This is a genomic window from Nocardia amamiensis, from assembly GCF_015477605.1.
GTDB lineage: Bacteria > Actinomycetota > Actinomycetes > Mycobacteriales > Mycobacteriaceae > Nocardia > Nocardia amamiensis_A.
Genome location: NZ_JADLQX010000037.1, coordinates 1 through 57671 on the forward strand (window position 1 = coordinate 1; position 57671 = coordinate 57671).

Sequence of the window (57671 nt, forward strand, 5' to 3'; positions counted from 1 at the left end):
GGACACCGGCCGAGTACGCTGCGGCCTGCACCCACACCCACCACCCGGTGGACTGTCGGATCAACTGACAACAGACGAAACAACCCGGGCTCTACTACCGGGTGGTCGCGTTATCGGGGACTGGCCAGGAGGATAATCTCCAGCAACACTTTAGCGGCTACGGCGTTCAGCTCAGGCGGGCCGCCCGGGGCGAAGACTGTGAGGTCCTTCGTGCAGCTTCGGGCAGCGTCATCATGAGCGTTGCCGCGATCAGAGCGCACGGCGCACGTCCTCGACTACGGTCGCCAACTGGCGGCTGTCCGTTGATGATCCGCATCTCGTTCTGCACCGATCGCGAGCCCCGTGCGTTCGGGCGTGGCTATCCCTCCGCCGAGAACCAAAGACCGATGCGCTGGGGCGAGTAGTCGTGAACGATAGCGGCGCGGGCGGCAAAGGCCCAGGAACAGCTCGGGCGCCAAGAGGGTCAGTAGAGAGCTGACCGTGGAGATCGAAGGGCATGGTTCCTCCAGGCCTGCCGATTCTCCCGCCTTCTATGAAAGCCGACTCCCGGTGATTTCGCTACCACCTGTGCGCGAAGGTGCGCCTGAGCATCAGCAGACTTGAATTCGCGACAGCCAGCCGGACGATTTCGCTCTCTGCTCGCATCAACGGAAGAAGTAGTTGCTGCGCAATAGAATTCGCTGCACCTGACGATCAGCTATTTCGCCGCATCCGTTGGAAATTCGGCGGGTTCCACTGGAACCTCAATCTGAGAAGAGTGCGGCTGGCTGAGCTTAGTTACCACCGGTCGATCCACCAGCTCGCCGTCGCTCCCGCGCTCGGCGTAGTGCTCGGAGATCCAGATTGTTCGATGCTTCCCCAACGATGGATACCATTGACGCCGGTAGTGGCCCCGAACACGCCATTTCAGCGCCTCCAGATTTACCGCTGCCCGAGGTTCACTGTCATGGTGACCGACGGGTTTCGCGGTGTACCGCACCACCACAGCAGGACGAGGCCGACGCGCACCGCCGAGGGACGGCACACGCCGTGTCCCTGGCCCCGTCGGTGCTGCCGCCAACAGCCGCGTCAAACGCCCCAGCTCCTCCACGCCCTTCGTGGTCCCATAGGAGTCCGCCACTCCGGTTTCCCGGTCGATCCTCACCATCGACCACATACTCTTGTTCAGGTTCGGATTACGTAGACGTCGACACAGCGTAGCTATCGGAATCCGTACGATATCCACGTATGTGCCGGTATCCCGCCACGCCAGCAGCACCCCATGCGTTGTCTCCACATCCCCTACCGCGAGCAGCACGCCGCACGTCGACGGCAGCGCCATGTCCCATCCGGCGCACCGCGCGGCGTCAGACAGGATCGCCTGTCCTGCAAGCCCATCTGCGAAGTACAAATCATGGTCGCCATCCGGGTCGACCAATACCCGACCGGCGGTGGCGACTGCCTGCGCCCAGTAAAGCATCGACCAGTTCTGGGCCAACAACGTCATGTACGGACCTGGTGCGACCACCCCGTAGCTGCGCGCCGCATCCGACAGCAATCTGCCGATCCGAGCCCCATCCGAGTCCAGGTAGATACGGCTCTGCTTTTCCAACAACAGCGCAGGAGCGAGCACATCCAACTCATTCCGCGCCCGCCGCGTTATTACCTCCACCACTTGCGGCATCGACTCGGCGGTGAGCATCGCGGAGGTGATGCTATCGACAGGAACCGTCAACAGCTTGGCGTTGACCACCGCCTTCACCGGCCACGGCGTCCGGTCCTCGACACCGTGGCGCCTGGCCAAGGTATACGCCACACGGGCAACCGGCTTTCCGGCGGCGAACTCGTCCCGCACAGTCTGCCGTTTGACCAACTGCGGCGCTCCTCGACCTCGAACACCGCGCTCCCTACTTGGGAGTGCCTGCTCCGACACCGCTGTATCCAACGACAACGACGGCAACCCCGGCAACGCCTTCCGCAGTTCTGCCAGCATGTCCAACCAATGCGGTTGGTCGAACAGATCCTGGCGCCCATCCACGACGTCCGCCCTCTGATGCTCCGAGCCGCCCCGGATGATCACCTCGGCGAACACGGCTGCCCGAGCCGACTCCGCCTGACCGACACTCACCATCGTTCGTTACCCAGTCCTTCGACGTTCCCCCCACATAAAACCATCTACCGTCACCTCGGACCTGCCTGAGCGCGAAACTACCTTGCGGCTCATACCAGCTGAAAATTTCACTGCCTACCAGTGCACAGACCGAACTTCGCTGGATTTTCGGCGATCGCTGCCGGAACCCTCTGACGGTGTCGGGCGCGTCCCCGTGCACCCGCCTCAGCCTTCCCACGGGCACGGAGTCCATCTCACCACCCAGACTGCATCCTCAGAACCCGCAAACTACATCCAAACTCTGCAACACCCGAAGCTATCCCCGCACACCGCAAACAATCTGCGAACAAGACGACCAAACTTAAGGTGAGCCCTACTATCACAATCCGTCACACCTCATGCTCTCTGGTCGCGGAAACATCACGGCCACTTCGCAGTCGGGGCGCGTACGGTGGATTGTGTGATGTCACTGGCGAAGCTCGGCAGTGGCGACGGCTACACCTATTATCTCCGCTCGATCGCCACGCAGGACGTGAACGACCGCGGCCCGCAGGACCTTTCGACCTACTACAGCGAGCGCGGCGAATCCCCTGGCCGCTGGCTGGGTTCCGGCCTGCCGAACGTCGGTATCGAGGCCGGTGAGGTGGTGACCGAAGCGCAGATGCGGGCGTTGTTCGGTCACGGCCTGCACCCGAACGCCGAGGCGATGATCACCGCCGAAGTACAAGCCCTCGCCGCGGATGGCATCTCGCGTCGCACCGCGCGGGCGCACGCAGTACGGCTGGTCCGGCTGGGTGCCCCCTTCACCAAACACGCGGTGGCGGAGTACTCCTACCGCTACGAGCGGACTCGGGCGTATGCCGCCTACAACGCCGAGCACGGCCGCGTCGACTACGCCCCGATCCCCGCTGAGGAGCGCAGCCGCATCGCCACCGAGGTCGCCCAGCGCATGTTCGCCGAGGAATACGGCCGCCCACCCCGCGACGACCGGGAGCTGTCGGGCTGGGTGGCCCGCGCCAGCCGAGCGACCTCGAAGCGGGTCGCCGGGTTCGACCTCACGTTCTCGCCGGTCAAGTCGGTGTCGACGTTGTGGGCGCTGGCCCCACGTGAGGTGTCGGAAAAGATCGAGGCCGCCGTGGATGCCGCCCTGCGCGACGCGCTGGTCTATCTCGAGGAGCACGCGGTGTTCACCCGGGTCGGTCGGCACAGCCGCCGCCAGGTCGACGTCGTCGGTGGTCTGATCGCCACCACGTTTCAGCACCGCGATAGTCGCGCGGGTGACCCGAATCTGCACGTCCACGTGGTGGTTTCGAACGCGGTCAAACGCCATGACGGGCAGTGGGGTGCACTCGACGGCAGGATGATCTATCAGCACAACGTCGCCGCGTCCGAGCTGTTCAATACCCGGTTGGAGCACTACCTTGAGCAGTCGGTCGGTGTGCAGTTCGCTGAACGTCACAGCAGCGGCCGTCGGCGGCGTGGGAAGCGGCTGGTGCGGGAGATCGTCGGCGTCGAGGAGCGCTTGGCCGAGGAATGGTCGAAGCGATCGGCTGCGGTGGATGCCGAGCTGACCACCCGCACGACGCGGTTTCAGGCCGAGCGTGGCCGCGAACCGACACCGGGTGAGCTGCACGACCTCGCTCAAGAATCCACATTGAAGACCCGCGGCCACAAGGTGGCGGCCCGTTCGCGTGCTGAGCAGCGCGCTGATTGGCGCCGCGACGCCGTGCAGCTGCTCGGCGGTGAGAGCGCGGTTGATGCGATGGTCGCGACCGCACTGGGACAGCCGATCCCGCAGCGGGAGGTCACTAACGCCGCGTGGGTGGCCGCGACTGCCGCGAGAGTGGTGGAGGTCGTGTCCGATTCCCGGGCGACCTGGCAGTTCCGCCACATTCGCGCCGAAGCCACCCGCCAGCTGCGCGGCAGCATCAACCCGGCCGACTGGCACACCCTGATCACCCAGGTCACCGACGCCGCCTTGAGCGAGCCGCGGTCGATCCCGCGCGGCACACCAGAGGCCGAGGACATCGCACCCAGCGTCGAGGCATTGACCCGCCGCGACGGGTCCAGTGTGTTCACCACCTCCGGCTCCCAGCTCTACACCAGCCCACAGATTCTCGCGGCCGAGGGACGCCTGATCGCGGCGAGCCTGCTCAGGGGCGGGCGCACTATCCCGGCGGCCGCGGTGGATGCCGCGATCATCGAGCACGCCGCCAACAACAACGGTCAGATGCTCAACGACGGCCAAGTGCAGTTGCTGCGCGAGTTCGCCACCTCCGGACGCCGGTTACACGTCGCGATCGCCCCAGCGGGGACCGGGAAGACCACCGCCATGGCCGCGCTGGTGCGCGCCTGGACCGCCGAAGGTGGCACCTTGCTCGGGCTGGCGCCGGAAGGACCGGCCGCCGGTGTCCTCGGCAGCGAGATCGGCGCGGACTCCAAGACCGTGGACATGCTCGTCACCGTGATCAACGACATCCGGTCGGGCGAGCGGGCCCTCGACGATGCACCGGACTGGGTGCGGGCGATCGGACCCCGCACCCTCGTCGTACTGGACGAGGCCGCGAAAACACCCACTCTGAAACTGGATGCGGCCGTGTCCTGGCTGATCGAACGCGGGGCCAGCGTGCGCGCGGTCGGTGATGACCGGCAACTGTCCTCCGTGCAGGCCGGGGGCGTGATCCGCGACATTGTCCACCACGCCGGAGCTGCCACCCTCACCAGCGTGGTCCGCTTCGACAACCCGAGCGAGCGCGCCGCCAGCCTCGCCCTACGCCACGGCGATACGGCCGCGATCGCGTTCTACACCGACCACGGCCGCGTCCACGTCGGCACCCTCGGCGCCGTAGTGCACGCCGCGTACCGGGCGTGGCGGGTCGACTACGCCCAAGGCCGCGACGTCGCGCTGCTGGCACCGACCAACGAGCTGGTGCGCCAGCTCAACGCCCTCGCCCGCGACGAACGCCTCCGCCGCGAAGGCCTGCACGGACCGGAAACGCTGCTGTCGGACGGGCTTTCGGCCTCGGTCGGGGACATCATCACGACCAAGGAGAACAACTATCGGCTGCGGATATCGCAAACCGATCACGTCCGCAACGGCTACCGCTGGAAGGTCCGTGCCGTCCACTCGGACGGGCGGATCACCGCCAGCCACATCGGATCCGGCCGCAAAGTCACCCTACCCACCGACTACGTACGTGAATGCGTCGAACTCGGCTACGCCCGCACGCTCAACTCCGCGCAAGGCCTGACCACCGACACCTGCCACGGCGTGCTGACCGGCAGCGAGGACTGCTTCCAGCTGTATGTACTGGCCTCCCGCGCCCGCGCCGGCGGACACCTCTACCTCGCCACCGCGGGCGATGGCCAGGACGCTCCCGCCGAGACGTGGAACGCGCTGCACCCACCGACCGCGATCGACCTGCTCACCCAAATCCTCGGCCGCGACGGAAGCCAAGTCTCCGCGACCACCCAGACCCGCCAGGCCGCCGACCCCCAACGCCAACTCGCCGGAGCCATCGACGCCTACCTCGAGGCACTCGCCACGGTCGCAGACACACACCTCGGCACCGAGCACCACACCGCCGTCACCGCAGCCGCCGAACGACTCATGCCCGGTCTCACCGACGAGGCGGCGTGGCCGGTGCTGCGCCAGCACCTGGCCATAGTCGCCCTGACCGGGCGCGACCCGATCACCGCGCTCACCGACGCCGTCACCGCGCGCGAACTCGACACCGCCGACGACAAAGCCGCCGTACTCGTGTGGCGCATAGGCCACCACACCATCGGCGGCCCGCTGGGATGGATCCCGGTGATCCCAGCCGTCCTGCGCAACGACACCAACTACGGTCAGCACCTTCAATACCGCGCCGACCAGATCAAGGACCTGGCCACCCAGATTCACGACACCGCCCGCGGCTGGACGCCCGAGACCGCACCGGTGTGGGCGCAACAGCTGGCCGAGCACGACCCGAACCTCACAGCCTCCCTCGCGATCTGGCGCGCCGCGCACGCGATCCCCGACCACGACCGACGCCCAACCGGCCCAGTGCAATACCCAATCGACGAACGCCACACCCAGCTACAGCTGGATGCCGCGGTGCGGTCCTGTCTCGGCGACCTCGACACCAACACCCGCCGCTGGGCAGCCCTCGCCCAAGATATCGACGAACGGATCACCACAGACCCGTACTGGCCGCAGCTGGCCGAGGAACTGTCCCACGCCGTCGCCACTGGGTTGGACATACCGACCGCTGTCCGCACCGCGGCGGCGCAGCGTCCGTTGCCGGACGAGCAGCCCGCGGCCGCGCTGCGCTGGCGGCTGGTAGAAACCCTCGAAGAAGCCCAGCGGCGCAACACCGACCAGCTCACCCGCGCCGTCTCTGAGGTCCAGGTCGACCGGTGGCGGAGGATGAGCGACGCCGAACTGGAAGACGAGATCCATTCCGCTCAACTCGAATTCGATCTCGACCCAATCCTGGACATGGGTCTCATCATCGAACGCGGCCAGCGACATGAGCGCGGCAACGACGCCGACGTTGTACGCCGCGCTCACGCAGAACTCGATCAACAGGCGCTGGCGATCCGTGCCGCACGCGAAGCACAGGCCGCGGTCGTGGCCGCTGAACACGCAGTCTCCATCGCCCATCAGAAGCAGGCGACCATGCAGGACAGCCCACCCAAGATCCCGTGGTGGCGCACCGGCACTGATACCGCGCGCGCCCTCCGCGCGGAGCACGCTTCCCGCGTCGAGCACCTGCGCCGAGCCGTCAGCGATGCCGAGCACGATCTGCTTGCCGCCCGCGATGCCGCGCGCCGCTCCCGGGCCGCGGTGCCCCTCGCGGAGGACGTATGGGACTCGACACTTCACCGTGCTGACAACCATGCCGCGCGCGCCGCCGAGCTGGCCGCCGCGGAGCAGAGCGACAGCGCCTTTGCGCATCAGCTGGCGCAGGCGGAACGACGCTGGCTTCGCGAGGAGCGTCAACTCGACGACGCGCTCACTGAACAGCAGCGCCGCGCGCAGCTGACCCCGGAGCAACGCGACCTCGAAGACCGCGCCCGCCGCTATCTCGACCTCAATGCGCCCGACGAACCGGAGTTGGCGCAGGCTCCCGCCGCTGCCGAAACCCAGGCGAGCCGCGAGGAGCCCTTCGACGCACCGGAATTCGGTCCTGACTACGGTTACAGTCACGAATACGACCAAGGGCTGTAGCACAGTTGCACCAGCGCCGAGCAGACCAGATTTGTCAACACGTGCTGGTGCCGCCGATTGCTCGCCGTTCAACACCGAATGCGTGGTCAAGCCCGCCGCTCGGAAAGTCTTGCTATGGCGCGGTAGTCACCGCCGGATGAGGGCAAGCACATCGTCTCGAAGCCGTGCCATGGCGTGTTCGTCCGGTGCCTCGACATTCAGGCGAAGCAGAGGCTCGGTGTTGGAGGCTCTGAGGTTGAACCACGCGCCGCCAGGAAGCTGGACGGTGAGCCCATCGAGTCGATCGATCTCGGCATCGGCGAACTCCTGCTCGACAGCGGCCAGCACCCTGGCGCCGTCGCTTGCCGTGGAATTGATCTCCCCGGATGCGACGTAGCGGTGGTATCGGGAGATCAGCCGGGAAAGTGGTTGATCCGTGCTGCCGAGAGCAGCCAAGACGTGGAGCGCGGCGAGCATTCCCGTATCAGCGTTCCAAAAATCGCGGAAGTAATAGTGGCCGGAATGCTCACCACCGAAGATGGCGTCACGTTCGGCCATCAGGCTTTTGACGTGTGTGTGCCCTACTCTCGTCCGTGCGGGTTGCCCGCCGTGTTCGGCGATGATCTCTGGCACCGCGCGGGAGGTAATCGCGGTGTAAACGATCGTTGAGCCCGGAGCCTTTCGCAGTTCTCGGCTAGCGATGAGCGCGATGATCGATGATGGCGAGACGGGTGTACCGGTTTCGTCGACGACGAAGCAGCGGTCGGCATCGCCATCGAAGGCCAGTCCGATATCCGCGCCGACGCGTCGAACTTCTGTCTGAAGATCAACCAGGTTGGCGGGGTCGAGCGGGTTCGCCTCATGGTTGGGAAAGGTGCCGTCGAGCTCGAAGTACATCGGTACTAGCTCCACCGGCAATCCATCGAAGACGATCGGAACCATCTTCCCCGCCATGCCGTTGCCCGCGTCCACCACTGCCTTGAGAGGTCGGATGCCGGACAGATCGACCAGTTCCCTGAGGTACGCGGCGTAGCGGTAGGGCAGGTCGTCGCGCTTGACGATTCGGCCTGTCGATCCCGTGTACGACGGGATGCCGTGGTGGATCATGCCTCGGATGTCATCGAGTCCGCTGCCCCGCCCGACGGGCACGGCCCGAGGGCGGCACAGTTTGATGCCGTTGTACTGGGCGGGATTGTGGCTGGCGGTGATCACCGCGCCAGCGACATCGAGCTGTCCTGCGGCGAAGTAGACGAGGTCGGTCGAACCCAGCCCGAGATCGATCGCATCCTGGCCCTGGCCGGTCACGCCATCGATCAACGCCGCAGCGTACGACTCCGATGACGGCCTCATGTCCCGCACGACCGCGACCGTTGTACTGACCACCCGTGCGAATGCTGCTCCGATCTGCCGGACAAGGTCTTCGTCGAGGTCGACGTCGACGAGCCCCCGCACGTCGTACGCCTTGAAGATTCTGGACAGCTCACGTCCCATCACTACTCCCTCGTCTGCACGGCGTCGCCGAACGAACACCATGACACGACACATCCGCATCAGGCAGCCCGACTCCCCGCCGACTGGCGGCACAGCCTGACCAATTCTTTGGCCAATTCCGCGTAGGCCGTTGTCCCGGCGAGAAACGCCCTGGTCGGCTTATGGTTGTTGCCATCGAAACTCTGCAAAAATCCGACATGTCGCACTCCTCATCACCGTTCGATGCCACCGCCGCTCTGGCTTGCGCACCAGCGTCGAACGGTGCGACGAGTCGGCACAGTGTTTCGGCGTTGCCTGTGCGTTGCCTATTCAGGGGGTGGTGTCATGCTGGTGACAGGACAGATGCTCAGGGATGCACGTGTGGCCGCGGATGTCTCGCTGCGCGAGATGTCGAAGAGGATCATGCTCGATAAGGGGTACCTGAGCCGGGTCGAAACGGGACCGGCCGGGAAAGCCGTCCCCGATTGGATCATCGACCGATACGAGGAGCAACTCGGAGTGGACATACGCCGTCGTACCCTGCTCGGTGGTCTGGCCGGTGCCGTCGTGCCCGGCCCGGTCACCGATGCTGTCCGGCGCATGTTCGAAGACGACGTCATGCCGATCGGCATCGATGCCTGGACAGCACGCATGGAGCAGCACGCCGCCGACTGCATGACTGTCGGTGCAGCCGAGATGCAGTCACGCATCGCAGCAGATCTGATCGTTCTGCGCCCGCAGTTGCTGTCTCGCCAGATGTGGGCCATCGCCGCCCGCCTCATGGTTCTGCACGGCGCCCCGCTGTCCGACGTGGTCGACAGCCAGGCAACCGCGCGCTGGTATCAGGCAGCGGTGAGCGCCGCCGACCGATCCGACGACACATCCACCCAGGTATGGGTGCGCGGACGCTCAGCGCTGAACATGGCCCATCCGAGCGCAGCCCTGTCCGTCTGCAAGGAGTTGGCGCAGGCAGGCAGCCAGATATCCCAAGCTCCGACGGTGGGTCGGCTGATGTCACTCATCTCGCTGGCCAACGTCCACGCTCTCAGCGGCGACGAATCAGCCACCCGGACTGCGCTCGAAGACGCACAACGTGTCTTCGACTCGGTGGGCACTACCGACGAGGTTTCCGACTGGGCGATGCCGGAGTGGCGGATGAACGTCGACATCTCGCTGGTGCTGGCTCGACTCGGCGACCAGACCGCCGACCGGGCTCAGCAAGAGGCCGAGCGGACCATGCCCAATCGATTCGCCCGCTACGCCACTCACCTCGAAATCCACCGAGGACTGGCACTCGCCAAGTCCGGCGACCGGGCCGAAGGCATCGCTCACGCACGCCGAGCGTTGAATGACCTGTCGGCCGATCGCCACAGCGTCGCACTACGCCGCCTGGTCGCCGAAGTCGCCGCCTGCTGACAGGCAACGATAAGGCAACGCCAAACTCATTCCGCCTCTTTGCTTTTCGCCATAGCGTCGAAGACACCCGACGCCGGGTCGATGCCGGTCCCACATCCCGGCACACCGACCAGCGGTGAGCCGCGGTTGGTGGCGAAAGCCCCCGGCGTCGGGATTTTCCGACGGCGAGAGGCGAATCAATGGCCGTGCATAGCGGCAACGAGACAGAGGCAACTCCACGACAGATCTACCACTCCATGCTCGCCTGGTGTGACCAACTGGGCATGACAGAGCACGCCGCACGGATGCGTGCCGCAGGACCACCTTCACCTCAAGAGCGCGACGCCAACCCCGGCCCGGTCGAAGTCCAGGTGCGCCACACCTCGGCCGATGCGCCGTCTGCGCAGCTCGGCGAAGCATGCGACACCGAAGAGGTCCTGAACGAAGCCAAGCCCCCGGTCTTGCCGGACGGCAGGTCGAACATGAGCAGCGCTGTTCGCGCCGAGCCGGGCGGCTTCTGGGAGACGGATCTCAGCAAGGAGATGTCCGCGCCAGCACCGCCGAATCCTGACCGCGTCGAATTCGGCAAGACGGCCTGTCTCACGGATGTCGCTCCACGAAAAGGAGCCAGCGGCACGGGCGTCTACGGCGTTCCACAGCGACGCAGGAAGGACGCGCCATGACGTCAAACCAACGCACCATGCTGATCGAAAGGACTGGCGCCGAAGTCGTGCTTCCAGACTATCGATCGGTGGCGGATGCTATCCGAAACGCGTTCCGCGACAGACCATCTGACACGTTCCTCATCCGCCAGGCCCGCGCCTTCGGCCAACTTCACTTGAATCGCGCACTCTTTCCAACCCGAAGCGACAGCATCGACCGCCGCCGATCGGAAGTGGCTTCAATGGTGGACAACTGGGTCGCCTTGGCCATCCCTTCGCGGCCGGGCACCAGCAGCCCGCGAAGGTCGCTCGGTGCCCTGCTCGATGACATGGCTGCAGCTGAGGTCGAAGCCGACCGGCTGCGGCTGGGCTCGGAATCAGTCGGCGCCGTGCACCAAGCATGGACAGCACTTGGCGAACTCGCCAACCGGTGGACCGATCTCGTCGAGCAGATCACCAACTCCCAACCGTGGCGCTGGTTCGCAGATGAGGCGCAGAACAATTGACACGTTCTCAGCTGTCACGGTCATCTACGTGCTGGTCGGGGCAAGTGTCATCGGCACAGGTGGCTGGTTACTGCTGCATTCGCGCTCACAGCGCAGCGGCAAGCTGACCGTCGCCACCATCAGAGACCGGCTCTCCCACGACGCGCCACACCGTCCACTGTCGGTGGCCCAGGCCCGCGAGCAACTGGTCCACCACCGCGAATGCGACCGCCGACACTGCGCCCGACGTCGGGCAATCGACCGAACCCTCGACGCCGCAGAACGTCATCGGCCGCGCGCCACCGCGTCCGCACCCACCGAACCACTGCCGCGAATCACCGATTGAAAGGCGCTTGCCATGAGCGACCGCGAGCAAGTATCCAGCCTGTCCCGCGCCAGGCGGCAACTGCCGCTCCTCACCGTTGCGCAACAGGAACTGCTACGACCAGACCTGCGCGAAGTCATCGAATACCGGAAATCTGGACTGAGCGTCAACCACATCATCGGCTGCCCGCTCGACTGCGGATACTGCATCCGGCACGTCTTCGACAACTTCGAGATGAAGACACCACGCGCCCTCATGACCGACGCCGACGCCGCGGCCATGCTGCTCGCACACCCATACTTCCGGCCCCACATCACCCCGATCCAGCTGTTCAACCGGGCCACCGACCCCATGCTGCCGCCGGTCAAGCCGCACACGTTCGAGATGCTCAGACTGCTGGACCAGCAAGCGCTGACCAACCACGTCCTGGTCATCACCCGCTGGCGCATCGAACCCGCCGACTGCGACATCCTCAACTCGATCAGCAACCTTCGACTCACCGTCCTCGTCACACACTCCGGCATCGACGACGATCGCATCGAGCCCGTCGACTCGAACATCGCCGCCACATCCCTGCGCACCGCCTACCAGCACGCCGACAAATACCGGGTCGTGTTGTACTGGCGACCGATCGTCCCGGCGCTCAACGACACCGACGACCACCTCCAACACGCGTTCGAACTGAGCCACTACGCGCACGCGACCGTCTTCACCGGACTGTTCTTCAAAGACGAAATCCGGGACTACTACCAGTCGCACGGACTGCCCGAACCGTACCTGGAAGGCGCGCGCCGCAAAGTGTTCCCCGCAGACATCGAACACCGCATCCTGAATGCGGCAGCCGAACACGGCACCGGATCGCCACTGTTTCGCAAGACCAGCTGCGCCGTCGCCTACGCCCATGGCGTCGCCGACTACAACGGCCACTACGGTATCCGCGAGTTGTGCGATATCTGCCCCACCGCCCAGATCCAGCGCTGCGCCGACGACTGGCACCGCCCCGACACCCAGCAGGCAGCCACATTCGCCGAGCAACTCGGGGGCAGTCTAGTGGAGGTCAACGACCGCGCAATCGTGGTCAGCGGCCTATCGGAGCAGCCGCGCTACCTCATGCAACACAACCTGCGCTACCAGGTCCACGACGTCACCAAACCGCACCACCCCCACCGCCACGGTCGCGCCGACCTCGGCTGGCCCGAGAGCAAGGAGAAGCAGTGATCGCCATCCCGAACGCACTGCGCGGCAACAACCTCGCCGTTGTCGACGTCGAGGGCAACGGCCAGACACCACCCGAAATCATCGAGATCGCCATCCTCCCCGTCTCCGGCGACACCGCCAGCCATACCGACCTCCGGTCATGGCTCATCCGCCCACAACACCCGATCACCCCGATCGTCACCCGCAAAGTCCACGGCATCACCAACAACGACGTCGACAACTGCCCCCGATGGGCAGACGTCGCACCGGAGATCGACGCCGCACTGGCACAACGCACCCTCGTAGCCCACAACGCCGGCATCGAACAACGAGTCCTCGCCGCACACCTGCCGTACTGGACGCCACCCATGGTGCTGGACACTCTCCGACTCGCGAAGAAAGCCTGGCCCGGCCTGCCCGGGTACAGCCTCGACAAACTCATCGACCATGCCCACCTCGACGTCTCCGCACTGGCGGAACAGGGATACCACCGTGCAGGCTACGACGCCTGGGCCGCCTGGCTGCTGCTGTGCAAACTCATCGACGACACCGACCTGGACTGGACCAGTCTTGTCGACGCAGCCGCACCCAAAGAGTTCGTGCCGACACCCGAGCCTGAAGGAGGACTCTGGTGAGCCAACCACGACCCGAAGTGGTGCGACCAGTCACTGTCGCGATCACCGGAACCCACTCCACGGGAAAGACGACCTTCCTGACTCGACTCGCCGACGAGCTCAGACGCGACCGAGTGAATGTCGCCGTCGTCAGCGACCTCGGCGCCCAAGCCCAGCAACTCGGCCTGCCAATCCTGTACAACCACACCTGGGCATCCACACTGTGGGTCATCACCCGCGGCATCAGCAACGAAATCCAATCATGGGCAACCGCCAACGTCGTACTAATCGACCGTGCCGTACCTGACGCCCTCGGCTACTACGAAGCAGCGCTCGACTACCGCGACCACCGCGCCGACCCGCACCGCATCCAGCAACTTGAGCACCTCATCGCCAAACATGTCCACAACTACGACCTCGTCCTGCGCACAGTGCTGGACAACCGACTGCCGCTCGGTCTGGCAAAACCGCGAGACACCGACATGGGATTCCGCGCACTCGCCGACCAGCACATCGAGAAGGTACTCACCCGACTGGACATCGAGCACTCCCCGCTGCAAGCGAACATGCACGACCGCGCCGTCGCAGAGACCCTGACGTTCATCGAAGAACGGCTAACCTGGCAACCGGACTGAAGTCCGGGTGATCTGGCACTGCCGACAACGGTACACCGTTGTCGGCAGTGCCCGTCCTCTCGGCCGCGACATCGAGTTGTACAAGGCCGCGTACCTCACCACCGACCAGACCGCGCACGGACTACGAGAAGTGGGAGGCGACCCACAATGTTTGATCCGTTCGCCAACACGCGCCCCGCCGGGGTGACGGCGATGACCGAGCGCCTCAAGTGCACTGATGAACCCGTCAAGTCGCCGATCGAGACCGGCCCGGGCCGAATCGATCTGCACCCTCGATCGCTGGAACTGACCCGTGACCGCGACCAGGCGCGCAAACGCCGCGCCACGAACCTCGGCATAGAACATCGAGCGTGACGCTTACATTCGTGTTTTACATGTAAAGCAAAGGTAGACTTGTCTTGTCCGGTTGGTTAGGCGAGCTTGCCACTCGTAACCGCAGTCCGAGCATTGCCACCAGTAGTTGTCGGACGAGCCAGCATTGATATCTGATGGTGTTACAGCGCCATTCAGTTTCGGATGCCACTGCGCGGCCAGTTCGGGAGCGCGTTCGGTCAAAGAATTTCCGGGCTTGACTCGGCGGAGTTTCGCACCAGTCCGTCTGGATCCGCACGGCCTACATCCAGCATTCGCAGGGCGTGAGTCCCATTCGTGTCCACAGTCTGGGCACAACCAAAACACGGAACGGTGGCTGGACGGACTGATGTCCGTCGGGACCACATCAGTGTTTCTGGTCGGGTGCCAGAGAAGCAGTAGATCTGGACGCATATCAACAATTGTGTTGCCCGGCTGCGGCTTACGATCTCGACCACGCTTTACGGAGGAGCAGGCGCGGCATCCGTGACCCTGGAGCGCCCGAGCCCAGATGAACGTCTCCCACTGCCGGCCACAATCGGGACATTCCCACCAGGCCCGATCGGTGCTGTTGGCCTTGACATTCTCCGGTCGCAGCGCGCCGTTCAGTTCGTCACACCACTGCTCGGCGAGTAGCGGATGCGTTTCTCTGAGCGATTTTCCCGGGGTCGGCCGCCGACGGGCTAAGCCGCTCTTCTTGTAGGCACAGGGAGGGCACCCACGCCCGTTTTTGACCCGCGCCGCAACCGTCGCGGGCCATTCGTGTGCGCAATGGGGGCACAGCCACCACACCTTACGGCTGTATCCGGGGTTGACCTGACTGGGAGTGAGATCACCGTTCCTTCTCGGATGCCATGTTGTGGCCAGCTCGGCATGAAGCTCGCCGAATGACTGTCCTGACGGGGGTGTGCGCCGTGCAATCGCTCGCCGGCGAACAGCGCAGGGCCGACATCCGGTACGTCGTGGACGTATCTTCCATCGGTGTCCGCAGTCTGGGCACCGCCAATGGACTTCGGTCGCAGTACCCAGCTTCAAGTCGTACAACGTCAATGACCCGTTGCGCTCAACGTCCCAGATCCGCAATAGGTCGGGCCGAAGATCCGCAGCGGACCGGCCAGGACTCGGTGTGCGGTTCGCGGCTGCACCCCGTTGGCGCGCGCAGCGGGGGCATCCGCTCCCACCTGTTGTGCGGCATTTCGGACTTGTCTTCCACTCGTGGCTGCATGTCGCACACACCCACCACACAGGTTCTCTGCTCCCCGGATTCGTTTGTTCGGGGATAATGTCACCATTGTGCTCGGTGTCCCATTCCTTGGCGAGGTCAGGAAAGGCAGTGGCGAGGCTTCGTTTATGATGCCTATAGATCACACTGTCGGCCTCGGCCGTGGCCCATGGATTCGGATCTTCCTGATACGCAGCGGATTTCGATGGCCGGAAGCCGAGGTCGATCAGTTTCTGCAGAACAAGCAGCGCGGTATGCTTCGTCGTCGATCCGGCAGGCATCTGGACGTCGTGCAAATCTAGCAGTTGCAAGGGTTCCTGCCTGACCCGGATGACAGTCCATCCAGCCGCAGAGAGCGCATCGCTCTGCGTGCGATCTCGCACCGCGGCTTCCGGAGTTCCGTGATATCTGGCTCCGTCAAATTCGATGACCACTCGATAGTCTGGCATCACGATGTCGGCGTTGACAGGTGGGCGGCCGGAAACCGTGATCCGCGGGAAATCATGATCGACGAGACATCCGGCGGCCTCGAGCTCGTAGCGAAGCCGGATTTCCTGCTCGGACACGCCCCATAGCGTGCACTTCGGGCAGCTCCTTCCCCCGGCAGCTGTTCGGTTGCTGATGGTCGACTCCCACACGTGGCCTCGCGGCTTGCACTTCCACCACACGCTCTCGGCGCTGCCCGATCGGTAGTCCTCGGGGCGCCGATCGTTCTTCGTCGGGTGCCATTCGGCTGCGACCGAGGGGTACAGATCCGCCAGGGACTGTCCTTCTTCAGGCATGTCACGGCAGTGCGGACAACCAGTCTTGTAAGAGCCGGTGCGGGTGTATACGCGCGCCTCCCATTCGTGGCCACGCCGCGGGCAGACCCACCATGCTTTGATGTCACTGCCCGGCTTCAGTTCTTCGGGCCGACGGTTGTTCTTTGTCGGATGCCACTGGGCGGCGATGTCAGGGAATAGTTCGGCGAACGACTGTCCCGGCTTTGGTACATCACGTGCTGCAATGCGGGTGATGTAGCTGCACGGGCGACAACCGCTGCCCTGCTTGGTTCGGGTCAGTGGGGCCGCCGGCCACTCGTGTCCGCACCGGGAGCAGCGCCACCAGACCGGCTTGTGTGAGCCAGGCTTGAGCTGCTGAGGGAAGAGGCCCGCATTTTTCGTCGGGTGCCACTCCGGCATGAGGTTCGGGTGCAGATCTGCGAGCGATTGACCTTGCCGAGGAAGGCCTTTCCTCCGGTGGTTGCACTCAGGGCATTTCGTTTGCTTCCCGGAGGTCCGATTAGCGATGGCAGCTTCCCATACGTGACCACAGTCAGCACACAACCACCACGCCTTGTCGCGACTGGCTCGGCTCACATCTGACGGAGTCGTGTCACCGTTCTTCGTCGGATGCCACTGCGCGGCTACATCGGGCCGGACCTCCTGCAACGACTCACCGGGCAGAGGTCGGCGAAGTTTGACGCCGGCGCGCCGGTAGGAGCACGGAGGGCACCCGCTGAAGGGCTTTGCCGTCCGTACCCGCGGTGCCATGGGATATTCGTGACCGCATTCGGGACACACCCACCAGACCTTCTCCCGGTAGTTCGGCCGGACCGCATCTGGATGTACGTCACCGTTCTGCTTGGGGTGCCACTGCTGGGCGATATCTGGAAACAACTCTGCCAGTGACCTGCCCAGCTCAGGAACACGTCCTGGACCCATAACAATCCTTCCTACAGTCGCTGCAGCAAGGATAAGAAGGGTCACCGACACGAACCTCCTGGATGCGGCAGGGCGCTCAACGCGGTCGGTGTCTGTGATCGCGGCACCGATCGGTTGAAAACCGAGCATAGGTTGGACTGCTGCGCCAACGTTGTCCGATCCCCACGCCAGATGGTCTACCCACGTCGGCCTGTCTGGATCGTTGGACGCTTATGACGGAGACCAAGTTCTCTCACCTACAGCCTCAGGCGTTGGCAGGGCTTGCGCCCGGCCGAAGATCGTTCGGGCTCTCACGACCGCCGGGCACCCGTACCACGACGACCAGGCACGGTTCTCGCTCATCGCGCCGCTGGACTTCCTCGATCCAAACACTGTCAAACAGATTTGCCGCCCCTTCTGAACCGACTGTCTTGTCCAGGACCAGCAGGACAGCGAAAGAGGGCCCAGTGTTCTGATATTCGGCCGCCTGAGCTACATACTGCCTCAGACCTTCTCGACTCGCGTCCTTCTCCTCTATTTTGCATTCAACATTTATCTGTGCAGCCGGGAAAGCGAAGAGGATATCCACGCGTCCGCCAGCTTTATCGATCACCTCGGAGTGAACTATCCGAAGGAGCGGTGTGCCGTACACGAAGCTGAGATAGTGCTGATGAAACAGAGCCTCGTCGACCTTCTGCTTCTTTCCATCCTTATCGCGCAGGCGAAGGTGTTCCGTGTAACCTCCACCCATTTTGCGACCGACGTCGTAGGAGTAGTACATGAAGTTGATCGTTACGTCCAGCAGTGCGAGAAAAGACTCGGCGACACCCGCCGCGGACCAGTCGCTTGAGCGCGACAGTCGTTCGGCAAGCGACCTCATGAGCCTGCTGTACTTGGGATCAGCGGTAGAAGCAGCGAGATCATCGGTGTCTCGCAATGCGCTCTCTAGTGCATCCAGAACCATTTCACCGTTATTAGCGACAATCGCGGGGAAGTCTTGGGGGAGCTGGCGCGCGAGTCGATGCCAGCGTCGAGCTTTTCCCGGGTCGGGCTCCTCGACCGTTGCTGCCGAATCCCGCTGGCCGAGTCGGGCTCTCAGAGCGGCATCGAGCATTTGGGCCCCAGGGGCGTCTCGCAACTCGTCGTCGTGCGCCAGCGCGTACCTCAGTATCCGGAGTCGATTCTCGTCCTGCAAGAACACGTCTTCGATAACTGGTGAGACGAGGGTTTCCACAGCCCTTTGAGCAGGTGTATCGGCGAGGACGGTGAGGGTGTGATGCGCCGTGTATGCGCTCACGAGCGTCGTCAAAATGGCGTGTCCGTGGTCGTACCAGGGGTCGTTCCGCCCCATGTGCCGTGCAGCATCGTCCAGCACGGTAGTGAGCTTTGCCCATGACGCAATATCGTCCTGACGTGCGCGACTCCACGACGGGGTATTGGTCCGCATTCGCCATGCCCGATACCGCTGGAGGTTCTCGTGCAGGACAGCTGCTGCTGTCGAGACCCGCTCCGGGCGTCGGGTGCCGACAGACCTAGCAACCCTTCGATCGCGGCCAGGTAGATCGTGGCGTCCAGTCGGCCGGAGTCCGTCTCGGTGAGCACAAGCAGCTGACTTCGAACGTCTGACATACGGGCGGCGATGGCTTGATAATCGTGTTGTTCGAGCGCGCTGCGTAGGTCCGATAAGGCCAGCTCAAATGCAGCGTCGCGAAAGGTGTGGCCGTACGGTAGGCACCGCTCCAGGGCTTGACGCATGCCTACCCCGGGGAGGTGAGCATCGAGAACGCCTAGCAGCCGCGGGATCCTGACCGCGAACTCTTCCGGCAGTGCGGCCACGTCCTCAGTTACCTCGTCCAGCTTGCCTGCAAGCTGGGCCACCGTCGTGACTTTTGCCAGTGACAGCTGCAGCAGGCATTCGGCAGATTCGGCTCCGATTAGCGCAATGGCGGGATCTTCCGTCACCTCGCCTGCAGCGGTGATTCTGGCGAGAAGCGCCCTCGTCACGGGCTTTCCGAGCAATCGGGCCAGATGAGGCCGGGCCGCAAGCGAATCGGCTGCTTCAGCGAAGGCTGCATGTCGCGTCGACGTGGCCAGTCCGGCGACAATCGTGTCAGCAAGCGCGGGGGTGAGCCCGATGTCAGTGTCCCGTCCGGCGGCGGTGACTAGATATCCAAGAAAGGGCCCCGTGATGAAGTAATCGGCTTGAGCGACTATCTCTTCAAGACCACCTAAATCCTCGATAGTTGGCCCGGACGTGCGCTCGGCGGCAGGTGTCTCACGTGCCCACGCCTCGATTCGCTCGTCCATGGGATGCATTGCCCCTCCCCCCATCACAGCTCCGCATATGACGTGACCACCGCTCAGAACAATTCTCGCCCATGCCGCCCCGTGAGGATGCGATCTTCCGGAAAGATCGTCCAGATCGGCTCCTCGATCGAGGTGATGATGACCTGCATACCGGGGACATTTGCAGCTGTGTCGTATAGAGCGGCCAGCACTTGATATTTCACTTCCGGGGTCAATTCGTCCGCGGTCGGAGCGTCTACAAGTAGCAAGCCCGGGTGGGACATGATTCCACGGCGACGCCCGATGTTGATCATCCCGACAACCGTCGCAATTCGCATTCGGAGACGGTCCACAGGGCTGAACTTCCTGAATGAGTGCCGTGCCCCAGATTTTACGGCGTTGAGGCGCCCCGAAAGGTCGAAGCTGACACTCGTCAAGTTCGTGACGCCCAATCGGCGGGCGATCCGAACAATCTCGTCGTTCAATTCTGCGAAGAGCGCACGACTGTTCGCGTCGACCAACTCTTTGAGGACAACGGTGGTGGCCGTCAGCACTTGCTTCTCGTCGATCGCGTCATCGAGCATACTCGCCTGTTCCGCGTTGACGGCGTCAATGGCGGTCACTAGCGCCGTCGACGCCGCGCCTCCACGCTCGCCGGTGACGACCGCGATGGCACCCTGCAACTGCTGAAATTCCTGTTTGCACTTTTCGTAGCGGGCGAACCAACTCCCGGATCGCGCCGCATGCAGCTTTTCACTGGCTTGTTCGTAGCGAACGCGCGCCTTGGCAAGTGAGCCCGTGGACGTGTCGGCCGCAGCGGCACACCGTCTTTCCACGAGCAGAGAGGCTTCGACGCGTGCTTCGATCTGCGCGATGGCGTCGGCCGCGGCCTGCGAATCGACGGTGACCTCGGGTAGCGGGTTCACGCACACCGAGCAGCGATGGTCGGCGTTCTCAGCGGTGCGCCGCGTGTCATCAATCGCGTGATCGCAGCGCGGGCATACTTCCGGATCGAGCGCTCCCAGCAGCAAGCGTGCAGCGCCACTCTGCTTGGCATGGCGCTCCTCGCGTTGATCCCGTTGCCTCGCCTTGCGCGCCGCCGCGAGCTGATCAATCGCCTCGTTGTGTCGTTCTTGGCATGCCGCCAACTCCTCCCCGGCACGAGCAGCAGCATCGACGAGCTCTCCCATGTCTGGACGCTCTGCCTCAGCCACTCGCAATCGCCGCTCGGACTCGATCAACGCCTCGCGCAAGGGAACGATCATGTCGTGACGACTCCGCGCATCGTCACCGGCACGGCGTACTGCGCGATTCGCCTCCTGCGTCGCAAGTCTCGTCAACGACGAGGTCCGACTGAATTCAGGCGCGAACGGCACATCCAGGAACAGCTGCATCAGCTTCACCGGAAGCTGACCGATAACCGTGGGGCCCAGCAGGATGCCGTCGCTGGCGGAGTTGAGTGCAATTGCATAGAAGTAGCTGGCCCAGCCGTGTACGCGTTCAGCGCCGTCGCGTTCGCCATCGGTGTTGGCCGGTGCGCCTTGCTCCACAGTCCAGACCGACATTGGCTGTAGCCCAAGACGTTCCATCATGAACCGCCCAATCAGAGTGCGGACTCCACTTGACCCAGCGCTCGCGATCATATGCACGTTCGGGTGGTCCTCGTCCCGGCCTTCGAGTGCGAGCAGATCCTCCATGGCGTTGGCCGTCAACAGTTTGACGCTCGGACGTCCCGGCTGTCCGAACAGCAGCCGGATCGAAGCGGCCACACCACCTACCTCGACGTCAGCGCGGACGTAGTGGAACCACCCCTTCGTCTCTGGCCTGCTGAAGCCGTCGAAACCTTCCCCCCGTAGGGCGAAACTCAGTGCCCAGAGCAGGCTCGACTTGCCAGCCGAGTTGATCTTGCTAGCGATTACCCATGGTCCCCGGCCCAGCCGCATATCGACCGTGAACGGACCGTCATTGCTGTCGGTGCCCGACTTCTCACCGTCACAGTACAAACGATGCACGACCAGTTCGCGTTTGGTTGGCAGTGGGCCTGTCAGCTCCAGACCGTGGTCGGTGAGAATTTCACCCACCCGTTCGGGATCGGCGCTGTCCCCCAGCCGCTCGGCGATTCGCTCGTGCAACTCCTGTTCGGTAGGGACCTGCATGTTCGAGGTCATGCCACTTCCCCCTCGGAGACAGCGATCCGTAGTTTCGCCAGCCGCTTTCGCGTCTGGTCGGCGATCGAAGGAATGATCTCCCCCACTGGAGTCGAGGCGTAGTCTCGCTGCAGATACTGACGTTTGCGGAGGGCCAGCCCGGTGTGGCCGGTGGCGTCGGCAAGAGCTCGCACCAGCACCGCACGGTCGGTGTACCAGGCCAGCTCTGGATACTCGGCCGTCGCCCGCTCAGCGATCTGGCGCCCCTTCTGGGTCAGGTAGTAGTTGTCCTGGATTACCTTGCCGGTCACGTTCCGTCTGGTCTCAATCACCAGCAATCGTGGCGCGACCAGGACGCTTAGGGCGCGGTCCAGGTGCTCGAACGCTCCGAAGAGATACCGGAGCATCGGGATCGCGCAGATCTCGGGTTCTTCCGAATCGAGGATAGAGCTGGCGATTTCCAGCACGCGCGCATCCTGCTCGCGTTCGTAGTCGTTCAGCAGCTCGTCGGCAAGGTAGTCGGGGTTCCGCAGCCAGAAGTCGAGCTTCTGCAGGCGGCTCTCGGAACGGAGCACCGCCACCGCGTTGGCGGGTGCCCCTTTTGCTGATATCTCATCGAGCGGGTCCGCGGTGCCCGCTATCAGAAGCAGTAGCCGAATCGCGTCGGCAAACCGATCCCCTCCATCATCCCCTGGCACCGTCTTACCGTAGCGAGCCGTGACACCGCACGCGAGCGATTCCGCCACGTTCGATTCACCGCATGCGCCGAGATGCAGCATCAAGCGACTCCGCCCCGCTCCAGTACACCGACCGTTCACTAGACCTGGCGAGCAAGATTGTCCGCGCCTGAATGGAAATCGCACCCGTGGCCCAGCATTGAACCCTGCTGGAGCGCACGGTGGACGGCCAGTCGGGCCTAGTTGCACTGCTCGGCGGCACCATCTTCGGACATTGCCGACGGTCCGAGTACTCGTATCTGCGCGATCCGGCATCTGGAGAAACTGCAGGGCTGGACGACAAGCTGTACCGGACAGTGATCCGCAAGGTCTTCCAGCGGATGGGTCGCCGCCCGGGCGTCAGGCGACGTGGAAGGACTCTCCCCGTCGACCTGTTATAGCTTTTCACCCGACGACCAGCAGTTGCTGCTGGCGGAGCACGTGTGCGTAGTGGTCGACTCCCCCTCCGGACACCGTTTTGTCATGCATCCTCCGCAAATTTGCAGGCGACGCTCCTGTGTCCACCGAATCGGGAACGGTCCATAGGGCTTTGGCGGAGCTGATCAAGTTCGATGCAGTTGGCGGACCCAAGTGGGTGATCACGTGGTCCGGTTGGCGATTCAAGCCGCCTGGATGCAGTGCGGGAACCGGGTGGATGGGGTTGGAGCGGGCTCAGCGTGTGGTGGTCGCCGGGACGTCGAAGTAGTGGCCTTGGCCGAGGTCGTCGATGAGACCAGGCTGGACGGGCCTCCAGCTGAGGAGGTCCCGGGTCAGCGTGCTCGAGGCGGGGTTGTCGGCCTTGGCGTGGGCGCTGAGGAAGCCGAAGTGGGCGTCGGCCTGCGTCACCGGGATGCTGACCACGGGCACGTTCAGCCCGCGGCCGATGGCCTCGGCGATCTCCCGGAAGGAGATCCCCTGGTCGTCGACTGCGTGCAGCCGTGACCCTGCTGCGCCGATTCCAGCGCCAGGCGGGCCGCGTCCAGCGTGTGCACGGCGGGCCAGCGGTTGTCCCCGTCGCCGACGTAGGCGGCGACGCCCTTGGACCGGGCGATGGAGATCAAGCTCGGGATGAAGCCGTTGTGGTCGAGCGTGCTGTGCACGGTTGGAGCAAGCCGGACGACGGACGAGCGGATGCCGCGCTCCGTGAGTGCGACCACCGCGTTGTCGCCGTCGATCCGCGGCCCCGCTTCGATCACGTCCGCTTCGGTGGCGGCGTTTTCCAGTCCCGCGAAGGCGAGCAGCATGGTTCCCGACGTGGTCACCAGAGGCTTGCCGGTGCCGGCGAGCGCGTCCCCGAGCGTGTCGATGGCGCGCAGATCCGCTGCGACCGCGCTGTCGAAGTCGCCGGCGAACATGGTGTCGTGCTTGAAGGCCAGGTGGATGACGCCGTCGGCCGCGACGGCGGCTGTGGCGAGGCCCTCGAGATCGTCAGGTCGCCTCGGTGCACCGCATTCGCGCGACGGCGCAGGCCAGCAGGTGACGCCGGGGTCCGGCAACCGCTGTGAGGGAAAGTCACGACCCGCTCATCCGGGCGCCGGGGTGGGGAGGTGCTTTCTCCGTGGACTTGGGTATCCGGTCGATGTCCTGCGCGGGCTTCGCGCCGTGGTACCTGGATGGAGCAGCAGCATGACCCACACCGGTCTATCCCCCACCGCCGGGCAGATCGCCCAGAGCAGCGTGTTCGCACGTCTCGCCCGCGCCGGCTATGTCATGTCCGGCCTCCTCCACGTACTCATTGGCTACATCGCCATCCGGCTCGCGTTCGGCGGCGGGGGCAACGCCGATCAATCCGGGGCCATGGCGGAACTGGCCGATAAACCGGGTGGCGAGTTCACCCTGTGGATGGGCGTGGTCGCGTTCGTGCTGATGGCGCTCTGGCGACTGGCGGAGGCCGTCTTCGGCAGCGCGTCCAAGCCGGGCGCCGACAGACGGAAGTCCGAAGTGTCCGATCGCGCCAAAGCACTCGCGCTGTCCGTCGTCTATCTCGCGTTCGCGATCACCGCGTTCCGTTTCGCACAGGGCAGTGGACAGTCGAGCAGTAGCCAGAGTGTGGGGCTCACCGCACGCCTGATGCAGCACACGGCGGGCACGATCGTGCTCGTCGCTGCTGGGCTGGTCCTCATCGCGATCGGCGGCTACCACGTGCACAAAGGAGCCAGCCAGAATTTCCTCGACGATCTTCGCGGGGTCCCGAGCGCCTTCGTGCGGCGGCTGGGCACTGTGGGATACATCGCCAAAGGACTGGCCGTCGCCGCGGTCGGGGTTGCTGGTGATCCTCGCCGCGATCGAATCCGATCCGAACAAGTCCGCAGGCCTGGACGGAGCCGTGAAAACGCTCGGCGCGCAACCCTTCGGCATGGCCCTGCTCCTGATCTCCGGATCGGGCATCATCACCTACGGGCTCTACAGCTTCGTCATGGCCCGCAGCGCCAAGATGTAGCGCCGACCGGCTACCGCACCGCGGTCAGAAGCCCGGATTGCCGCCACAGGGTCGAGTTCCTCAGGGAGATCCGGGACCGATCGGCCGTAGGGACGCGGCCAGCTCGCCGGGGACTGAGGATCTGTACCGACCAGCCGTGGCCGGCCGGCCACCGGGCGGGATCGGCTCGCTCGTCGTCGTAGAACAACTCGCCGCGCGGGAATCGGCCTCGGATGGCGAACTTGGCTCGTCATCGGTGGCACATCTCGCCGCCGCACGCCCTCGGCCGGGGGCACTACGGGACCTCCGAGTTCTGATATGGAACGAATCCGCGGTCGGGCAGGGGCGCCGGAGGCCGGGTGTGGCGCGACGACGTCGCCTGAAATCCCTCTCTGCGGCCAGCCTGGGACTGGCGGAGCCGTAATCTACCGCTGAGGGCGGTATGCTCGGCGGTATGGCTGGACGGAAGACGTCGGTGTCGTTCGACGACGAGACCCTGGAAATCCTCGCCCGGCGCGCCGAGGAGGAGGGCCTGGATCGCTCCGCCTATCTCGCGCAGCTGGTGCGCCGCGATGATCTGCGCCGCCGCATCGCCGCCGACAGCGCCACGCTGAACGCTGCCGGGTACACGCCGGACCGGGCGACCACGCTGACCGCGGGCCTCATCGCCCAGCGTCGCGCGGCCGGCTGATGGCCGCTCCGCGATTCGGCGAGGTCTGGCACGCCCCGTCGGGCTCGGTGCTGCCGGGCGGCATGCTGTGCCTGATCGTCAGCTCCGACGACTACAACCGGATCCGGCGCCAGTACATCATCGTCGAAGTGGTCTCCGACCCGCTGTCGGGCGACGCCATCATCTGCGAACTGGGCCCGGTCGGTGTCGCCCTTACCGGCGCACCGTTCACTGTCGGCCCGCAATGGTTCGCCGGGGCCGACGAACCGGTCGCCGTCGTCGACGAAGAGATCGCGCGCCAAGCCGCAGACCAGATCCGCGCCATCCTCGGCCCCTGAGCGGCGTGCGGGCAAGTAGGGGTGCATTCCAGCCAGCAGACGAGCACCGGCGCAACCTCCTCCCATATCCGGTCGACCCACTGCGCCAACAGCTTCGGCCCATATCAGTTGCGGGAGAAGCTGATCTCGCTGGCCGTGACGAATGTGCTGCGGGGCCGCAAGATCCCCGTGTACGGCGACGGGTTGCAGAGCCGTGACTGGTTGCATGTCCTGGATCACTGCGATGCGGTGCACGGGGTGGTGCACGCGGAGCTCGGGCCGATCCCGAAGGCGGCTGCGACCGATCCCGGGCTGCTGTCGATCTTCGATATCTCGGCGCGTCACGAGGTGACCAACCTCGATATCGCCCGCATGGTGGTGACCGAGCTGGGGCTGGACCCAGCCGAGTGGATCCAGCACATCGAGGATCGCCCGAATCACGACCGCCGCTACGTGATCAATCCGGAGAAGCTCGCGACTGGCGGGAACGGATCATCGCCGACAAGGGCGAACTCGGGTTCGACTGGAGTCGAGTCGGTGCGGATTCGCCGCGAGGCTGAGGCAGTCCCCTGAGCGTTGGCTATGAAGGCGGTGTAGCCCTTCGTGTCGCGCCACGGTCGGCCGTTGCTGGCGGCGAACCACGCCCGGACCTCGTCACGTACCTGGGTGAGGATCGCGTCGTGGTGCGGCTTCTGGGACGCCACGGCTCGAGTCGCGGCAGCCGCACCGACTATGTCAGCGCGCTCATCAGGCGACCGGAACCCTGGCAGCCCAGTAGGCGAGCTGGCGGTAACCGCTTTCCTGGTGCAGCAGTTTCGCGCCCAGGTACGTTCCGGCAACGATCTGCACGGCCTCGTCACGAATCTGGTTGATCGGCCATGGATTGGTGCCGATGGTTTCGTAATCGAGGACCAGCACCTGAGTCTGCGGGGACACGGCGCTGGGTTCGACGCGGTTGAGCATCTCGAACCCCTCCCAATGGCTGCCGTTGCGGCGCAGCCGGTACTTCGGGGCCAAGACCGCCGTGAGAATGAACGCCAGCCCGGAGAGGGAATTGGTGCCGCGCCGGGCGGACTTGTCGAACTTTTTACCCAGCCACGGCATCAGCCCGAGCGTGCCGGTGACGACCTTGCCCAGCATGATGATCACCCGGCCGGTTCGTTCCAGATCATCGGTCGGATTCAGGAAACCGACCAGCTTGCCCTCCGTCTGCCCGTCGATGTCAGCGGCATCTCCGGCCGCGAACAGCTGCGCCAATTCCAGCTCGGCCGCCTGATTCGGCAACTGGGCGCCAAGGCGTGCGAACCACGCCCACGCCGCGTCCTGAGCGGCCTGAGGATCGGTTTCGGCCAGCGTGCGCAGTCGATCAACTCGCTCGGCTACAGCGGACGACCTTGTCGATGTGGTCATGACCTGCCCTTTCCAACAATATGGTATTCCTACACCCATTAGGGAATCATCATTCCGGTAGAGAATCAAGTATCCTTTCCGGTGTGACCAGACCCAAAGCGTGGGCCGAGCGCCGCAGACAAGCGCTGAGAGAAGAGATCCTCGAGGCGGCCTTCGAGGTGTTCGCTGAACGCGGCTACCACGACGCTGGGGTCGCTGAGATCGCCGAACGGGTCGGTATCGGTCACTCGACCTTCTACCGACAGTTCCAGTCCAAACGTGAAATTCTCGACGCCGTCATCGACAGCGTGATCGAGCGATCGAAGGCGGTGCTGGTCGCCGAGAACGCCCCTGAGGCCGCTCGAACGCTCGTCGAATACCGAGCTCAGGTGGACCGCATTGCCGCCGCGCTCGGGGATATCACCGCCGACCTGCGCGTCGTGCGCTTGCTGCTCATCGAAAGCCTTAGCGTGGACGTGGAACTCGAACTGCGCATCTTCGGCATCTTCGACCTCGCCGCCACACTCACCGCCGCCTACTTCGACCACGGCCGCGAACAGGGCTACCTGCGAACCGATTTGGATACCGCCGCCACCGCCCGCGCCGTCGTCGGCATGATCTTCGGGACCGCTCTGACAGGAATGAACCCGGCGTTCGATCAGGACACGCGCAATCGCACGATCACCGCGGGCGTCGAGCTGATGTTCAGCGGCATCACCGGGCATCCCGACACGAAAACACCATGACCACTAAATGACGCAGAACGGCCGTTTCCGGTTCCACGGCGACGAACTCCAGTCGGTACCGTTCGGGATTGGCCTAGGTATACCCCAGGTCAGCACACCGCCAGCCGGATGAACACCGACGGTCGGCACATCGTACGGTGGCTGGTCGACAGCCCCGGCTACGCGGGACACCGATCGGGACCTTGCCGCTGTGCGGGTCTTCGCCGTAATCGTCACCGCGGCCGAGGAATTGATCGATCAGCACATCGCCTCAGCCCGCCGGCGCGAGCATCTGCGGGCGGACGGGACCATTCGGTATCGACCCGAGATGAACCGAGCTACCGATCGGGACGAGACGGCCGGTCGAGTAGCGCCTGGCGCCGTACTTTGCCGGCGTCGTCGCGCAGCGCATGCTCGGTGTAGGTGAAGGTGCGCGGTATCTTGTACCGTGCCAGCCGTTGGCCGGCGAAGGCGCGCAACTCGTCGCCGGTGAGGTCTTGGCGGTCGTGTCGATCAGCGCGTTGCACCACTGGGGCGGTGCTCGCATCGAGTGAGAGGATCCGCAGTTTCAGCCCCTCGGAGGCTCGGTTGGGGTTCGGGTGCGGTGGACCGTCGACCACCATTTACCCGTATGGTGAGCGTGCCAAAGCCCTGATCGCGACCCGCCCTTCCGGTTTGGTGCTGACCTACTGGAGCTCACGTCACGGAGCAACCGAACCTATCGCGCAGTCGCGCGGACAAAGTCGACGACAACTGCGGCGAGTTCTTCGCCCTTGTCCTCCTGGAGGAAGTGCGCTGCGGAGGTGATGGTCACCGGTGGATGTCCAGCGGCACCAGGGATTTTCGAGCGCAACACCTTATCTCCGCCGCGGGTGATCGGATCAGAGTCCGAGAAAGCGCACAGGAATGGGCGCTCGAAGGTCTCCAAGACAGCCCACGCGGCCCTGTTGGCGGGTGCGGCGGGATCCTCCGGACTGACCGGAACCAGCAGCGGGAACTGGCGGGCGCCCTGCTTGTAGGTGTCATCGGGAAACGGAGCGTCGTAGGCGGCGACCACCTCGGGTGTGAGGTCGGTCAGGCAGGCACCGTTGACGATCTTCCCGGCTTGAAAGTTGGGCGTCTCCTGGCTGAAGCGCTGCCAAGCCAGGAACGCATCGCCGGGATGGCGGTCACCGGTCGGCAGAAACGTGTTCGCGGCGACGACCCTTGCGAAACGCTCGCAATGTTCACCAACCAGACGCAGCCCGATCAATCCGCCCCAGTCCTGGCACACCAGGGTGATCCCGTCGAGGCCGATCGCCTCGACCGCAGCCCAGGTCCACTCGACGTGCGCCTGGTAGGTGTAGTCGTCACGGTCGGCCGGCTTGTCGCTGCGGCCGAAACCGACCAGGTCGATCGCGATCGCCCGCAGGCCGGCCGCCACCAGGACCGGGATCATCCGCCGATACAGATACGACCAGGACGGTTCGCCGTGCAGCAGCAGCACGACCTCACCATCGGCGGGGCCTTCGTCCAGGTAGTGCACCCGCAGCAGGGTCCCGTCACCGGCCGCCACCTCGACGTAGTGCGGTTCGAACGGGAAGCCGGGTAGCCCTGCGAACCGCTCGTCGGGCGTCCTCAATATCCGCATGGCCCAATCCTTTTCGCCGAGAAGTGCTAGCTGCCGTTGCTGTGGACGCGACTCGGTTCGACGAGAACCGCTGCGCGACGTTCCGCTGTCGGTCAGCACCCGCCGGACTCGCTCCGCGGGCGCTGATCTCGATCTCGGTCCGAAGCTCCATCATGTCAGGCGACTCCCGCCGCTGGTGCGGGCGTACGCGCCCCGGCGGCCGATGCCTTGCGGATCGCTCGTACGAGCAGGAAGCCCAGGGCGTAGTGCGTCGTGATCGCGGCGACGACGATCGCGCTGCCGTTCGAGAAGATTCCGTCGTCGGCGAGCCAGAGCCACATGACCCAGTCGGCGGTCGCGCTCGCGAGCTGGTAGAAGGCGAGGCCCCTCGCGACCCCCAGGTGCGGGTCCTTGCGCAGGACGCAGGCAACCCAGGCCTGCGCGAAGAGGGCGAGGCCGAGCAGCTTGGTCAGCCACTGTCCGTCCGCGGTCAGCACCCAGCCGGTCACGTTCTCGACCTGGTCGGGCGGGGTAAGGACGGCGACGAGCGTTGGACACGAGCTGCGGGGCGGCGGCGATCCGGTAGCCGGATCAATGAGCTGCGAGACCACCTCACTGGAGGAGGCAACAACCACCAGTCGATGGAAGCACTCGAATTCACGCCAGCTCAGCGCTGCACGAAGTCCGTGTCCCCGTGCGTAGCAGCCCGACCATGCTCTTGCCGCAGCCGGCCAACGGGTACTCGGCGATCTGCCAGGAGGTGGGCCGCGGTTGCGGACCGCGGCCACCCGCGGGAGCTGCTGACGGGCTGCGGCGGAAGGATCACAGATGACCCGGCGGCCGGTGACCGCGCTGGTCGCGCACGGCGTCGACGGTGCTCAACCACCTCTAGTCCCACACCGGTGGCTCTGATCGGGCGTGTGGGTGGAATGTGGCCGCGGTGGGCGCGGAGTGCCGATTGTCGGCAAGGTGTGCGGGCGCTCAGCCGGTTGAGCCAAATGGGTCAGGATGGCCAACGCTGATGCCGACGGGGAATCGAGTGGGGCTGTGCAGGTGACGAGGGTCAGATCAGACCGGCAACACCGAGGCCGAGCAGGGCGAAGCCGAGTGGTTCCAGCCACGACAGGCCGACCAGGACGACGCCACCGCCCAGTAGTCCGGCGGCGATCAGGATCGGGGCCAGGCAGCAGGTCAGGCACAGCAGCCGGTGTCGTGACCAAGAAGTCAACCAAACCGACTCCGAGACACCCGGGAACATCAGGGGTGAACATCACTGTCCGAGTATCGGCGCTGCGCCGGTGAGGTCGACTCGATTCTCGAACTTCTGCACCATCGCGGCGCTGTAGGCGGGGACGCGATGAACGCACCGCCCGCGGGTTCTCCGCGAGCGCTTGCGATCTGATCAGTGCGCTGGACCCGTCCGCTGATCCGACCTGACCGGTACCAGCGCGGACGCATACCAGTCATCTGACGGATGCGACGGCTACAACGATCTTCGTAGCGTCGGGACCATGGCAAAGCGGTCCGAACCCCGCTCAGCGACCGTCCTGGTGACCGGTGCCTCCACAGTCGCGGTTGATGAGCACGCTCGGGCGCGTCGTCCCCGAGTACACCCTCGATGCCCTGCGCCTGCGCGCGCTGGGTCTGTCCTGAACGGAGCAGTCATGACCCAGCTCGCCGGAGCCGACGCGCTCGCCGCCCTCGACCCCGTCTTCGCCCAGCTCGCCGTCGGCGCGGGCGAGAACCTGTGGGGCCTGACGCATCTGACGATGCGCGAGAAAGCCTTCGTCTGTTTGACTTCCGACCTGTGCCACCCGCACCTGGACCTGCCCCTGACCATGCATGTGCAGATGGCCCTCGCCAACGGTGTCGAACCCGAGGCCATCAGGGAGCTCTACCGTCACCTGGCCCCCTATGTGGGGTACCCCGTCGTCGTCTCGGCCTTTCAGCGCTTGCGCGAACTCGGCCTGCCGGGCCACAGGACGCCGATCCCGTCGCGCCGGTGCCGCTGACCGATGCGCTGGTCCGCGCCGTCCGCGTACTGGAGGATGTGGACCCCGGACTGGCCGCCTTCACCGAGGACCAATTGGCCCAGCGCTGGGCCCGCCCGCACCTCAGCGTCCGGGAACGGGCAATCGCGTGCCTGACCGTGGATGTCTTCTACCAGACGCTGGGCGAATCGATGCGCCTGCACGCCGAGCTGGCCAGGACAGCCGGGGCCACCGAGGAGACCTTCCGCGATCTGCTTCGCGGCCTGGCCGAGTTCGGGCTCGCCCGGGTCTGGGCCGCCGCACGTGAACTCCTTTCCTGAACCAATCGCCGGCTACCGGCAGCCGGTCTGCAGCCGTGGAGATGATCCGAATGCGAACCAAAGTGTCGTTCACCGTCGTCGGCGTCCGGTGCGTCGGCTACCTCTACCTGCCCGCCGAGTCCGGACCGGTGCCGTGCGTGGTGCTGTGCCACGGTTACAGCGGAACGATGGACCGGCTCTTCGACTACGCCGAGCGGTTCGCCGCCGCGGGCTTCGCGGCGCTGGTCTTCGATTACCGCGGCTTCGGCGAGAGTGACGGCGAACCCCGCCAGGTGCCCGATATCGACGCCCAGCTTGCCGATATCGCGGCCGCCGTGGTCTTCGCCCGAGAACATCAACGGGTCGATCCCGGCAGGGTGCTGCTGTGGGGCAACTCGCTGGGCGGCGCACACGCCATCACCGTGGCCGCGAGTGATCCCCGCGTCGCAGGCGTCGTGGCGCAGATCCCGTTCAACGGATTCCCGAAGAAGGTCGAGGGCCGGTCGACCGCGGACACGCTGAAGCTGCTCAGCGCGATCATCAGGGACGCCCTCCGCGGCAAGCTGGGCCTTCGCCCCTACTACATCCCCATGGTGGGCCACCCCGGAGAGCTCGCCGTCACTGCGAGTCCCGAGGCCGAACAGCACATCCAGGCTCTGACCGGTGGTGGCCAAAGCACATCGTGGCGCAACATTGTAGCCCCCAGAGGCCTACTGCAGATGATGCGCTACCACCCCGCTGAGGCCGCCGCGCGCCTCTCCTGCCCGCTGCTGGTCTGCGTCGCCGCCGAGGACCGAGAAACACCCCTGGAAAATAGCCGCGAGCTGGCCGACCGAGCCCTGCACGGCGAACTCCGCGTATATCCGGGCACCCATTTCACCTTCTACACCAACCCCGAGTTCCGCGACCGTGTGGTCGCCGACCAGGTCGACTTCTACCGCCGCACATCCACGACTGCGTGATGGGCTGTGCATGAGCGCTGCACATGCCGCATCACGAACCTAGAAAACCTACAACAACTATTTTGGTTGGAGCACAATATGATTCCCGAGCAAACCGATGTGCTCATCGTCGGCGGCGGTCCCACCGGACTGCTGCTGGCCGGTGACCTGGCCCGCGCTGGGGTGGCGGTCACCCTGGTGGAACGGCATCAGCACGGGTCGGACCTGACACGTGCCTTCGGCGTACACGCCCGGACCCTCGAACAGTTCGACGCGCGCGGGATCGCCGACGAGGTGGTGGCCGCGGGCGCGAAAGTAGGCAGCCTCAGACTGTTCGGGTCGGTGAGCATAAACCTGGCAGAGCTGCTCGACAGCCGATTCCCGTACCTGCTCATCGTTCCGCAGACCCACGTCGAGGAAGTATTGCGCCGCCGGGCAACGGAACTGGGCGCGAACCTGGTACCGGGAGCCGCGCTGACCGGGTTCACGCAGAGCTCCGAAGGAGTGGAAGCGACTGTCCAGCACCAAGGTTCGACACAGCGCGTAGACGCCGAGTACCTGGTCGGTGCTGACGGCTACCACAGCCGCGTCCGGGAAGTTCTGGGCCTGGAATTCCCGGGCAGGTCGGTGCTGAAGTCGATCATGCTGGCCGATGTCCGGCTCGCCGTTCCGCCGCAGGATGTGCTGGCCGTCAACGGGGTCGGGGACTGCTTCGCCTTCATCGCCCCGTTCGGTGACGGCTGGTACCGCATCTTCGCCTGGAATCGCCGCAATCAGCTACCCGACACCGAACCCGTGGAATTGGACGAGCTGCGGGAGGTGGCCCGCCGCGCACTCGGCTCCGATTACGGGATGCGCGACCCGCGCTGGATGTCGCGATTCCACAGCGACGAACGACAGGTCGAGTCGTATCGCGTCGGCCGGGTGTTCCTGGCCGGTGACGCCGCGCACGTGCACTCGCCCGCAGGTGGCCAAGGCATGAACACCGGACTGCAGGACGCGGCCAATCTGGGCTGGAAACTCGCTGCGGCCATTCAGGGTTGGGCCCCGGACGGGTTGCTGGACAGCTATCACGCCGAGCGGCACCCGGTAGGACGGGAAGTGCTGCGCAGCAGCGGCGCAATCATTCGCGCCGCCATGCTGGAATCGCGGATCGGTCAGCTGGCCCGTAATGTCGTCGCGGGAAAGGCACTCGAACTGCCGCCGGTCGCGCGCAAGGCGGCGGGGTCGATCTCGGGTATCGGGTTCGCCTACCCGGGCCCCGACGGTGCGCATCGCCTCGTCGGCAGTCGGGTCGGCGATACTCCGCTGCAGGGCACTCCCGTGCGGCTGTACGAGGCGCTGCGAGGCGGCCGGTTTGTGCTGGTCACCAATGCTGAAGTGGCGGAGGTGGGGTGGGCCGACCGGGTGCGTGTCGTCAGCCCCGCTGATCCGGCGCATCCGGCGATGCTGGTCCGCCCGGACGGCTATGCGGCCTGGGCCAGCGACCGTCACGACGTGGCCGAATCCAAGGCCGCATTGGATTATTGGACCTGACCTGCGGCCCCGTCCCACCGTGCGGAGCTGACCGTCCAATTCGACGCCGAGAATGCCGTCCCACTCACGCTAATCTCAACCGTGCCGTATTTCGTGCGGCACGAGGGATAGGCGTTGCTGGATGGGTTCCATGCTGTACGGCCGACAAGCGGAGCAGGCGGCCATAGACGAGCTGCTGAAGGGCCGGTCCGGCGCTTTGGTGATCCGTGGCGAGGCGGGCGTCGGCAAGTCGGCTCTCCTGGAGTGCGCGGCCGCAACGGCGGGGGCACGGGTATTGCGGGTGGCCGGTGTCGAGTCCGAGGCCGATCTGCCGTTCGCCGCGCTGCATCGACTGCTACGCCCGGTGCTCGATCAGATGGAGACACTGCCGCCGCAGCAGGCGAATGCGTTGCGCGCCGCACTAGGTCTGGGTGACATCGTGCACGGCGACCGTTTCCTCGTCGGGCTGGCGACGCTCGGCCTGCTGGTGGAGCTGTCGACGGCGTGCCCGGTGGTGTGCCTGGTCGACGACACCCAGTGGCTTGACGGCGAGTCCTCCGACGCACTGCTGTTCGCCGCACGCCGCCTTCATGCCGAGCCCGTCGTCATGCTGTTCGCTTCGAGGGACGGCTGGTGCTCCGGGGATGATTGCATCGCAAGGGATTTGCCCGAGTTGCGACCGGGTGGCCTGGACGACGGGTCCGCCCGCAAGCTCCTCAACGAAGGGGCTGCGGACCTGCCGCCCGCCGTCCGTGACCAGATCCTCGCCGAGGCGATGGGCAATCCGCTCGCCCTGATCGAACTGCCCCGCATGCTCACCCCCGAGCAACGCAAGGGCGCGCTGGTCCTGTCGCCGTTCTCTCCGAGTGCGGCGCAGCCTGTGACGGACAGGGTGTTGACGGGGTTCCGCGCGCGGATCTCAGCACTTCCGGAGGTCACTCGTTCCTGCATGCTGGTGGCGGCGATGGAGAACATCGACGAGTTGGACGTGCTCGCGCACGCGATCAGTCTGCTCGGCGCTTCGCTGGAGGATTTCGCGGTGGCCGAGCGGGCGGGCCTGGTGGGGATGGGTCCGGACGGTGTCGCCTTCCGGCATCCGCTGGTGCGTACCGCGGTGCTGCTGGCCTGCGACATCGCCAGCCGGGTGGCCGCGCACCGGGCGCTTGCCGCGGCGGTCGACATCGACCGGCGTGCCTGGCATCTCGCTGCCGTCGCCCTCCGGCCCGACGAGGAATTGGCCGGGAAGCTCGAAAGCCTGGCGCTGAGCGCGCGGCAGCGCGGTGGGCAGGCGGCAGTGTCGGCCACGTACGCTCGTGCGGCCGAGCTGTCCACAGATCCTGCTGAGGCCGTCCGACGGTGGACGGCCGCGGCCGAGGCCGCGACCGAAGCCGGACTGTGGCAACGCGCGGGTGAACTGGTGGACAGGGCACGGGACCGGGCCGAGGCGGCGACACCGGCGGGCGACGTCCTGGCACAGCTCGCCTACGTACGCGCGAAGCTGGAACTCTGGTCCGCTCGGCCAATGGCGGCCGTGCGGCTCATGCACGAAGGGGCCGAGGCGGCGGACGACATGCTGGCCAGGCTGTCGCTGATCGCGCTGGCGGGCTACTACGCCTGGGCAAGCGCCACCCACCCGGATCAGCTCGCGCTGGCCCGCCGCTCCGAGGAGATGTGCCCGGACGGTGCGGGGCTGCCCGCCATGGTGCGTGCGGCCAACCGCGCGCTGCGCCTGCTCGTCGAGGGCAAGCCCGCGACCGCGGCCGACTTCGTGATTCCGGCCGGTCACGTACCGTCCGAATTGCGTTACCTCATCGCGTTTCAGGACCTGGCGCGCGCCGGAGCATACGGCATGCTCGATCGCGCGACCGGACTCGTCGAGGAATGCCGGGCCGAGGGTCGGCTGGGACGCATGCCCCAGGCTATGACGCTGCTCGCCGTCGCCCAGCTCCTGAACGGACGGCACCGAGCCGCGCGGGCCACGGCAACCGCGGGTATGACCTTGGCATCCGACGTGGGCCAGCCGATGTGGCGTGGCTACCTGGCGGGCGTGCACTCCTGGCTATCCGCGGTCGCCGGCGCGGAGGACGAGTGTATTGCCTTGGCGGAGCAGGCGATTCGGGACGCGGACCACCGTGCGTGGATGCCGGCGGCCTGCTGGGCCGAGTACGCACGGGTGGTCCTCGACCTCGGGCTGGGCCGCTACGAGGCGGTGCTCGGCCGGTTGGACCGGGCGATGACCGGTCCAACCCGCCACGCCTTCCTGTGGTGGTATTCGTGGCCGGACTACATCGAAGCCGCTGTTCGGCAGGGCGATTCGTCACGGGGCCGCGATCGGCTGGGGCCCCTTGCGGACTGGGTCGACAGCACGGGCCAGGCGGCGGCGCTCGCCATTCTGCACCGGGCTCGTGCGCTGTTGGCACCGGACAGCGCGGCTGGTGAGTTGTTCGAGCGGTCCCTCGCGTTGCACTCCGAACACAGCCAACCCTTCGACGAGGCACGGACCCAGCTGGTATATGGAGAGTGGTTGCGTCGCAACAGGCGTCGCGCTGAGGCACGCCCGCAACTACAAGCCGCCATGGAGACCTTCCACCGGCTCGGCGCGGCCGTCTGGTCGGACCGCGCCGCCGCCGAACTGCGCGCGACCGGGCTTTCCGTGCCCGACCGCTCCCGTGCCGGAGATCCGCTGGGCGTGCTGACATCGCAGGAACTTCAGGTAGTTCGGCTGGCCGCCACGGGCGCATCCAACCGAGAAATAGGCGCGCAGCTGTTCGTGAGCCCGCGCACGGTCGCCTATCACCTGTACAAGGCGTTCCCCAAGCTGGGTGTCGCCTCGCGCGCGGAGCTGGCCAAACTGCTGTCGTGACGCTACAGCCGGCTGAGCTCGTTCCGAATCAGTCACCGCGACCGGCGTGACATCCGCTGGATACGGCTCCCATCACGCAGCGATCGAATGCGAGCGTGGCGCTGCGCAACAGCGTCGGACTGGCACAGCTGGTCGACGACCTCGGCTATCACCGGTACTGGGTGCCCGAGCACCACGGAATGTCGGGCGTGGCCAGCGCGGCACCGGCACGCCGCTCGACGCCTTCTCCGCCAGCCAGACGCCGGCCCATCCCGGCGAAACGAGCCGACCAGCAGCACTCTCACCTGTCGGCGCTCACGTTATTCCCGGCTGGTCTGCTCGAGTAATCGGACAGGTGGTGGGTCCTGGTTGATGTTCTACCCGATGGCCTCCTTCGGTGGCTGGCCTGTGGTGGCGGGCCGTTTGTTGGGTCGGCAGGACGGTCCGTTCATGAACACTTGATGAGGGACTGCTGCACGATCGGGTGACAGATTCGATCACGCGGCCTGACTGGCCGGTGGGGTCATGATGGTCTCGTATCCGACCGGCGTCAAACGGCCGAGGGTAGCTTGGCGTCGGCGGCGGTGGTAGGTCCGTTCGATCCGGGTGACGATCGCGATGCGCAATTCCTCACGGCTGCATCTGGATCGGCGGTCGAGGACATTCTTCTGCAGCAGCGCGAAGAAACTCTCCATGGCGGCATTGTCGCCGGCCGCGCCGACACGGCCCATCGACCCGGCCATGCCGTGACGAGTCAGGGCTCGCATGAATTTCCTGCTGCGAAATTGCGATCCGCGGTCGGTGTGCAGAATGCAACCGGCCACCTCGCCACGGCGAGCCACCGCATTGTTGAGCGCGTGCACCGCCAGCGCCGATTTCATGTGTGAGTCGATGGAGTAGCCGACGATCCGGTTGGAATAGACGTCCTTGACCGCACAAATGTAGAGCTTGCCCTCGCAGGTCTGGTGCTCGCTGATATCGGCCAGCCACAACCGATTCGGAGCCTCAGCGGTGAAGTTGCGTTGGACCAGATCATCGTGGACCGGCGGGCCGGCCTTGCCCTTTCCGCGTCGCTTCTTGCCGAACGCACTCCACCAGCCCTGGGCCGAACAGATCCGCCATGCAGTGCGGTCGGCCATCGGTTCACCGGCGGCGCGGGCCTCGTCGGCGAGAAATCGGTACCCGAATCCGGGATCGTCGCGATGGGCGTCGAACAGCTCGTTGGCCCGATACGCCTGGTCGAGTTCGGCGGCAGTGACCGGTTCGGCCAGCCATCGGTAGTACGGCTGACGGGCCAGTTTCAGCACCCGGCACGTCACCGTGACGGGGATCCCGTCGTCGGCCAGCTCGCGGACGAGGGGGTAGATCATTTTCCCGGCAGGTTCGCCTGCGCGAAATAAGCGGCGGCCGTTTGAGGACCTCGTTCTCCTGCTCCAGCAACCGGATTCGCCGTTTCGCCGCCCGCAGCTCGGCCGACTCGCTCGTGCTGGTGCCCGGTTTGGTTCCCTCGTCGACATCGGTCTGACGCATCCATTTCGACAGCGTCATCGGGTGGATCCCGAAATCGGCGGCGATCTGCTCCAGCGTCACACCATCATCGCGATTGCGAGCCACACGCACGACATCGCCGCGGAACTCACGGGGATAGGGCTTCGGCACTCGACAGTGACGCCACCGTGGGCGACGGTGCGGCGAGCGTGCTGCGGACAGAATCGTCGTCGATGGCGATGCTGGTTGTCCTGGAATCGCTGACTCCGCTGGAGCGCGCGGTCTTCGTACTCAACGAGGTCTTCGCCTACCCGCACACCGAGATCGCCGATATGGTCGACCGCTCCCCCGCCGCAGTGCGCCAGATCGCCCATCGCGCCCGCGCCCACGTACAAGCGCGCAGACCACGCACCCAGGTGGACCCACTGATCCGCCAGGAAGTGACCGAGCGCTTCGTCGACGCCGCGATGGGCGGAAACCCCGCCAAGCTGACCCGGGTGAACGATCCGAATCCGACTCGCTGACCGCGGATCGCTGTGCATGCGGCCGCGCGTGCACAGGAACGTCGCTCAGTTCTCTCGGGTCGGCGCTGACCACATGTACTGTGACCGGGCCCGCTCTGCGAATACGGCATCTACTTCCACCGAGAGGGAATCGGTCTCGATGTCCACACTTGTACTCAATGTCCGCTTCACTGCGAAGCGAGGTCACCGCCTCGCCTTGTTCGACAGCGGCGGACAGGAGCTGATGCGTCTGGGACACATCCGCGCCCGCCTGCCGCTCGAGGATTCTCGGTGACGTTGTCCTGATTCGAAAGCGCCGGCGAGTGCGCAGGTGACAGCACCCGGTGCAGCGCAAGGGAGCCGGGCTGGGCGGGAATCGGGCCGACTCCGGGTGCTACCTCGACCCGGTCACCGCCGCCTCGAGTCGACAGTAGCCACACCCGAGTCGCGCGATTGCTCGCCGTACCGCTCGTGGTATGAGACCCACCGTCCGAGAGGAAATGAGTCAGAAACGCCGGATGCGATCTATTCCGCTGCCCGGAGGGTCAGAGAACGGCTCTGGCCCATAATGCCGAGACGGGGCACGTTCCGGCGGGTTCGGCGGGCGCAGCCTCACTGCGGACCAGCCGATCGCGCAAAGCGGGTTCGAAGTTCATCACTTCGGCTGCGCGTTCGGTCACGGTAGCCGAATCACGCTCCCGTGTGGCTACTTCAGCAAGTCGAATTATCGCAGCTCAGAGCACCTTTCGCCATTTCAAGGTCACAATCGGCTCACCTGGCGTGATTGGCCGAGGTCAACTGGACAGACCCCCCAGCTGCTGTCGGGGCCGATACCGTATGTCGAGGTGGAAGGCCTGGTGGAGATTCGCTTTGTCGGCTTGGGCGCCCGCGGCGAGGACGGCTGCGATGTCGCCGAGGGAGTCGATGAGCTTGCGGATCTCGGTTTCTGTCAGTTGGGGGCTGGTGGGCAGTGCTGGCTTGCCAGCCGTCTTGGGATCGGTGCCGGGTTCTGCTCGGGCCGGTGTGCTGACGGGCAGGGAATGTCCTCGCGGTTGAGTTCGTGGGCGATGGCCTTGTCGCCTCGGCCTGCGATATAGTCGCGGAAGATTCGTTGGACCACAGACCGGCACGATCGCGTCGGCGCTCAGTACAACAGCGGCCCAAGCGCTTTTGCGCACAGTGCAGCCGCATCCACATGCGCCAGGATCGCTGGGGTGCGGGTGGAAGGCCCCGCCAGGCACAGAGCGCCGCGCACCACACCCTCCGCATCAATGATCGGCAGTGCGACGCAACTCAGTTCGGCCTGGAGCTCGTCGGTCTGGGTGGCGACACCATCGCGGCGCACCGCCTCCAATTGGACGTGGAGGGCGGTGTGACGGACCACGGTTGCGGGCGTGAGGCGGGGGAGCCGGGCGGGCAGCGCTTCGAGCGCGCCGGGGTTGTGGGTGAGCAGCAGTTTGCCTGCCGCGGAGGCGTGCGGGTGCCGGACGAGTTCACGCTCGGCCCGCACCGGATGGTCGGGGTCGGCGTCGATGATATGCAGGGTGGTCCCGCGGAACCCGATCACATGCACGCCGAACCGCACGGTCGCGCGGAACGCTTCGATCGCCGAGCGGGCCGCGAACGGCATGCTCGGGCGGGCGGCGGCGGTGACCAGCCCGTCGAGCCGCGCGCCGAGGCCGAAGCCGCGCAGATCGGACGTGCGCACCAGGTACTCCTCGGCCACCAAGGCGTTGAGCAGTCGGTAGGCGGTGGCCGCGGGCATGTGCAGGGCGGCGGCGATCTCCTTGGCCCCCACGCCGAGTCCGAGGGTGGCGACCGCTTCGAGGATGAGCAGCGAATTGGAGACGGTGCTCGGATGGTGCCGGGAGGGGTCACGCAAGGGGCTCATCGGAACGCGGCCACCTGTGCCAGATCGGAGCGCTGCGTCTCGTCGTAGATGCCGACCGCGGCCAGTCGCCGGGGCCGGAGGACCGCTAGGTAGCCGGTGTAGAGGGCCGCCGCCACCATGATGAGGCCGTACACCAGGATCACCCTGTTGCCGTCGCGCACAGTCGAGATCGCCGCATTGCCGGCGAGGAACAGCAGCAACGCCGAGGTGAGCGCGCCGAGCACCCCTATTCGCGCGCTGCCTTCCCCGATGCGCCGCAACAAGACCGGCGCCGATACGCACACGGCGAAATAGCTGCCGAGATACCCGCACGCGCTGAGGGTGAGGAACGCGCGCAGCCCGTCCTCCGGCGTCGCCCCCACGGCCAGCACCACCACAGGCACCACCGCCACCACCGCGAGCGCGGCGAGCGCCGCGTGCGAGGGTGTGCGAAAGCGTGGGTGCACGTGACCGAAGGTGCGCGGCGCGACCCCTTCGCGGCCCATGCAGAACAGCACCCGCACCAGCGCGTTCATCGAGGCAAGCGTGCAGGCGAAGAAGGATGCGGCGATGCCGAGATCCAGGAACGCGGCCAGCACACGGGAACCGTCGGAGACGAGCAGTTCGACCAGCGGCGTGGAGCTGTCGCGTACCGACGGCGGCGCGTGCCGTAGCGCGATCGCCAGGATCGGCACAGCGGTGAGGTAGATCGCTGCCGACAGCCTCGGCGTCGAGGTGACCGCGCGGGGGATCGAGCGAAATGGTTGCTGTGCTTCCCCGCTGAGCGTCGTGGAGCTTTCGAAACCGACGAACGCGCTCACCGCGACGACCACGCCGACGGCCAGGAGTTGCAGGTCGCCGTCGAAGGTGAACGCCGAAGTCACCGGGGCGTCGGTGTGGTGGGTCGTCAGCAGTACCAGCAGCACCGCGGCGATGATCACGATCGACACGCACTCCACCCCGAGGGTCGTCCACGCCGACATCCGGATGCCCCGGATGAGGACCAGGCCCCCGGCCAGCGCCGCCACCACCGCGACCGCACCCACCGTCACGGCGGACACCTCGCGAGCGAGGCCCACGCTTGCCGCCACATGCGCGAGGTAGGCGCCGACGGCGATGAGCCCGGCGATGGACACCGCCCCGTAGCCGACGATCGCCGACCATCCCGTTGGCACCGCAGCTTTCGGCCCGAGCCCCCTCGCGACGTAGGTATAGAGCCCGCCCACCGACGCCATCCGCTGCGCCATCGGCCGGATGCATGCCGAGACGAGCACCGTGAGGACCGCGGCGCACACGAACGCGACCAGCGCTCCGCCGCCTCCTGCCGTCGCGAGCACGAGTGCAGGCGTCACTCCCGCGGTACCGGCGGGCGCGACGGCGGCCACCGACTGAGCCAGCACGGGCGCGAACGGCAACCGTCGCCGGTCCAGACCGCGGACCGGTGACTGCTCGGCGATCAGCTGCCGCTGCTGCGCGTCGGGCATTGTGCTCCGTTCTCTTCGGACGACGCTGCCTGTCAGCACCGCATCGACGAATATCACAAGCGCACTCGATAAATGTTTCCGGCGCGTTACGCCGGGTGGGAATTTCCGCCGCTCGATTTCTCGCGAGAGATTCGACAAGCGTTCGCAACCCGTCATATCCGCTCGGTACCTTTTGCCGACGTGAGCAAACTCATTTCCCGGGTCGAATCCCGCGGTCCCTGCTCACAGCCGAATTTCCGATGTCCGTATGGAGCCGCAGATGTCCGTTCTCGACGCCGACAAATCCCGGAATCAAGGGAGTCAACCTCACGAGGAAACCAGCGACTACCTGGCTAGACGCCAGCTGAAGCGTGGCAGCGCCGGCTGGATGCTGCTGGCCGGGCTCGGCGTGAGTTATGTGATCTCCGGCGACTATTCCGGCTGGAACTTCGGGCTGGAACAAGGCGGCTTCGGCGGCCTGGCCATCGCTACCGTGATCATCGCCGCCATGTATCTGGCGATGGTGCTCGGCATGGCCGAAATGAGCTCGGCGCTGCCCGCCGCCGGCGGCGGGTACACCTTCGCGCGGCGCGCACTCGGCCCGTGGGGCGGATTCGCCACCGGCAGCGCCATTCTCATCGAATACGCCATCGCGCCCGCCGCGATTGCCACGTTCATCGGCGCCTATGTGGAGTCGCTCGGGCTGTTCGGCATCCAGGACGGCTGGTGGGTGTATCTGGCGGTCTACGCGGTATTCATCGGCATCCACCTCAGCGGTGTCGGTGAGGCGTTGAAGGTGATGTTCGTGATCGCCGCGGTCGCGCTCGTCGGCCTGGTCGTGTTCGTCGTCGCCGCGATCGGCAAGTTCGAGCTGGCCAACCTGACGAACATCCCGGTCTCCGACGCTGCGGGCGCCTCGAGCGTGCTTCCGCATGGCTATCTCGGCATTTGGGCGGCGATCCCGTTCGCGATCTGGTTCTTCCTCGCGGTGGAGGGCGTGCCGCTGGCAGCGGAGGAAACGAAGGATCCCGAACGCAATGTCCCGCGCGGCATCGTCGCGGCGATGGGCGTGCTGCTCGTGGCCTGCGCGCTCGTGCTGGTGCTCACGACCGGCGCGGGCGGGGCCGAGGCCATGCAGTCCTCGGGCAACCCGCTGGTCGAGGCCCTCGGCGACAGCGGGGCGGCCACGGTGGTCAACTACATCGGCCTGGCCGGTCTGATCGCCAGCTTCTTCTCCATCATCTACGCCTACTCCCGCCAGCTGTTCGCACTCTCGCGGGCCGGATACCTGCCGACGTCGCTGTCGGTCACCAATTCTCGTAAGGCTCCGGTCCTCGCGCTGATCGTGCCCGGCGTGATCGGTTTCGGGCTCACCTTCACCGGCCGCGGCGCCATGCTGCTGAACATGGCCGTGTTCGGCGCTGCGCTCAGCTATGTGCTGATGATGGCCAGCCATATTCTGCTGCGCCGCCGCGAGCCGGAGATGCCGCGGCCCTACCGCACCCCGGGCGGCATCGTCACCACCGGTTTCGCCCTGGTCGTCGCCGCATTCGCGGTGGTCGCCACCTTCCTGGTCGACACCATGGCCGCACTGTGCTGCCTGGCGGTGTTCGCCGCCTTCCTGGCCTACTTCGGTCTCTTCAGCCGCCACCGGCTGGTCGCCAACTCGCCCGACGAGGAGTTCGCGGTGCTGGCCCGCGCCGAGGAGGAACTCGAATGACCCACCACCACCAGAGCGTCTCCGGCCGGAACTACAGTTTCGGGTCGCTCGTGGAGGTGATGGCCAAGGCGACACCGCTGCGCTCCGGCGACCAGCTCGCCGGCTGCGCGGCAGAGTCCGACGCCGAACGCGCCGCCGCCTCCTGGGTGCTGGCCGACCTCTCGCTGAGCGTGTTCCTGGACGAACAGGTGGTGCCGTATGAGACCGACGCAGTGACCCGGCTGATCATCGACGGCCACGACCGGGCGGCCTTCGCACCGATCGCGCATCTCACCGTCGGCGACTTGCGCGACTGGCTACTGGCCACTGCGGCGGCCCCCGACGCCGCGGCCACCCTCTCGGGAATCGCCGCGGGTCTGACGCCGGAGATGGTGGCGGCCGTCTCGAAGATCATGCGCAACCAGGATCTGATCGCGGTCGCCAAAGCGACGACGGTGACCTCGGCGTTCCGCACGACCATCGGCCTGCCCGGCCGCATAGCCACTCGCCTGCAACCCAACCATCCCACCGACGACCCGCGCGGCATCGCCGCCGCGACCCTCGACGGGCTGCTCATGGGCTGCGGCGACGCGGTCATCGGCATCAATCCCGCCACCGATTCGCCCAGGGCGACAGCGGATCTGCTGTATCTGCTCGACGACATCCGCACCCGCTTCGGCATCCCGATGCAGTCCTGCGTGCTCTCGCACGTGACGACGACGATGGAATTGATCGACAAGAACGTCCCGGTCGATCTGATGTTCCAGTCAATCGCGGGCACCGAGGGGGCCAACGCGAGCTTCGGTGTCACTCTGCCGATGCTGGCCGAGGCGAACGAGGCGGCCCGGTCGCTGGGCCGGGGCACGGTCGGTGACAACGTGATGTATCTGGAAACCGGTCAAGGGTCGGCGCTGTCGGCCGGTTCCCACCTGGGCACCGGCGGGCTGCCGGTGGATCAGCAGACGCTGGAGGCGCGGGCCTACGCGGTGGCCCGCGTGCTCGACCCGCTGCTGGTGAACACCGTCGTCGGGTTCATCGGCCCTGAGTACCTCTACGACGGCAAGCAGATCATCCGGGCAGGGCTCGAGGACCACTTCTGTGGAAAGTTGCTCGGCCTGCCGATGGGTGTGGACGTCTGCTACACCAATCACGCTGAGGCCGATCAGGACGATATGGACACTCTGCTCACCCTGTTGGGCACGGCGGGGTGTGCGTTCGTCATCGCGGTTCCCGGCGCCGACGACGTCATGCTCGGCTATCAGAGCTTGTCCTTCCATGACGCGCTGTACGTGCGCCAGGTGCTGGGGCTGCGGGCCGCACCCGAGTTCGAGACCTGGTTGCACGGGCTCGGGATGGCCGACGACTCAGGCCGCATTCTGCCGGTTGATGCGGCCGTCTCGCCGCTACTCGCCCTCACCGCTCGCTGACCAGGAGGTTCCATTGGAGATCGACAAATCCGCCGACTCCCCGCAGGACGTGTGGGCTCCGCTGCGTCGTACGACCCAGGCCAGGATCGGGCTGGGTCGCACCGGTAACGCCTTGCCCACCAAGCGGGTGCTGGAGTTCAGCGCCGCGCACGCCGGCGCCCGCGACGCCGTGCACCTGCCGTTCGACGTCGCCTCGTTCGCCGAGCGGATCACCGGTCTGGGCCTCGGCGCCCCCGCCGTCGTGCGCAGCAACGCGAGCGACCGCGGCGAATATCTGCGCCGGCCCGATCTGGGCCGCACCCCGGCCGACCTGTCACCGCTGTCCCATAGCGGCGCCGATGTTGGCATCGTCATGGCCGATGGGCTGTCCCCGCGCGCACTCGACGAACACGGCCAAGGCCTGCTGCAGGCCCTGACCGACGAATTGCGGCCGCACTACAGCCTCGCCCCGCCGGTGCTGGCCGTGCAGGCACGGGTCGCGCTGGGCGACCACATCGGCGCGGCCCTCGGCGTGCGCACCCTGATCATGCTGATCGGCGAGCGGCCCGGTCTCTCGGTCGCCGACAGCCTCGGCATCTACCTCACCCACCTGCCGCAGCCGGGCCGCACCGATGCCGACCGCAACTGCATCTCCAACATCCACCCACCCGCAGGACTCGACTACCGCCGGGCTGCGGCCATCACCGCCGCGCTGGTGGCGGGGGCACGCAGGCTCGGCCGCTCCGGCGTCGCACTCAAGGACACCGCGAGCGACGACCTGGCAGGGACGGAATTCATCGAGCTGCTGTGACGCTATGAGCCGTCAAGCAGTACCGACGAGAACGCCGGGACCCGGCAGGTCGATGCTCGGCCAATGCCATGACCGACTACCCCGACCCGGGGATGAGACGGCATGGTTCGAGCGCCGGTCATGGGGGCGTTCGGCGACTGCTACGACAACGCCGTCATCGAATCATTTTGGGGCAGAATGCAAACCGAGCTACTGAACCGGCAACGGTGGAAAACTCGGATCGAGCTGGCCAACGCGATCTTCGAATACCTCGAGATCTTCCACAACCGTCAGCGCCGACATTCGGCCCTCGGCATGCGCACCCCGATCGAATACGAGAGGATGCAGCAGTCCATCCAACCGTGGCCTAGAGTCAAGTCTCCCGACTCCGCGGAAACCGGGGTACATCAAAGTCTCCGAACTCACCGGGGCGATTCAGTCCTGTAGTGATCACGCGGTTGCGACCGGTCCTGGCGACGGCTACGTCCGTGCTGGTCGATTCGGACGCTACGCCAATGACGTGCCGCGCTGGGCGATTTCGCGGGTGTGTCTGTTATGCGAGCCGGGTTATCTCCACGACGACTTCGAGGTCGGTCGAGCCGCTGCCGGAGAAGATGCCCTTCAGCGGCGGCACGTCGGCATAGTCGCGGCCGACGCCGATGGAGGCGTGCTGTTCGCCGATGGCGATGTTGTTCGTCGGGTCGTAACCCCACCAGCCACCGGTCCACGCCTCGATCCAGGCGTGCGACTGACCGGCCACGGTCCGGCCGATCTCCACCGCGGGCTGCGGGTGCAGGTAGCCCGACACGTAGCGGCTCGGAATGCCCATACTGCGCAACAGCACCAGGGTCAGGTGTGCGTAATCCTGGCAGACGCCTTGCCGTTCGGCGAACGCCTGCACCGCCGAGGTTTGCACCGAGGTGGTGCCGGCGATGTAATCCATCTCGCTGTACACCCATTCGGCGGCGCGCACGACGGCTTTCGCGGGCTCCACGCCGCGCGCGAGCTGCCGCGCGACCGAGGCCAGCCGCCGATCCCGCGGCACATACCCGGTGGGCGCGAGCAGTTCATCGAACCGGTCGGAGACGACGTCGTTGTGCAGTTCCGCCCAGGACAACTCGTCGGCGGGACCGGCGAACGGCTCGGTCTCCACCACCGAGGAGCCGGTGACCTCCAGTTCGGTGTGCGGGGCGTGTAGATCGAACGCCGTCACCGCGGTACCCCAGTAGTCGGTGTAGCGGTAGGACCGCGTCGACGGCACGGTTTCGACCCGGTTCAGGATCACGTTCTGCCGGCTGTCGGCGCGCGGCGTCAGCCGGGCCTCGTTGAACGACCGGGTGACCGGGGCGTCGTAGACATATCCGGTGGTGTGCACCACTCGCATCCGCCAGCTCACACTTCCTCCGCCCGCCGATCGTGGCTGCTGCGCAGATCCGTCCACGCCACCCAGGGGGCGGCGTGGAAGTACTGCATCGAAATGGCCTCGCTCACCTCGCGGCACGTCATCTGGAGCAGCAGCAGCCGGGTCTGCAAATCCTCGAGCAGGATTCCGGGCGGCAGGAACTCCAGTTCACTGCGGCCGCGGCCGAGCAGCCGCTGCGCCTCGTGCCGGGCGGCGAAGCGGCTGTTGGGGCGCTGATCCAGTTCCCGCAGGCATTTCTCGGCCACTCGCAGCGAGTGGAACACCGAGCGCGGGAAAAGCCGGTCCAGCAGGATGAATTCGGCGACCAGATTGGCATCCAGCGCGCCGCGATGGGTGCGCAGATAACTGTCGTGCGCGCCGGCCGAGCGCAGCACCGTGACCCAGGCGGGCGAGGACGTGCGGTCACCGGCACGCGACAGCAGCAGCCGCACCGTCATGTCCACACGTTCGATGGATCGGCCGAGCAGCAGGAAGCGGTAGCCGTCGTCGCGGCTGAGCGTGGAATCGGACAGGCCGGCGAACATGGCGGCCCGGCCCTTGATGTAGTGGAAGAACTCGTGCGGGCCCAGCGCCCGCGCCGCCGTCTCGGCCGCGGCCAGGCCGTTGTAGGTGGCGTTGAGGCATTCCCACATCTCGCTGGACGTGACTTCGCGTGCGCCGCGGGCGTTTTCGCGGGCCTTCGCGATCGAGTCGATAATGGAGCCGCCGTGTTCCTGGCTGAACGCGACCAGATTCGTCACCGACCAGACGTCGAGCTCCTGCCCGTCCGCCGGTTCGATGCCCAGGACCCGCAACAGCACGCGCGAGGTGCGGTCCGGGTCGACGGTGGCGTCCTCCAGCAGCTGATGGACGGCGACGTCCAGGATCCTGGCGGTATCGTCGGCACGTTCGACGTAGCGGCCGATCCAATAGAGGGATTCGGCATTGCGGGCCAGCATATTTCGCTCACCGACTCTCTCACCCTTGCTGTTGTTGCTGTTGTTGCTGTTGTTGCTGGTTTGCCTGGTTGGCGGTGAGTTCCCGGCCCAGCTCCCGTTGCTGCGCTTCGGCGGGCTCGCCGACCAGCTCCACGCCCGCCAGCTCGCGTGCCGCCGCCGAGGTGCGCGGTGCGAGCACCCAGGTGTCCTTGCTGCCGCCGCCCTGGCTGGAATTCACCACCAGCGATCCCTCCGGCAGTGCCACCCGGGTCAGCCCGCCGGGCAGCACCCACACCCCGTCGCCGTCGTTGACCGCGAAGGGCCGCAGGTCGACGTGGCGCGGCAGCAGCTCGTTGCCGATCTTGGTGGGCACCGTGGACAACTGCACCACGGGCTGCGCGATCCACCCCCGCGGATTCGCCCGGATCTTGCGGCGAGTGGCCGCCAGCTCCTTCGCGGTGGCGTCCGGGCCGATCACGATGCCGTAGCCGCCGGAACCCTCCACCGGCTTGATCACCAGCTCGCCGATGCGATCGAGCACCTGCTCACGCTCCTCCGGCAGCCAGCAGCGCAGCGTGTCGACATTCGGCAGGATCGGCTTCTCACCCAGGTAGTACTCGATGATCGTCGGCACATAGGTGTAGGTGAGCTTGTCGTCGCCGACGCCGTTGCCGACCGCATTGGCGATGACCACATTGCCGGCGCGGGCGGCGTTGACGATGCCCGCGACCCCGAGCACCGAATCCGGCCGCAGATGCATCGGGTCCAGGAACGCGTCGTCGATGCGGCGGTAGATGACGTCGACCTGCCGCTCCCCCGCCGTCGTCCGCATGTACACCACGTTGTCGCGGCAGAACAGGTCGCGGCCCTCCACCAGCTCCACACCCATCTGCCGGGCCAGCAGGGAATGTTCGAAGTAGGCGGAGTTGTGGACGCCCGGGGTCAGCACCACCACCGTCGGGTCGGCCTCGTTCGGCGCGGCGGCCGAGCGCAGGGCCCGCAGCAGGTGACTCGGATAGTCGCCGACGGCGTGCACGCGGTGGGAGAAGAACAGATCCGGGAAGACCCGCGCCATCGTGCGCCGGTTCTCCATCACATACGACACGCCCGATGGAGAGCGCAGATTGTCCTCCAGCACCCGGAACTCACCGCGCTCGTCGCGGATCAGATCGATACCGGCGACATGGATCCGCACCCCGTTCGGCGGCACGATACCGGCGGCCTCGCGGTGGAAGTGCTGACAGGAGGTGACCAACCGCTTCGGGATCACTCGGTCGCGCAGGATGGTCTGTTCGCCGTACACGTCGGCGAGGAACAGCTCGAGCGCCGTCACCCGCTGGGCGATACCGCGCTCGAGTTTGCTCCACTCCGCCGCCGCGATCACCCGCGGCACCAGATCGAGCGGGAAGGGCCGCTCCTGGCCCGACAGCGAGAACGTGATGCCCTGGTCGATGAACGCGCGGCCGAGCGCCTCGGCCCGGCCCGCCAAATCCGCCACATCGATCGGGGCCAGCGCGGAGAATATGCCGCGATAGGGGGTGCGCACCCGGCCCGTGGCGTCGAACATCTCGTCGTAGGCCCCGTCGTAGCGGCCGGGACGATAATCCTCGAACACTCCCGCACGACTGCCGCGCACTCCAGCGGACGACGGCGGCGTGGGCACGGCGGCGGTGGGAGTCATTCGAACAGCGTGCAACACGCAGCGGCACACACTGTGAGGCTCATGTAAATTTCTTGCGCCACGCTGGGCCCGCTGCCGGACGATTTCCGGTCGTACCGGCCCGCCCGGCAGTCTCGATCGTCGGCGCAGCGCTACACCTTCCGTGCCCCGGATCGTCGCGAGCGCGCCCGCAGACTTTGCACCGAGCAATACCCACCACCTAGCGAAGGAACACGAGGAACAGGCGTCGCCAACATCAAGTCCCAGCTGAAGCGGATCCGTACCAACGAGGCGGCGCGGCAGCGCAACCAGTCGGTCAAGTCCGCGCTGCGCACTTCGATCCGCAAGTTCCGCGAGGCCGCCACGGCGGGCGAGAAGGACCAGGCGCTGGAGCTGCTGCGCGTCGCGAGCCGCAGCCTGGACAAGGCCGCCTCCAAGGGTGCCATCCACGCCAACCAGGCCGCGAACAAGAAGTCGGCGCTCTCGCTGGCCTACAACAAGCTGGGCTGAGCTCCCCCGCCTCTCCGGGACTTCAGCGGACCCATGCGCCGCACGTGTGACCTTGAGCAAGCGTTCGAGGCCGTCGGCATGGTTGGCGTCGTGAACGTCAACGACGCCGTCGAAAATTTGTGGTGAGCAGCCAGGCTCGGTGCGAACTCATCACCGTGCCGTTCGGCATACGCGACCAGAAGCTTCGCGATGTATCGCTGCTCCTCTTCCGTCGGCTCCTCAGAGGGCGTTGGCGGATGCGGCCTGTTCGGCAGCTCTACCCCAAACCGCGCCGAATGCCAGCGTGTTTGCTGATGTAGCGACACCAGCTCGTGCAGCTCGACAGTCCCAAATCCGGAAAACTCCGCATGATCGATGAAGTCCAGCACCGAGTCCAACGAGTGCCTGCCGAGGATCCGGAGCAGGGGCTCTTTGTCTTTGTCAACGCGCCCCTCAACTCGGCCCGCAGGCTCGACCGCGAATGGATCACGCTGGCCAGCGTCGTACCGCATCCTTTCGGGGCCGCGAACCGGTAGGCGCGTGGCCACGTGTAGCGCCCCGATAAGGTGCCCATCACCATTTTCAGGATTTCTGGGTATGCGTCGCCTGGGAGCAACGCTCTCCCGTGGTGTTTGCATGGCGAGCTGCAGCAGGGCGACGGCGGGCGCAGCGGTGACCGCCAGTCGGGCTGTGCTGGAGGAGATCTGGCGAATCCGGAAGGGGCGGGGTACGCATCGGAGCTCAACCGCCGTCGGCCTGCTCTTTTGATGCTGCTTACCGCAGTCATACTCTACGAGCGGGTCCTGGCTGATCTCGGGCAGGCGAAGCCTTAGGTGCTGGCCGATTAGATCGAGGACGTGACAATCCACGACGCCAATGCACCAAGACATCGCAGCCGTTGCCATCGGCAAAGCCATTGTGTGGCGTGCTCAGGCGGTCAACCTGTCGGAGCATGGACTACTGCGGCGGCGGAAGCTCCTGCGTTCGTCCGGTGCTGGTATTCGAAGGGTCAATGCGGTCAAGCAGCAGTGGCCGCGCGAACGACTACTCGTTCGCCTTCTTGTACGCCTCGATGATGTCCGCCTGAATCCGTCCGCGGCTAAAAACCTCGTAGCCGTTCTGGCGGGCCCACTCACGGATCGCCTGGGTCTGCTCGCGACTTGTCGCCGGCCGGGCCACGCTCTTGCCCTTGGGGATCCGCCCGACCTTGCGTGCATCCGGTGTCCACTGCTCGAAGAACCCGCGGAGCGCGCTGGCGTTGAGAACAGACAGGTCGATCTAATAGGTCGTGCCGTCGAGTCCGAAAACGACGGTCTCCTCGGCCTTGACTTACGGTATTCGGGCCGAGCCGACCGAAGGATGTTCACGAGGTCGGTCGGGATTTCCATGTTCTCTGGTTCAGCGGTGTGTGGTGAGCATTCGGGGCGGTACTGCTGTGGAATGAGTGCGGTAGAACTCGAGGTGGGCTCGGGCCGTTCGGTCCCAGCTGAACAGGGCGGCGAGGGCTTTGCCGTGCTCGGTGCGGCACGGGTCGGGAACCAACGCTCGCGCGAGTTCTGCGGCCAGCTCGGCGGGAGTGGCCGCGTAGCTGATAGCCTCGCCGAATACCTCGCGCAGCACCGGGAGATCGCGTGCAACGACTGGGACTCCGGCGGCAAGGGCTTCCATGGCGGCGAGCCCGAATCCCTCTTTGGTGGAGAAGAACGGGAGGAGGGTCGATGCCGCCACGAGTGCGGGGAGTTCGGTGTGTGGGACGGTGCCGAGGATGGTGGGGCGGATGTCGAGTTCGGTTGCGCGAGCATTGAACTGGTACCGGTAGTCGCGGTAGTCGAAGAGTGTTTCGCCGCCTGCGAAGACGAGGTGCAGGTCTGGATGGTCGTGCCGTAGCAGGGCGAACGCCTCGAGCAGGTCGATGCTGCCTTTGCGGGGTTCGATGCCGCCGACGGCCACGATGTATCGTCCGAGTCGGCGTCGCCAGGCGGCGCGGGCATCCGTGGCGTCGGGAGAGTCATCTGCGGCGGACGCGAAGCGGTCGTATTCGACGCCATTGGGAATCACGGTGGGGCGCAGACCCCAACCGGCCTGAACCTCGGCCGCGACGGCGGCCGACACGCAGATGTGTGCGTAAGGCTCGACGATGGCGCGTTCATGGCAGCGGGCGAGTTCGGGGGTGGTGAAGTTGTCGAGGTGGTGGATGGTGCGGATGCGGCAGTCGACGGCGTTGGCGCTGATGCAGTCCTGTGCGTGCACGATGTCGTAGTCCTCGGGAGTGAACGCCTGCCGCAGTACGTCTATGGAGCGCATGATTCGCGTCCCGACCTGTTCGCCGTCGGCACTGGTGAAGGGAACGACGCGAACTGTCACGGAGGAATCCACGGGGCGGAAGAAGGCGGCATCCCCGCCACGTCCGAGCGTCCATACGGTGACATCCGCGCCGAGCCGGGCGAGCGACTCGGCGAGATTGAGCGTATGCACGACCCCTCCACGGGGTTTGGTGGAGTACGTGAGAAGTGCGATCCGCATCAGTAGCCGCTCTTTTCGGTCATCAAGTTGTGGTAGGCGTCGACACGGCGTTCGTCCAGGTGCCGCAGGACGCGCCGGGCTCGCTCGACCTCGGCATCGATGTCGAGGTCCGCCACCGCGAGGCCGCCCTTGGACCAGGTTTTGGCGAGGATGTCACCGCCGGGGCCGACCACTTTGGCTTGGCCGAGGAAACGCAGGTTGCCAGTGATTCCGGTTTGATTGGACGATGCGAGAACAACCTGGTTCTCGGCGGCGCGGGCCTGGTCGTACAGGTCGAAGAGGCGGGATTGCCGATCGTTGGGCAGCCGGGAGGCGCGATCGGTGACGCTGGCTGGCCAGGCCGACAGCGCCGCGATGGTGCGGGCACCGTCGAGAGCGAGAGCTCGCGCGGATTCCGGGAACGTCTTATCGTAGTCGATGAGCATGCCGATCCGGCCGACCGGGGTATCAAAAGCCGCGAAGCGATCTCCAGCCGCATACGCGAGGTGTTCGCCGGCCGGCTGGTGTACTTTGCGGTGGCGGCCGAGCACCCCGTCGCCGGTGAGGCACACTGCGGCGTTGTAGCGGGCACCGTCTGCATGTTCGGCATAGCCGACGCAGATCGTCATATCCCCGGCCAACCGGCACAACAGCCGGAACTCGGGTCCATCGGGGTCGATGGCCTCAGGCCCGGCGGCTGGATCCGGGTTGCGGAGGTCTCCGATGTAGCCGCCGAGGCTCGCATCGGGTAGCACGAGCAGGTCGACGCCGTCCTGGGTGAGCCGGTCGATGATACCGGCGATCTTGTCCAGAGCGCGGGCGATGTCTGCGCCGAAATGTGCTGCGATAGCGGCTATTCGGGTGACGGTCATGGGGTCCGCCTCAGGCCGCCGCGGTGGTGCGGGCGATGGCGGTGATCTGCCCGGAGAGGTGCTCGGCGTCGCGGGCGATGGCGGCGAAGCGGCCCGAGCCCCAGGTGTGCAGCCAGGGCAGCCCGAGAAAGTACAGCCCGGGCGTGGTCGTGACGCCGCGGTTGTGGCACGGGTGACCCTCACCGTCGAAGACGCCGACGCGCAGCCACCGGTAGTTGGTGCGGAACCCGACCGACCACACTATCGACGTGATATTGCTTGCCGACAGATCGAGTTCGGTGATCTCACGCTGCGGACGCCACACCGGGCGGTACCGCGGTTCGGTGGGCGCGGCGATACCAGCACGGGCGATATAGGTGTCGATGGAGTCCTTGATGCTCTCGGCGACGGCGTCGGCGGCATCGAGGTCCCGCTCCAGCGACGGCGCGAAGTACGCTGTGCCGTCGGCGACATCGACCATCCTGCCGTAGAGCGCCATCCCCTCGACCGCGAATTGGCGCAGGTCGATATCGCGGCCGCCGTCTCGACCGGTGACGTAGTGGTTGGTGTTCTCCCGCTTGCCCAGTCCACCCGGCTGATCTTCGATCGGGATGTCGTAGTGGCCCATGTCCTCCAGCCATGCGACGCAATCGCGGCCCCTGTAGAAGCGGGCGACCCGGGGCGCGGTCCCGACCGCGAGATGTACCCGCCGACCCTCCAGATGGAGGTCCTCGGCGATCTGTGCTCCTGATTGGCCGGTACCGACGATGAGGACGGCGCCGTCGGGCAGGTCCGCAGGGCTGCGGTATTCGGCGGAGTGGAGTTGCTGGATCGAGCTCGGCATCCGCTCGGCGAAGCGGGGCACGATCGGCGTGTGGTAACCGCCTACTGCGACCACCACCTGATCGGAATGCAGTGGGCCCGAGGTTGTCTGGATGTCGAAGCCGCCGTCGACCGATACCGTGACCGCGGTGACGGCGACGTGTTCGCGAACCGGCGGATCGAAAGTGTCGGCATAGGCGCGGACCCATGTGTAGACCTCATCGCGTTTCATGAAGCCGTGCGGGTCGGGTCCGTTGTAACGGTAACCGGGCAGCACGCACTGCCAGTTGGGAGTGACGAGAGTGAAGTTGTCCCAGCGGGTGTCGCGCCACTCATGGGCGATGGTGTCGCGCTCGAGGACGACATGGTCGATGCCGCGAGTGGTCAGATGCCAGCTGATCGAGAGCCCGGCCTGTCCCGCGCCTATCACGACGACGTCACGGTGTTCCACGGTGGTACCCGAGTCTGTCTGGGGGTCATGGTTTTCCTCCGGCCTTTGCCGCCTCGACCGACGGCGGAGTCATCGACAGCACGCGTACCGTGCCCGGTGATGTCCGGGCCTGTGCTGCGCTTGCTTGGATGGCGTCCAGGGTCTGCATGGCGGAGGTGCAGTAGAAGCCGAACTTCTCGCGCACCCGCTCGGCCGCGCTGTTCAAAGCGCTCGATGCACGGGTCAGGAAGTCGTCGATCGGATAGTCGACGCCGGTGGCCAGATGATCATGGATCACCAGCGAGGGCGAATAGCAGGACTGGACATTGCCGTCCGGCCAGCGGATGTCGAATGTCACCTCAGGCATGGATCGCCTCCAGCTCTTCGGGCACCGCGGGCTGCCCGACCACGCCATGGCGGGCGACGACGCTGTGGTAGAGCTCGGGGCGTCGGTCGCGCAGGTTGTACATGCCGCCGCCGCGTGCCAATTCGAGTGCGTGATCGACGTCGACGGTCGCGGTGGCGAGACCGGGTTCGGTACCGGTGGTGGCGAGCAGGTCGCCGCCGGGGCCGACGATCTTGGCGCTGCACACGAAGCGCAACGAGCCGAACGTCCCGGCCTGGTTCGACGCGACCCACACCACCTGGTTCTCGACTGCGCGAGCGCGGTCGAAGATATCGAAGCGCTGGGTCCAGCGGTCGTCTTCGAGTCGTTCGGTGGTGGCGGTGCGGGCGGTGGGCCAGGCCGAGAGCGAGGTGATGATCTCCGCGCCGTCCAGTGCCAGCGCTCGTGCGGCTTCGGGGAATGCCTTGTCGTAGCAGATCTGCATGCCCATGCGGCCGACCGGTGTGTCGAAGGCGCGATATTCGGATCCGGCAGCGTAGCAGAGGTTTTCGCCGAGCGGCTGATGTACCTTGCGGTAGGAGCCCAGAACCCCGTCGCCGGTGAGTGTCGCGGCGGCGTTGTAGCGGAGATCGCCATCGGTTTCGCAAAATCCGAGAGTGACGACGAGTTCACCCGCCATCGCCGCGATGCGGCGCAGTTCCGGGCCGTCGAGGGTGAGCGCCGGCGGCAGACTGCGTAGACGGCGCTGCTTGGCCTCCTCGCTCTCCCCACCGCCGCCCAGGCTGGGCAGATAGCCGCCCAGGCAGGCCTCGGGCAGCACCAGTAATCGGCTACCGCGTTGCTGCGCCTGTTCGATCAGCGAGCCGATGGTGGCGTAGCACGCCTCCATGTCGCGGCCGAATTCGGCGGCCGCCACGGAGATCGATAGTTCGGTCATGAGTGTCCCAATCCGGTTACCGCGCTGTCGAGCGCGTGAGTGACTTCTCCGTCAGGCCAACGCAGCCGCACGCCGGGAGTCGCGCTGAGCACGCCACACACGGCGGTCGTCGCCGGGCCTACCGGGTTGACGGGGGTGCCGGGGCGATCGGCGGTGAGCATCGCGAAGCCGGGGAAGCAGGTGATCCAGTCGGCCAACTCGGCGCCCGGCGGGCGCGGGATGCGCGCCACATCGAGTTCGACCCCGACACCGCTGGCCTCGGCGAGCATGCCCGCGGTCCCGGCGATGCCGGCCATGCTGACATCCTTCGCGGCCTTCGGACCGGTGTCCGAGACGAACCGGCCCAGTGCCCGCAATTCCGTGCCGCTCCGGTGTGACGACGAATCCCATTGTCGCCCGGTATATCCAGACCGCCAGCCGCCGCCCAGATCAGCGGTCAGCCAGAGCTCGTCGCCGACCTCGCCGCCCCCTCCGGGCACCGGCCGGGCGGTACGGCCGAGCGCGGTGACCGACAGCGCCGCCGGGACACCCAACTGAGTGTGGCCACCCAGCACCGGCACCTCCCAGATACGGCTGGCGGCACCCAGGCCCCGGAGCACCCGGGTCAGCAGCGACCGGGTGGGCGCGGCGACCGCGTCGAGAAGGCCGATCGGTTCTGCACCCATCGCGGCGAGATCGTTGAGGTTGACCAGGGCCGCACACCATCCGGCCCATTCCGGGTCCCGTTCGACCATGGAGGGCAGGATCGCGTCGCACGCGGCGACCAGGTTGCAGCCCGGGACCGGTGCGCCGTCATCGCCTCGGAATCCGGCGCCGCCCAGTGTCATCGGTGTATCGCCCAACTCGGACAGCGCTTGCCCGAGCATTGCCTTGGTGGTTCGCGCCAGC

At 66.0% G+C, this 57671-nt stretch carries 51 protein-coding genes and 4 pseudogenes (1 of these 55 running past the window's edge); 26 read left to right on the top strand and 29 right to left on the bottom strand.

Annotation, left to right across the window (positions count from 1 at the left end):
* Positions 1–697 precede the first annotated feature (697 nt).
* Positions 698–2110 carry a hypothetical protein gene (locus IU459_RS31740; RefSeq protein WP_174372097.1) on the bottom strand — a complete coding sequence of 471 codons (1413 nt, stop codon included), beginning with the start codon at positions 2108–2110 and terminating at the stop codon, positions 698–700.
* A 442-nt stretch (positions 2111–2552) separates the two neighbouring features.
* On the opposite strand from IU459_RS31740, the gene mobF reads away from it, so the two are divergent.
* On the top strand, positions 2553–7304 hold the full coding sequence (mobF, locus tag IU459_RS31745) for a MobF family relaxase (protein ID WP_195133285.1): 4752 nt from the start codon (positions 2553–2555) through the stop codon (positions 7302–7304).
* Between the two features lie 126 nt (positions 7305–7430).
* Here the strand turns inward: mobF and IU459_RS31750 are convergent, their stop codons facing one another.
* Entirely contained in the window at positions 7431–8774 is a 1344-nt protein-coding gene (locus IU459_RS31750) for a phosphomannomutase/phosphoglucomutase (RefSeq protein ID WP_040786634.1), read from the bottom strand.
* A 360-nt stretch (positions 8775–9134) separates the two neighbouring features.
* On the opposite strand from IU459_RS31750, the gene IU459_RS31755 reads away from it, so the two are divergent.
* The 3 genes from IU459_RS31755 (at position 9135) to IU459_RS31765 (ending at position 11316) form a co-directional block, all read left to right on the top strand.
* Complete coding sequence (locus tag IU459_RS31755) at positions 9135–10169, top strand: XRE family transcriptional regulator (RefSeq protein WP_195133286.1); 1035 nt, start codon at positions 9135–9137, stop codon at positions 10167–10169.
* 179 nt (positions 10170–10348) lie between these two features.
* Positions 10349–10831 carry a hypothetical protein gene (locus IU459_RS31760; RefSeq protein ID WP_157172539.1) on the top strand — a complete coding sequence of 161 codons (483 nt, stop codon included), beginning with the start codon at positions 10349–10351 and terminating at the stop codon, positions 10829–10831.
* Complete coding sequence (locus IU459_RS31765; RefSeq protein ID WP_157172540.1) at positions 10828–11316, top strand: DUF4254 domain-containing protein; 489 nt, start codon at positions 10828–10830, stop codon at positions 11314–11316. Before IU459_RS31760 ends, IU459_RS31765 begins: the two co-directional genes overlap by 4 nt.
* 85 nt (positions 11317–11401) lie before the next feature.
* Here IU459_RS31765 and IU459_RS31770 read toward each other — a convergent pair whose 3' ends face one another.
* Complete coding sequence (locus IU459_RS31770; protein WP_195133287.1) at positions 11402–11671, bottom strand: hypothetical protein; 270 nt, start codon at positions 11669–11671, stop codon at positions 11402–11404.
* Here IU459_RS31770 and IU459_RS31775 point away from each other — a divergent pair.
* From IU459_RS31775 to IU459_RS31790, 4 genes are all read left to right on the top strand, one after another.
* The gene (locus IU459_RS31775; RefSeq protein ID WP_051023405.1) at positions 11654–12838 is read left to right on the top strand and encodes a hypothetical protein; all 1185 of its coding nucleotides are present in this window, start codon (positions 11654–11656) and stop codon (positions 12836–12838) included. The genes IU459_RS31770 and IU459_RS31775 overlap by 18 nt on opposite strands.
* A complete protein-coding gene (locus IU459_RS31780; protein ID WP_195133288.1) occupies positions 12835–13452 on the top strand; it encodes a 3'-5' exonuclease in 618 nt (205 codons plus the stop codon). Before IU459_RS31775 ends, IU459_RS31780 begins: the two co-directional genes overlap by 4 nt.
* Positions 13449–14066, top strand: coding sequence for an AAA family ATPase (locus IU459_RS31785; protein WP_195133289.1), 618 nt, complete (start codon positions 13449–13451; stop codon positions 14064–14066). The genes IU459_RS31780 and IU459_RS31785 overlap by 4 nt, the downstream gene beginning before the upstream one ends.
* Before the next feature lie 147 nt (positions 14067–14213).
* Positions 14214–14420, top strand: coding sequence for a hypothetical protein (locus tag IU459_RS31790; protein ID WP_195133290.1), 207 nt, complete (start codon positions 14214–14216; stop codon positions 14418–14420).
* A 3-nt stretch (positions 14421–14423) separates the two neighbouring features.
* On the opposite strand, the gene IU459_RS40205 is transcribed toward IU459_RS31790, so the two are convergent.
* From IU459_RS40205 to IU459_RS38855, 7 genes are all read right to left on the bottom strand, one after another.
* Positions 14424–17471: a zinc-ribbon domain-containing protein gene (locus IU459_RS40205; protein WP_369123101.1), complete on the bottom strand. Its 3048-nt coding sequence runs from the start codon at positions 17469–17471 to the stop codon at positions 14424–14426.
* A 115-nt stretch (positions 17472–17586) separates the two neighbouring features.
* Positions 17587–18696, bottom strand: a complete 1110-nt coding sequence (locus IU459_RS31800; protein WP_195133292.1) for a hypothetical protein — start codon at positions 18694–18696, stop codon at positions 17587–17589.
* The gene (locus tag IU459_RS31805; RefSeq protein ID WP_195133293.1) at positions 18627–19628 is read right to left on the bottom strand and encodes a hypothetical protein; all 1002 of its coding nucleotides are present in this window, start codon (positions 19626–19628) and stop codon (positions 18627–18629) included. Before IU459_RS31805 ends, IU459_RS31800 begins: the two co-directional genes overlap by 70 nt.
* A 53-nt stretch (positions 19629–19681) precedes the next feature.
* Positions 19682–21775 (bottom strand): hypothetical protein, encoded by a 2094-nt coding sequence (locus IU459_RS31810; protein WP_195133294.1) that lies wholly within the window; start codon positions 21773–21775, stop codon positions 19682–19684.
* Positions 21772–22533: a hypothetical protein gene (locus IU459_RS31815; RefSeq protein WP_228838812.1), complete on the bottom strand. Its 762-nt coding sequence runs from the start codon at positions 22531–22533 to the stop codon at positions 21772–21774. Before IU459_RS31815 ends, IU459_RS31810 begins: the two co-directional genes overlap by 4 nt.
* A 609-nt stretch (positions 22534–23142) precedes the next feature.
* Positions 23143–23337: a hypothetical protein gene (locus IU459_RS38850; protein WP_228838813.1), complete on the bottom strand. Its 195-nt coding sequence runs from the start codon at positions 23335–23337 to the stop codon at positions 23143–23145.
* Positions 23338–23339: 2 nt separating this feature from the next.
* Entirely contained in the window at positions 23340–23966 is a 627-nt protein-coding gene (locus IU459_RS38855; RefSeq protein WP_228838814.1) for a hypothetical protein, read from the bottom strand.
* A gap of 130 nt (positions 23967–24096) precedes the next feature.
* Here IU459_RS38855 and IU459_RS31825 point away from each other — a divergent pair.
* From IU459_RS31825 to IU459_RS31840, 4 genes and pseudogenes are all read left to right on the top strand, one after another.
* Positions 24097–24910: pseudogene (locus IU459_RS31825) on the top strand (DUF1206 domain-containing protein).
* A gap of 433 nt (positions 24911–25343) precedes the next feature.
* Positions 25344–25580, top strand: a complete 237-nt coding sequence (locus IU459_RS31830) for a hypothetical protein (protein WP_195104215.1) — start codon at positions 25344–25346, stop codon at positions 25578–25580.
* Positions 25580–25897, top strand: a complete 318-nt coding sequence (locus tag IU459_RS31835; protein ID WP_195104217.1) for a hypothetical protein — start codon at positions 25580–25582, stop codon at positions 25895–25897. The genes IU459_RS31830 and IU459_RS31835 overlap by 1 nt, the downstream gene beginning before the upstream one ends.
* Before the next feature lie 21 nt (positions 25898–25918).
* The gene (locus tag IU459_RS31840) at positions 25919–26449 is read left to right on the top strand and encodes an NAD-dependent epimerase/dehydratase family protein (protein WP_195133295.1); all 531 of its coding nucleotides are present in this window, start codon (positions 25919–25921) and stop codon (positions 26447–26449) included.
* Between the two features lie 174 nt (positions 26450–26623).
* Here IU459_RS31840 and IU459_RS31845 read toward each other — a convergent pair whose 3' ends face one another.
* Positions 26624–27286: a hypothetical protein gene (locus tag IU459_RS31845; protein WP_195133296.1), complete on the bottom strand. Its 663-nt coding sequence runs from the start codon at positions 27284–27286 to the stop codon at positions 26624–26626.
* An 83-nt stretch (positions 27287–27369) separates the two neighbouring features.
* Between IU459_RS31845 and IU459_RS31850 the strand changes: the two genes are divergently transcribed.
* On the top strand, positions 27370–28011 hold the full coding sequence (locus IU459_RS31850; RefSeq protein ID WP_324199108.1) for a TetR/AcrR family transcriptional regulator: 642 nt from the start codon (positions 27370–27372) through the stop codon (positions 28009–28011).
* 317 nt (positions 28012–28328) lie between these two features.
* On the opposite strand, the gene IU459_RS31855 is transcribed toward IU459_RS31850, so the two are convergent.
* The 4 genes from IU459_RS31855 to IU459_RS31870 all read right to left on the bottom strand — a co-directional run bounded on the left by IU459_RS31855 (position 28329) and on the right by IU459_RS31870 (position 30827).
* A complete protein-coding gene (locus tag IU459_RS31855; protein WP_195133298.1) occupies positions 28329–28613 on the bottom strand; it encodes a hypothetical protein in 285 nt (94 codons plus the stop codon).
* A gap of 95 nt (positions 28614–28708) precedes the next feature.
* A complete protein-coding gene (locus tag IU459_RS31860; protein ID WP_195133299.1) occupies positions 28709–29620 on the bottom strand; it encodes a haloalkane dehalogenase in 912 nt (303 codons plus the stop codon).
* A 155-nt stretch (positions 29621–29775) separates the two neighbouring features.
* Complete coding sequence (locus IU459_RS31865) at positions 29776–30234, bottom strand: hypothetical protein (protein ID WP_195133300.1); 459 nt, start codon at positions 30232–30234, stop codon at positions 29776–29778.
* Positions 30235–30662: 428 nt separating this feature from the next.
* On the bottom strand, positions 30663–30827 hold the full coding sequence (locus IU459_RS31870) for a hypothetical protein (protein WP_195133301.1): 165 nt from the start codon (positions 30825–30827) through the stop codon (positions 30663–30665).
* Between the two features lie 436 nt (positions 30828–31263).
* Between IU459_RS31870 and IU459_RS31875 the strand changes: the two genes are divergently transcribed.
* The 6 genes from IU459_RS31875 to IU459_RS31900 all read left to right on the top strand — a co-directional run bounded on the left by IU459_RS31875 (position 31264) and on the right by IU459_RS31900 (position 37534).
* Positions 31264–31611, top strand: a complete 348-nt coding sequence (locus IU459_RS31875) for a carboxymuconolactone decarboxylase family protein (RefSeq protein ID WP_195133302.1) — start codon at positions 31264–31266, stop codon at positions 31609–31611.
* The gene (locus tag IU459_RS31880; RefSeq protein WP_195133303.1) at positions 31602–31910 is read left to right on the top strand and encodes a carboxymuconolactone decarboxylase family protein; all 309 of its coding nucleotides are present in this window, start codon (positions 31602–31604) and stop codon (positions 31908–31910) included. The genes IU459_RS31875 and IU459_RS31880 overlap by 10 nt, the downstream gene beginning before the upstream one ends.
* Before the next feature lie 50 nt (positions 31911–31960).
* Complete coding sequence (locus IU459_RS31885) at positions 31961–32851, top strand: alpha/beta hydrolase (protein ID WP_195133304.1); 891 nt, start codon at positions 31961–31963, stop codon at positions 32849–32851.
* A gap of 78 nt (positions 32852–32929) precedes the next feature.
* Positions 32930–34366: an FAD-dependent monooxygenase gene (locus IU459_RS31890; RefSeq protein WP_195133305.1), complete on the top strand. Its 1437-nt coding sequence runs from the start codon at positions 32930–32932 to the stop codon at positions 34364–34366.
* A gap of 121 nt (positions 34367–34487) precedes the next feature.
* On the top strand, positions 34488–37208 hold the full coding sequence (locus IU459_RS31895) for a helix-turn-helix transcriptional regulator (protein WP_195133306.1): 2721 nt from the start codon (positions 34488–34490) through the stop codon (positions 37206–37208).
* A 95-nt stretch (positions 37209–37303) separates the two neighbouring features.
* The gene (locus IU459_RS31900) at positions 37304–37534 is read left to right on the top strand and encodes a hypothetical protein (protein WP_228838815.1); all 231 of its coding nucleotides are present in this window, start codon (positions 37304–37306) and stop codon (positions 37532–37534) included.
* Positions 37535–37684: 150 nt separating this feature from the next.
* Here the strand turns inward: IU459_RS31900 and IU459_RS31905 are convergent.
* Positions 37685–38846, bottom strand: a pseudogene (locus tag IU459_RS31905) (IS3 family transposase).
* Positions 38847–38908: 62 nt separating this feature from the next.
* Between IU459_RS31905 and IU459_RS31910 the strand changes: the two are divergent.
* Positions 38909–39199, top strand: a complete 291-nt coding sequence (locus IU459_RS31910; RefSeq protein ID WP_324199110.1) for a sigma factor-like helix-turn-helix DNA-binding protein — start codon at positions 38909–38911, stop codon at positions 39197–39199.
* Positions 39200–40127: 928 nt separating this feature from the next.
* Here the strand turns inward: IU459_RS31910 and IU459_RS40210 are convergent.
* The 3 genes from IU459_RS40210 to IU459_RS31925 are packed head-to-tail and all read right to left on the bottom strand — an operon-like array spanning position 40128 to position 42532.
* Complete coding sequence (locus IU459_RS40210; RefSeq protein WP_369123102.1) at positions 40128–40298, bottom strand: recombinase family protein; 171 nt, start codon at positions 40296–40298, stop codon at positions 40128–40130.
* A 24-nt stretch (positions 40299–40322) separates the two neighbouring features.
* Entirely contained in the window at positions 40323–41069 is a 747-nt protein-coding gene (locus IU459_RS31920; RefSeq protein ID WP_195068117.1) for an IclR family transcriptional regulator, read from the bottom strand.
* Positions 41066–42532 carry an APC family permease gene (locus tag IU459_RS31925; RefSeq protein ID WP_195133307.1) on the bottom strand — a complete coding sequence of 489 codons (1467 nt, stop codon included), beginning with the start codon at positions 42530–42532 and terminating at the stop codon, positions 41066–41068. The genes IU459_RS31920 and IU459_RS31925 overlap by 4 nt, the downstream gene beginning before the upstream one ends.
* A gap of 259 nt (positions 42533–42791) precedes the next feature.
* Between IU459_RS31925 and eat the strand changes: the two genes are divergently transcribed.
* From eat to IU459_RS38860, 4 genes and pseudogenes are all read left to right on the top strand, one after another.
* Positions 42792–44231: an ethanolamine permease gene (gene eat / locus IU459_RS31930; protein WP_195133308.1), complete on the top strand. Its 1440-nt coding sequence runs from the start codon at positions 42792–42794 to the stop codon at positions 44229–44231.
* On the top strand, positions 44228–45637 hold the full coding sequence (locus IU459_RS31935; protein ID WP_195133309.1) for an ethanolamine ammonia-lyase subunit EutB: 1410 nt from the start codon (positions 44228–44230) through the stop codon (positions 45635–45637). Before eat ends, IU459_RS31935 begins: the two co-directional genes overlap by 4 nt.
* A gap of 13 nt (positions 45638–45650) precedes the next feature.
* Entirely contained in the window at positions 45651–46427 is a 777-nt protein-coding gene (gene eutC, locus IU459_RS31940; protein ID WP_228838816.1) for an ethanolamine ammonia-lyase subunit EutC, read from the top strand.
* Between the two features lie 114 nt (positions 46428–46541).
* Positions 46542–46745: pseudogene (locus IU459_RS38860) on the top strand (integrase core domain-containing protein); the annotation flags it as partial.
* A 214-nt stretch (positions 46746–46959) separates the two neighbouring features.
* Here the strand turns inward: IU459_RS38860 and IU459_RS31950 are convergent.
* The 3 genes from IU459_RS31950 to IU459_RS31960 are packed head-to-tail and all read right to left on the bottom strand — an operon-like array spanning position 46960 to position 50427.
* Positions 46960–47790 carry a transglutaminase family protein gene (locus IU459_RS31950; RefSeq protein ID WP_195133322.1) on the bottom strand — a complete coding sequence of 277 codons (831 nt, stop codon included), beginning with the start codon at positions 47788–47790 and terminating at the stop codon, positions 46960–46962.
* Positions 47791–47798: 8 nt separating this feature from the next.
* Positions 47799–48767, bottom strand: a complete 969-nt coding sequence (locus IU459_RS31955) for an alpha-E domain-containing protein (protein ID WP_195133312.1) — start codon at positions 48765–48767, stop codon at positions 47799–47801.
* 19 nt (positions 48768–48786) lie between these two features.
* Entirely contained in the window at positions 48787–50427 is a 1641-nt protein-coding gene (locus IU459_RS31960) for a circularly permuted type 2 ATP-grasp protein (RefSeq protein WP_195133313.1), read from the bottom strand.
* Positions 50428–50661: 234 nt separating this feature from the next.
* Between IU459_RS31960 and rpsT the strand changes: the two genes are divergently transcribed.
* Both rpsT and IU459_RS31970 read left to right on the top strand, forming a co-directional pair.
* On the top strand, positions 50662–50916 hold the full coding sequence (rpsT, locus tag IU459_RS31965; RefSeq protein WP_195133323.1) for a 30S ribosomal protein S20: 255 nt from the start codon (positions 50662–50664) through the stop codon (positions 50914–50916).
* A 347-nt stretch (positions 50917–51263) separates the two neighbouring features.
* On the top strand, positions 51264–51431 hold the full coding sequence (locus IU459_RS31970) for a hypothetical protein (RefSeq protein WP_195133314.1): 168 nt from the start codon (positions 51264–51266) through the stop codon (positions 51429–51431).
* Positions 51432–51939: 508 nt separating this feature from the next.
* Here IU459_RS31970 and IU459_RS31975 read toward each other — a convergent pair.
* The 7 genes and pseudogenes from IU459_RS31975 to IU459_RS32005 all read right to left on the bottom strand — a co-directional run.
* Positions 51940–52218: pseudogene (locus tag IU459_RS31975) on the bottom strand (histone-like nucleoid-structuring protein Lsr2); the annotation flags it as partial.
* A 75-nt stretch (positions 52219–52293) separates the two neighbouring features.
* Positions 52294–53418, bottom strand: a complete 1125-nt coding sequence (locus IU459_RS31980; RefSeq protein WP_195133315.1) for an MSMEG_0565 family glycosyltransferase — start codon at positions 53416–53418, stop codon at positions 52294–52296.
* Entirely contained in the window at positions 53418–54269 is an 852-nt protein-coding gene (locus IU459_RS31985) for a carbon-nitrogen hydrolase family protein (RefSeq protein ID WP_195133316.1), read from the bottom strand. Before IU459_RS31985 ends, IU459_RS31980 begins: the two co-directional genes overlap by 1 nt.
* Before the next feature lie 10 nt (positions 54270–54279).
* Positions 54280–55521 (bottom strand): MSMEG_0569 family flavin-dependent oxidoreductase, encoded by a 1242-nt coding sequence (locus IU459_RS31990; protein WP_195133317.1) that lies wholly within the window; start codon positions 55519–55521, stop codon positions 54280–54282.
* A 25-nt stretch (positions 55522–55546) separates the two neighbouring features.
* The gene (locus IU459_RS31995; protein ID WP_195133318.1) at positions 55547–55867 is read right to left on the bottom strand and encodes an MSMEG_0570 family nitrogen starvation response protein; all 321 of its coding nucleotides are present in this window, start codon (positions 55865–55867) and stop codon (positions 55547–55549) included.
* Complete coding sequence (locus IU459_RS32000) at positions 55860–56783, bottom strand: carbon-nitrogen hydrolase family protein (protein WP_195104322.1); 924 nt, start codon at positions 56781–56783, stop codon at positions 55860–55862. The genes IU459_RS31995 and IU459_RS32000 overlap by 8 nt, the downstream gene beginning before the upstream one ends.
* Positions 56780–57671 carry the 3' portion of an MSMEG_0567/sll0787 family protein gene (locus IU459_RS32005; protein ID WP_440446550.1) on the bottom strand. The gene runs 536 nt beyond the window's last position, so 892 of the gene's 1428 nt are visible here — the last part of the coding sequence; its start codon lies off the right edge, out of view; the stop codon is at positions 56780–56782. The genes IU459_RS32000 and IU459_RS32005 overlap by 4 nt, the downstream gene beginning before the upstream one ends.

Bases quoted from the DNA above. Each gene is read 5' to 3' on its own strand.
- IU459_RS31740 (WP_174372097.1), bottom strand. From the start codon at position 2,110: ATGGTGAGTGTCGGTCAGGCGGAGTCGGCTCGGGCAGCCGTGTTCGCC.
- mobF (WP_195133285.1), top strand. From the start codon at position 2,553: ATGTCACTGGCGAAGCTCGGCAGTGGCGACGGCTACACCTATTATCTC.
- IU459_RS31750 (WP_040786634.1), bottom strand. From the start codon at position 8,774: ATGGGACGTGAGCTGTCCAGAATCTTCAAGGCGTACGACGTGCGGGGG.
- IU459_RS31760 (WP_157172539.1), top strand. From the start codon at position 10,349: ATGGCCGTGCATAGCGGCAACGAGACAGAGGCAACTCCACGACAGATC.
- IU459_RS31765 (WP_157172540.1), top strand. From the start codon at position 10,828: ATGACGTCAAACCAACGCACCATGCTGATCGAAAGGACTGGCGCCGAA.
- IU459_RS31775 (WP_051023405.1), top strand. From the start codon at position 11,654: ATGAGCGACCGCGAGCAAGTATCCAGCCTGTCCCGCGCCAGGCGGCAA.
- IU459_RS31790 (WP_195133290.1), top strand. From the start codon at position 14,214: ATGTTTGATCCGTTCGCCAACACGCGCCCCGCCGGGGTGACGGCGATG.
- IU459_RS40205 (WP_369123101.1), bottom strand. From the start codon at position 17,471: ATGCTCGGTTTTCAACCGATCGGTGCCGCGATCACAGACACCGACCGC.
- IU459_RS31805 (WP_195133293.1), bottom strand. From the start codon at position 19,628: ATGGACGAGCGAATCGAGGCGTGGGCACGTGAGACACCTGCCGCCGAG.
- IU459_RS31810 (WP_195133294.1), bottom strand. From the start codon at position 21,775: ATGACCTCGAACATGCAGGTCCCTACCGAACAGGAGTTGCACGAGCGA.
- IU459_RS31815 (WP_228838812.1), bottom strand. From the start codon at position 22,533: ATGCTGCATCTCGGCGCATGCGGTGAATCGAACGTGGCGGAATCGCTC.
- IU459_RS31830 (WP_195104215.1), top strand. From the start codon at position 25,344: ATGGCTGGACGGAAGACGTCGGTGTCGTTCGACGACGAGACCCTGGAA.
- IU459_RS31835 (WP_195104217.1), top strand. From the start codon at position 25,580: ATGGCCGCTCCGCGATTCGGCGAGGTCTGGCACGCCCCGTCGGGCTCG.
- IU459_RS31845 (WP_195133296.1), bottom strand. From the start codon at position 27,286: ATGACCACATCGACAAGGTCGTCCGCTGTAGCCGAGCGAGTTGATCGA.
- IU459_RS31855 (WP_195133298.1), bottom strand. From the start codon at position 28,613: ATGGTGGTCGACGGTCCACCGCACCCGAACCCCAACCGAGCCTCCGAG.
- IU459_RS31860 (WP_195133299.1), bottom strand. From the start codon at position 29,620: ATGCGGATATTGAGGACGCCCGACGAGCGGTTCGCAGGGCTACCCGGC.
- IU459_RS31875 (WP_195133302.1), top strand. From the start codon at position 31,264: ATGACCCAGCTCGCCGGAGCCGACGCGCTCGCCGCCCTCGACCCCGTC.
- IU459_RS31885 (WP_195133304.1), top strand. From the start codon at position 31,961: ATGCGAACCAAAGTGTCGTTCACCGTCGTCGGCGTCCGGTGCGTCGGC.
- IU459_RS31890 (WP_195133305.1), top strand. From the start codon at position 32,930: ATGATTCCCGAGCAAACCGATGTGCTCATCGTCGGCGGCGGTCCCACC.
- IU459_RS31895 (WP_195133306.1), top strand. From the start codon at position 34,488: ATGGGTTCCATGCTGTACGGCCGACAAGCGGAGCAGGCGGCCATAGAC.
- IU459_RS31910 (WP_324199110.1), top strand. From the start codon at position 38,909: ATGGCGATGCTGGTTGTCCTGGAATCGCTGACTCCGCTGGAGCGCGCG.
- IU459_RS31920 (WP_195068117.1), bottom strand. From the start codon at position 41,069: ATGAGCCCCTTGCGTGACCCCTCCCGGCACCATCCGAGCACCGTCTCC.
- IU459_RS31925 (WP_195133307.1), bottom strand. From the start codon at position 42,532: ATGCCCGACGCGCAGCAGCGGCAGCTGATCGCCGAGCAGTCACCGGTC.
- eat (WP_195133308.1), top strand. From the start codon at position 42,792: ATGTCCGTTCTCGACGCCGACAAATCCCGGAATCAAGGGAGTCAACCT.
- IU459_RS31935 (WP_195133309.1), top strand. From the start codon at position 44,228: ATGACCCACCACCACCAGAGCGTCTCCGGCCGGAACTACAGTTTCGGG.
- IU459_RS31950 (WP_195133322.1), bottom strand. From the start codon at position 47,790: ATGCGAGTGGTGCACACCACCGGATATGTCTACGACGCCCCGGTCACC.
- IU459_RS31955 (WP_195133312.1), bottom strand. From the start codon at position 48,767: ATGCTGGCCCGCAATGCCGAATCCCTCTATTGGATCGGCCGCTACGTC.
- IU459_RS31960 (WP_195133313.1), bottom strand. From the start codon at position 50,427: ATGACTCCCACCGCCGCCGTGCCCACGCCGCCGTCGTCCGCTGGAGTG.
- IU459_RS31970 (WP_195133314.1), top strand. From the start codon at position 51,264: ATGATCGATGAAGTCCAGCACCGAGTCCAACGAGTGCCTGCCGAGGAT.
- IU459_RS31980 (WP_195133315.1), bottom strand. From the start codon at position 53,418: ATGCGGATCGCACTTCTCACGTACTCCACCAAACCCCGTGGAGGGGTC.
- IU459_RS31985 (WP_195133316.1), bottom strand. From the start codon at position 54,269: ATGACCGTCACCCGAATAGCCGCTATCGCAGCACATTTCGGCGCAGAC.
- IU459_RS31995 (WP_195133318.1), bottom strand. From the start codon at position 55,867: ATGCCTGAGGTGACATTCGACATCCGCTGGCCGGACGGCAATGTCCAG.
- IU459_RS32000 (WP_195104322.1), bottom strand. From the start codon at position 56,783: ATGACCGAACTATCGATCTCCGTGGCGGCCGCCGAATTCGGCCGCGAC.